Below are 55,613 nucleotides of genomic sequence, written 5' to 3'. Positions count from 1 at the left end.
ATGCGATATGCCTTCGCCTACGGCGCCGATGCGGTGTACGCCGGTCAACCGCGCTACAGCCTGCGGGTGCGCAACAACGAATTCGATCACGCCAATCTGGCCCTCGGCATTCACGAGGCCCAGGCCCAAGGCAAGCGCTTCTACGTGGTGGTGAACATCGCCCCGCACAACGCCAAGCTAAAAACCTTCCTCAAAGACCTGGCGCCGGTCATTGCCATGGCGCCGGACGCGCTGATCATGTCCGACCCGGGGTTGATCATGCTGGTCCGCCGGCATTATCCGCAGATGCCGATTCACCTGTCGGTACAGGCCAACACGGTGAACTGGGCCAGTGTCGAGTTCTGGCAGCAACAAGGTTTGAGCCGGATCATCCTGTCGCGGGAGCTGTCCCTGGAAGAAATCGCCGAAATCCGCGAACAAGTCCCGGCGATGGAGCTGGAGGTGTTCGTCCACGGCGCCTTGTGCATGGCCTATTCCGGTCGCTGCCTGTTGTCGGGTTACATGAACAAGCGCGATGCCAATCAGGGCAGTTGCACCAACGCCTGTCGCTGGAAATATTCGGCGCAAGAGGCCACTGAAAACCAGCTCGGCGAAATCGTGCAGACCTTCCAGCCCGAACCGACCCTGGGCATCGGCGCCCCGACCGATCAGGTGTTCCTGTTGCAGGAAGCCAATCGGCCCGATGAACTGATGCCGGCCTTCGAAGACGAACACGGCACTTACATCATGAACGCCAAGGATTTGCGCGCGGTGCAGCATGTCGAGCGCCTGACGCAGATGGGCGTGCACTCACTGAAAATCGAGGGCCGGACCAAATCCCATTTTTATTGCGCACGCACCACCCAGGTTTACCGTCGGGCGATCGACGACGCGGTGGCCGGTCGCGAGTTCGACCGCAGTCTGATGACGGATCTGGAATCCCTCGCCCAACGCGGCTACACCGAAGGTTTTCTGCGACGGCACGTGCATGACGAATACCAGAACTACCAGCACGGCAGTTCGGTGTCGGAGCGGCAGCAGTTTGTCGGCGAGCTGACCGGCGAGCGGCGTGACCGGATGGCGGAGGTCAAGGTGAAGAATCGATTTGGTTTGGGCGACCACATGGAACTGATGACGCCCAAGGGCAACTTCCAATTCGACTTGCATCAACTGCAAAACGTCAGGGGCGAGCCTATCGAAGTGGCGCCGGGGGATGGGCATACGGTGTACCTGCCGATTCCGGATGCGGTGGATTTGCAGTTTGGGTTGTTGATGCGGGATGTGGGTGTATCTTGAATCCACCCCTCACCCTAACCCTCTCCCCAAGGGGGCGAGGGGACTGACCGAGTTGTTTCTTAGAGCTACATCGACCTGAAATTCCGAGTCGAACTCAGGTTTGAAAAACACAAAGATCGGCTCCCTTTCCCCTCTCCCCAGGGGGCGAGGAGACTGACCGAGTTGTTTCTTAGAGCTACATCGACCTGAAATTCCGAGTCGAACTCAGGTTTGAAAGGCTTGAAGATCGGCCCCCTTTCCCCCTCTCCCCGTTGGGGAGAGGGCTGGGGTGAGGGGTGGCTTTCAGACCCGACGCCTATTACGCCGTGAACTCCTCGCGCAACATCCCCACAAACGCCTCTCGCGCCGGGTGAACCCCGGCGTTTTCATGCCAGTAAAACAGATTGTCGATCGCCATCAGCTCGGGGAACTCATACCCTGCGCAACCCGCCCCTTTGGCGTACTGATCAAACACGCCTTTTGGCACCAGCGCGACACCCGCCCCGGCACTGACACAGCCGACAATCGCCCCGTAACTGGCCAGGCTGACAATCGGCAACGCCTGCCCCTGCCGCAGCAACCAATGTTCCAGCGCCGCCCGGTAGGGACAGCCCTGAGGCCACATGAACACGGTCTTGTCCTGCAAATCCGCGATGTCACGCACCGGCCCCAGTGAAGTCGAGGCGATCAATAAAAGCTCCTCGCGGTACATCGGCGTGCGCTTGAGGTGTGAGCGCTCGACATCCACGGCGACGATCGCGCCGTCGAGCCGGTGATTGAGCGTGTCGTCGAGCAATTGGCTCCAGGTGCCGGTGGTCAGCTCCAGTGCCACCGCCGGGAAACGCTTGTGGAATTTCGCCAGCAACCGCGGCAATCGACCGGTCGCCGACGACTCGATGGCGCCAATGCGCAACGGCCCGGACGGCTCGGCCGAAGGGTCCACCGCGCGCTTGGCTTCTGCCGTCAGGGCGAGAATTTTCGAGGCATAAGCCAGAAAGGTCTGCCCCGCCGGGCTGATTCGCAGCCCTCGGCCCTCGCGTAGAAACAGCGCGACACCCAGCTCCGTTTCCAGGGACTTGATCCGTGCCGTGATGTTCGACGGCACGCAATGCAATAGCTCGGCTGCCCGAGCGATGCTGCCGACCTCGGCGACGGTCTTGAACATGCGTATCTGTGCCAGCTCCATACGTCACCAAAAGTGAAGAGTTGACGCACTATAAGTCAGTTGTGGAGAACAGTCAGGCTTCTGATACTGGGTGCATCCGCCTACAGGTGCCCGATCATGAAGCCACTCACGCCCTCCCCCGGTTCGCCCGTCAAAATCTTCCTGGCCATGGCATTTGTGGTCGGCTGCTGGGGTTACTCACCGACCGGCATTCACATCGGTTTGCAGGCCTATGATCCTGGTCATCTAGCCCTGCTGCGGTTTCTGCTGGCATCGGCATTCATGGCGGTGGTCGCAGTGTTCCGAGGCATTAGCCTGCCGAAAACTCGTGACCTGCCGCTGCTGTTCGCGCTCGGATTTTTTGCCGTGAGCCTGCACCATGTCGCGTTGAATTTCGGCCAGCAAAGTATCAGCGCCGGAGCCTCGAGTGTGTTGGCGCAATCAACGCCGTTGTTCAGCACGTTGCTGGCGCGTTTCGTGTTCAAGGACCGGGTGAGCGTGTGGCGCTGGGGCTGCGTTTTTCTGGGATTGATCGGCGTGGTGATGGTGGTGGCCGGTGACCACGGATTGGGGAGCATCGACGCCCATGGATGGCTGATTGTGTTGGCGGCGGTGTCATGGAGTTTTTACTTTGCCTTGCAGAAGCATTACTCGCGGCGCTACGACGGGCTGACATTGGTGTGTTACACGGTTTGGTTCGGGACGCTGCTGCTGTTGGTTTATCTCCCGGGACTGGTGAGCCAGGTCATCACCGCTCCAGTTGAAGTGCAGCTTGCGGTCATCGGGCTGGGCATTTTCCCAAGTGCCCTCGCGTATCTCGCCTGGGCCTATGTGCTGACTCATGTGGATTTGAGCCGCGCGACGATGACGCTGTATCTGATTCCACCGACCGCCATGGCAATTGCCTCTTTTGCACTGGGCGAGCGGCCGACGTTGATGATCGTTGCGGGAGCGCTGGTGGTGCTGGTCAGCGTGTTGGCCTTGAATCTGGAGCGCAGGCCGGTGGTTCAGGTGGCTAGCGTCTGATGATCGATCTGTGTTGATGCGCAGAACCTGTGGGAGCGAGCCTGCTCGCGATAGCGGTCTTATATTCAACACATACGTTGTCTGCCAGTCCGCTATCGCGAGCAGGCTCGCTCCCACAGGCTCTGCGCCTTAACTGACAGGCATTGGCCTTGCGCCGTTGTTTTTATCGCCTGTCATCGGACAGCGGTGTTGGCTCATCTGGCGCAGGCACGTCCTCGGCCGCCTCAGGGTCCATCCAGTCTTCAGGTCGATCGTCGCCGACCTCGGTCGGGTCTCGCGAAGGGTCCATGCCGGGAGGCGCGTCGTGATCCATGCGCGGCTCGTCGGTACCGGAAATGGGTCGGGTGGGGTCGGTGTTGGGCGTTGCGCCCTGGAACATCGAATCGTTAGCCATGACGCACCTCACTGATGAGGTCCAGCAAATCTGGGCCGTACTCGTTGGAAGCAGGGCCGCAAGTTAGGTGCTATCGAGTAGACAAATGGCGGTCAGCCATCGGCCGAAAACCGGTCGCGACTGTTGGTCAGGTGCAGCCACATGGCCGCCCGCGCCGCATCCGGGTCCTGGCGTTTGATCGCATTGAGAATCGCCTCGTGCTCAAGGTTGGCCAGTTGCCCGAGCTTGCTCAAGTCCACTGCGCCGCGCTCGGCGGCATTGACGCGGGTGCGTGGGATCATGGCGCTGCCCAGGTGCTGCATGATTTCGGTGAAGCACACGTTGCCGGTGGCTTCGGCGATCAGCAAGTGGAAGCGCTTGTCGGCTTCGACGCAGCTGTCGTTGTTGGCCAGCAGGCTTTGATAGTCGTCCAGCGCTTCGCGCATCTGCGCCAATTGATGCTCGGTGCGACGGGTTGCCGCCAGTGCGGCGGCCTGGGTTTCCAGGCCCATGCGCAACTCCAGAATACTGCGCACCCCCAGCGCGGTATCGACGTTCAACCGCAGTCCCTGCTCCGGTGCTCGTTCGATGACAAAGGTGCCGATGCCGTGCCGGGTCTCCACCAACCCGGACGCCTGCAACTTCGAGATCGCCTCGCGCACCACCGTGCGACTGACCCCGTGTTCCTGAACAATCGTGTTCTCGGACGGCAGCTTGTCACCGGGCAGCATCTGCCCGAGCAAAATGCTCTGGGTCAGTTTGGCGACCAGGTCATGGGCCAGGTTGTGGGTGCGCTTGCGGGCAGGCGCGTCGAGGTCTTCTTGCATGGCGATCATCCGAGAGCAGGGCTACCGGAATCGTAGCACTGCGCCCGACGGGAATCTCGGGAAAAAGCCGATCAACTTGTATGACAACACTCAACAAATCGGACATTCAAGACCGAAGCTAAGCTCATGCATTACTGAAAAAAGAATAACAAATCTTATATAAAGCGCCATTTTGTTGGACGACAGGGCTTGCAGGAGGAAAAAACGTAGTTGTATGATGTCTATCAACATCGCAACACCCCCGTCACACCCCGCATAAAAATAATCAGTGGGAGATAACGTAGTGAATACATCCATATCCGGGATGAACGATGGCGCCGATTCGGTCCTGAAGTCCGCCATCTCGAAAGTGAAACGCCATGTTCTGCCGCTGTTCGTGATCATGTTCATCGTCAACTACATCGACCGCGTGAACATCGGCTTCGTCCGCGCCCACATGGAACATGACCTGGGCATCGGCGCTGCCGCCTACGGCCTCGGCGCCGGTCTGTTCTTCATCGGTTACGCGCTGTTTGAAGTCCCCTCCAACATCCTCCTGCAAAAAGTCGGCGCACGAATCTGGCTGACCCGCATCATGCTGACCTGGGGCGTGGTCGCCGCTTGCATGGCCTTCATCCAGAACGAAACCCACTTCTACATCCTGCGATTCCTGCTCGGCGTGGCCGAAGCCGGTTTCTTCCCCGGAGTGATTTACTACTTCACCCGCTGGTTGCCTGGCGTTGAACGCGGCAAGGCGATTGCCATCTTCCTCAGCGGTTCGGCGATTGCTTCGCTGATCTCCGGCCCGCTGTCCGGGTTACTGCTGCAAATCAGCGGTTTGGGCATGCACGGCTGGCAATGGATGTACTTCATTGAAGGGATGTTCTCGGTCGGGCTGTGCGTGTTCGTCTGGTTCTGGCTGGACTCCAAACCTCACGACGCCAAATGGCTGAGCCGCGCCGAACAAGACGCGCTGGTCAAAGCCATCGATGACGAACAACTGGCCCGCGAAGCCGCGACGCCGATCAAACCGTCGTTGGGCAAGCTGCTCAAGGATCGCCAGATCATCCTGTTCTGCCTGATCTACTTCTTCATCCAATTGACCATCTATGCCGCGACCTTCTGGCTGCCGAGCATCATCAAAAAGATGGGCGACCTGAGCGACATTCAGGTCGGGTTGTTCAACTCGATTCCATGGTTGCTGTCGATCGTCGGCATGTACGCCTTCGCTTCGCTGTCGGCCAAATGGAAGCATCAACAAGCCTGGGTCGCTGCGGCCCTGCTGATCGCAGCAGCCGGGATGTTCATGTCCACCACCGGCGGGCCGATCTTCGCCTTCGTTGCAATCTGCTTTGCTGCGCTGGGCTTCAAATCGGCGTCATCGCTGTTCTGGCCGATTCCTCAGGCTTATCTGGACGCACGGATCGCGGCAGGCGTCATCGCACTGATCAACTCGGTGGGCAACCTCGGCGGCTTCGTCGCGCCGACCACGTTCGGCCTGCTGGAAGAACGCACCGGCTCGATTCAGGGCGGGCTGTACGGCCTGGCCGCGACCTCGATCATTGCCGCAATCATCGTCTTCGCCGCACGCAACAAACCGAAATCCGCACCAGCCGTTGCACTGGACAAACCAGCGCCCAATCACGCCTGAACACTCATGTAAGAGCACTGTTTTGAAGGACATGACAATGAACGCACAAGAAACCGCCAAAGCCCCGGTCATCACCAGCATGCAGGTTGTTCCGGTGGCCGGCCACGATGGCATGTTGCTCAACCTGAGCGGCGCCCACGGGCCGTTTTTCACCCGCAACATCGTGATCCTCAAGGACAACGCCGGCCACACCGGCGTCGGTGAAGTACCGGGCGGCGAGCGCATTCGCCAGACCCTCGAAGACGCTCGTTCATTAGTGATCGGCAGTCCGATCGGTACGTATCAGAAGATCCTCAATCAAGTGCGCCAGACCTTCGCCGATCGTGATGCTGGCGGTCGCGGGTTACAGACGTTCGATTTGCGCATCACCATCCACGCCGTCACCGGTCTTGAAGCTGCGCTGCTTGATCTCTTGGGCCAGCACCTGGACGTGCCGGTCGCAGCCTTGCTCGGCGAAGGTCAGCAGCGCGACGAAGTGAAGATGCTGGGTTACCTGTTTTATGTCGGTGATCGCAATGAAACCGACCTGGCCTACCGTAGCGAACCGGACGCCGACAACGACTGGTTCCGCGTACGTCACGAAAAAGCCATGACCGCCGACGCCGTGGTCCGTCTGGCCGAAGCCGCCCACGCCCGCTACGGTTTCAAGGACTTCAAACTCAAGGGCGGCGTGCTCAGTGGCGATCAAGAAATCGAAGCCGTCACCGCCCTGGCCGAACGCTTCCCCGATGCGCGCATCACCCTTGATCCGAATGGCGCGTGGTCACTCAAGGAAGCCATTCGCCTGTGCCGGGATCAGCATCACGTACTGGCTTACGCCGAAGACCCGTGCGGCGCGGAAAACGGTTATTCGGGACGTGAAGTCATGGCTGAATTCCGTCGCGCCACGGGTCTGAAAACCGCCACCAACATGATCGCCACCGACTGGCGGGAAATGGGCCACGCGATCCAGTTGCAATCAGTGGACATTCCGCTGGCCGACCCACACTTCTGGACCATGCAGGGCTCGGTCCGTGTGGCGCAGATGTGCCATGAGTGGGGCCTGACCTGGGGTTCGCACTCCAACAACCACTTCGATATTTCCCTGGCCATGTTCACCCACGTTGCGGCCGCAGCGCCAGGTGACATCACCGCCATCGACACCCACTGGATCTGGCAGGACGGCCAGCGCCTGACCAAAGCACCGCTGCAAATCGTTGACGGCTGCGTGCAGGTGCCGAAGAAACCCGGGTTGGGCGTCGAACTGGACATGGATCAACTGGCCAAGGCTCATGAGTTGTACAAAGGCATGGGACTGGGCGCCCGGGATGACAGCGTGGCGATGCAGTTTCTGATTCCGGGCTGGAAGTTCGATAACAAGCGGCCGTGTCTGGTGCGCTAGGTCTATCGAAAAACCTCAATCCCTGTGGGAGCGGGCTTGCTCGCGAAGACGTCGTCACATCCACCATCAATGTGACGGATAGACCGCTTTCGCGAGCGAACTCGCTCCTACAGGTTCTTGCGCTGCTTGCAGCAACCATTGCTTGAACGCCATCATCGCCGACGTTTCAGGGCGCGACTGCAAACGGGTCAGCCAGTAACTGCCGGTGGTGATCCCGATGGCGAACGGTTGCTCGATTGCACCCGCCGCCAGTTGTCGGGCGAACATCAGCGGCGGCGCCAATGCAACGCCCGCTCCTTGCAGTGCCGCTTCCATCATTGCCAGCGATGAGTCGAAGACGATGCTTCGGGGCGGCGCTGCGTGGGTCGAGAGGCCAGTGGCCTGAAACCATTCAGGCCACTCGTCCGTGCGATAAGAACGCAACAGCGTTTGCTGCAACAGGTCTATCGGTGTTTTCAGTTGCCGGGCAATTTCGGGAACGCACAATACCGATAACGGCGCCTCGATCAACCTGACTGCCTCAATCCCATGCCAGGCTCCCGCGCCAAACCGTATCGCGTAATCCAACCCTTCAGCCGCCACATCCACGCGATTGTTGTTGGTCGACAGGCGCAAATCTATGAACGGATGTTTCGCCTGGAAGTCCGTCAACCGTGGCAACAACCAGCCTACCGCGAACGTCCCCACCGCGCCGACCGTCAATACCTCGCGAAAATGTCCGCCCTCGAATCGCTCAAGGGTGCGTGCAATACGGTCGAAAGACTCGCGCAACACCGGCAGCAGGGTTTCGCCCTCGCTGGTCAGCATCAGCCCGCGAGGCAAGCGCTTGAACAGGGTCACGCGAAGTTGCGATTCAAGGCTCTTGACCTGATGGCTCACCGCCGCCTGTGTGACACACAACTCAACGGCCGCCCGGGTGAAACTCAAATGCCGGGCGGAGGCCTCGAAGGCGCGCAATGCATTGAGCGGTAATTGAGGCCGGATCATGCCCACTCCCAAATTTTTCTAATGGCTCGTTCGAAATATCATCGGTTGTCGAACCTCGGCAGACTGCATAGATTGGCTCGCCCATCAGCAACCCGGATTGAAAAGCCGCTCGGAGTGTAGCGGTTAACACCCTTGAACTCATGGAAAGTGAATCAATCATGCACAACAAACTCGCGTTCTACAGCGCTTTCGCACTTCTCCTCAGCGCCGGTCATTGCGTTGCTGATGACCGCATTGAAGCCATCGTGAAGGCCGCCATCGAACCGGTGATGCAGCAACAGCAGATCCCCGGTGTCGCGGTTGCGATTACCGTCAACGGCCAGCCCCATTACTTTAACTACGGCGTGGCCTCGAAGGAAAACGGCAAAGCCGTCACCGAAGACACCCTGTTCGAAATCGGCTCGGTGAGCAAAACCTTCACCGCGACCCTCGCCGCCTACGCTCAGGCCACCGGCAAACTGTCCCTGTCGGACAAGGCCAGCAGCGGGCTGCCGGAGCTGCGTGGCAGCGCGTTCGATAACATCAGCGTGCTGCAACTGGGCACCTACAGCGCCGGTGGCCTGCCGCTGCAATTCCCCGACGATGCCGATGCACCGGACAAGATGCTCGGTTACTTCAAACAGTGGAAACCGACTTATGCCGCCGGCACCCATCGGCTGTATTCGAACCCGAGCCTGGGGTTGTTCGGTTACCTCGCCGCCCAAAGCATGGGCGCGCCGTTTGATGACGTGATGGAAAAAACCCTGCTGCCGAAACTCGGGCTGAAACACACCTACCTCACAGTGCCGCAGGCTCAAATGGGGCTTTACGCTCAGGGTTACAACAAGGAAGACAAACCTGTGCGGGTTGGGCCGGGGGCACTGGATTCGGAGGCTTATGGGGTGAAAACCAGCGCTGCGGATCTGATTCGGTATGTTGAGGCGAACATGAAACCGTCGGGGCTTGAAACGCCGATGCAGCGAGCAATCGCCATCACTCACACCGGGTATTACAAGGTCGGCGAGATGACTCAGGGGCTGGGTTGGGAGTTCTACCATTACCCGATCACCCTCGATAAATTACTGGCGGGTAACTCGACGCAGATGGCGATGGAGGCGCACGAAGTCCAGTGGCTGACCCCGACGCAACCTCAACCGGAAAGCGTACTGATCAACAAAACCGGTTCAACGGGCGGCTTCGGTGCTTACGTGGCGTACGTGCCGTCGAAAGACATCGGCATCGTGATTCTGGCCAACAAAAACTACCCGAACCCGGAGCGGATCAAGATTGCTCATACGATATTGAGTGCACTGGCCAAGTAGCCAATTGTGGCGAGGGGATTTAGCGAAGCGTCGCACCGCCCCGTTGGGCTGCGAAGCGGCCCCTTTTTTTCAACCACACCGCGTCCAATTGATTACGACGGCTTCGCCGCCGAACGGGGCGGTGCGACGTTTCGCTAAATCCCCTCGCCACAATCTCCTCACCACAATTCCCTCACCACACCTCGCAGGCTCGACAGCTGCTACAGATCACTAGCGGGCAAACAAAATGGGCGACCCCTTGGAGGTCGCCCATTGTTGTTACTGCACCAGCTCAATGCAGAGTCGGCGGCTGAGCGTCAGGTGCATCGCTTCTCCGATAAAGATTTTCCCGTGCCTGATTCACCAACAACCCGGTGACCGCCGCCAATTGCTGAATCGACAGCAGCACTGTGCGGCTCGAGCCTTCCAGTGTCCCGGCAAAACTCGCAATCAGGACATTCAGGGAGGCAAGGTTTTCGCAGGCCTGATTTAGCAGGGTCAGTGTGTCGACACCAGGAGCAACAGTGAAAATCTGCTGGGTCGTGGCGGTAGGCCTGGGGCTTCTGGTGACTGCGCCTTTCGCGGTTTCACATGGCTTCGCAGGATCGAGATGTTCGGCGTCGGTCAGGGTTTGCGGTTGATGCTTGCTGAACTTCTTCACAGACGAGGCTCCTTTTTGTGCCATTGGTGTTTACGTCCCTGGATCCCTCAGTGTCGCGGATTCCCACGTCCGACCGCATTGTTGCGGTGGCTGACGAAGGCTAGCGGTGCTCTCTGACAGAAACCAGTTCATAAAGACCGACAGAACTTGCAGGAAACTTCCGAGACCAATAGAAGCCGATACATCTCCCCCCGAAACACCCCATTTTTTTTACCGCTGGCGCAGGCTGCGCCAGCGGCTACAAAAGTCTGCGTTTAATCATCCGGCATTTCAGGCGGTTTGGCAGGCTTCGCCGGTTTGCCCGGTTTGCCCGGTTTTGCGCCTTTGGCACCGTTGGCCGGTGCGACTTCAGTGACCGGCGGCGGTGTCGGCACCGTGGCTTCTTGCTCTGTGGCCGGCAATTGGTCGACGGCGGCGAAAATCTCCTTCAGCTCAATCGCTCCCGATTGCTCAAGTTTCTTTTCCCCGTCCTTGCCCACCAGGATGACTTTGCTCTTCGCGCCGGCACCCAACTTGAGCGAACGGATCAATGCCGCCGTGTCTTGTGGCCCCAGGTCTTTGCCTTCGCGCTGGCCCATCAAATTGAGCACGGTGTACAGGACCATGTTTCGCTCGGTGAACCCCTTGCGATTGGTCGGTTCATCCAGCGACTTTTTCAGGCTGACCCACGTGGGATCGACCGTGCTCGGAGCGATGACAATCAACGGCCGGGCCCTGCCCTTGTCCATATCCAGTGGTGAGCCGTCATCGGCAGCGAGCAAGGGGCCGGCGAAAACCAGCAGGGTAGTCAGGGTCAATGACCTGATGAGCATGCGCATCTCCTTTTGATATCCACGCTCTAATGATTGCGCATCGCTGCGTTCGTTCCGGGTGACGCACGCAATTATGTCTCGCCTTGCCCCAAGCTTAGGTCAGGGCGGTCATTGCGCAACAGGTTGAGCTAATCTCATGGCTCAACAACCAAGCCCTGATCCGCCGTGAGGACCTGTGCATGAGCGCTCAGTTGAACCACACCATCGTCTGGTGTCGCGACAAGCAGGCATCAGCCAACTATCTGGCAGACATCCTCGGCCTGCCCAGCCCCGACCCCTTCGGCCCGATGCTGATCGTCAAGTTCGACAATGGCGTGTCGCTGGACTTCTACGACAATGACCCGCCGATTGCTTCCCAGCATTACGCGTTTTTGATGGGTGACGACGATTTCGATGCGGCCTTCGCCCGCCTGCAAGCCCGGCAGCAACCCTGGTGGGCCGACCCCGGCAAACAACGACCGAACGAGATCAATGATTACGGCGGTGGCCGACGGGTTTACTTCGATGACCCGGACGGGCATCTGCTGGAGATTCTGACTCGGCCCTGAGCGCGCCTGCCACGCGGGTTTGTTCTGGCAGCTCTACCCGATTAAAAGGCCAGTTTGTACCCGATCAGCACCAGCATCGTGGCAAGGCAAGGCCGCAGCACTTCATCGGAGATGCGGCCAGTCAGGTGACTGCCCAGGTAAATCCCCGGCAGCGAACCGATCAGCAAATAACCCAGCACGTGCCAATCCATGTTGCCCATGCTCGCATGGCCGAGGCCGGCCACCAGGGTCAGCGGTACGGCGTGCGCGATTTCCGTGCCCACCAGGCGGCGGGTCGGCAACAGCGGATAGAGAATGAACAACGCGACGGTGCCCAGGGCGCCAGCGCCGATGGACGTCAGGGCAACCATGGCGCCCAGGACCAGGCCAGTGATCACGGTCAGCGCATTCAAGCGCTTGCCGCTGGGGTTGTAATGACCGCCCGCACGTTTGTGGGCGAAATCGAGCAGGCGTTTCTTGAAGAAAATCGCCAGCGCCGTGGCAAACAGAACAAAGCCCAAGGCCTGTTTGATGACCGCGTTCATCGCCTCGGGCGACGTTTGCAAGGTGCTCAGGAACCACAACGTCAGCGCCACCGCCGGCACACTGCCGAGGGTCAGCCAACCGGTAATCGCCCAGTCGATGTTCTTGTTCTTTCGATGAACCAGCACGCCACTGGATTTGGTAATCGCCGCGTACAGCAAATCCGTCCCCACTGCGGTGGCCGGATTGACGCCGAACCACAACAGAATGGGGGTCATCAAGGAGCCGCCACCAACGCCGGTCATCCCGACAATAAAGCCGACTACCAGACCTGCTACGACTAAACCGAAATTACCGAATTCCATTAACACGCCCACAAAAAACGCATGAAAAATCTGGATCGCAGCATAGCGATTTTTCTTATAACCAGTTATATCGATGCGAACTATCGTTATACCTAAAGTCCACACACACTCCTGTGGGAGCCTTTGTGGCGAGGGGATTTATCCCCGTTGGACTGCGCAGCAGTCCCATTTTTTGGGGCCGCTTCGCAGCCCAACGGGGCGGTGCGACGTTTCGATAAATCCCCTCGCCACAAAGCTCACTCCCACAAGGGGTTCACTGTACTGGCAGGAAATTGAGGAACAGCAAACTCTGCGCGTAATTCAAACCGATCCGACGGTAGCGCTCGTCCAGCATCTGCGTCAGCAGGTCCAGCCGCGCGACGATCTTGCCGAACTCCACGGCAAAACTCAGGTTGCTGCCCTCCTCCGAGATTTCATTGGAGAACAGCAATGGCTCGCCGTTCTTGTTTTGCCGCTGGCTGAGTATCCAGGTGGCTTTCTCGATGTTGCGGGCAGCGTTGCTGACGAACGTCGGATTGATCACATCCGTCATGTAGAACTCGAGCCGATTGCCGTGGGCGGTGACGAGCATGCTGCCGATGGCATAGATGAAAGCACCGACCCGGTCGCCGAGAAACTCCGGACTCATGGCATAACTCAGCGCGGCCAGGTCTTTTTTGCCCCCCAGAGTCGGCAGCGGCTGTTGCTGTTCGATGGCCATGCGCACTTGCTTGCCAGCGGTGCGTGCGTCGAGGAAGCCGGATTTTTTCAGCTCGTCCGGGTTGCGCAGGTAGAGCTTGCTCATCAGCAGGTAGAGGCTGTCGAGGTTGTCGCGCATCGCCAGGGTCGCTATGCGGTCGACGCTGGTCTGGAGAAATTCCTGGGGTTTGCCTTCGCGGAACTGACTGACGATGTCGTTGCCCTGCTGCTGGCTGCACCCGGAGGCGAGCATCGACAAGCAGGCCAACAGCAGGCAACGGCGGCGGATTGGCGCGGTGGTGCGGGGTAAAACTCGAGCCATGGGTTATTGAACTTGGGCATGGGCCGGCGGTGGGGATTCGCCGCAGGCTGGCCCAGGATAGGAGCCGTGAATCCCTGAAAAGTGCAGTGCCGGCGGTCCGTAAACGCTGCCAACCGTCAAGAGGATCACCACATTAGTCATACTTTATAATTGCAAAAGCTCGTACATAAGCTATAAATCCTTCCTTGATCGCATTTAAATTCGATTATTAGTATGACTACTTAGCCAAAAACAACAAAAAGGAAGGTCAACCATGCTTCAATCCCGACACCCGCTCTGCGCCCTTGGACTGTCCCTGATGATCGCCCCCCTCTGCGCCCAAGCCGCCGGCCTGTCCAGCGAACACAAGGCCTTCGGCAAAACCAATGACGGCACGCCCGTCGAGCAATACATCTTGCGCAACAGCCATGGCCTGACCGCCACGGTCATTACCTACGGCGGCATTTTGCAGTCGCTGAAAGTGCCGGACAAAAACGGCAAGTTCGACGATGTGGTGCTCGGTTTCGATAACGTGCAGGGCTATCAGAGCGGCACGGCGTATTTCGGTGCGACCATCGGGCGCTTCGGCAATCGCCTGGCCAACGGTGCTTTCGAACTGGACGGCAAGCGCTATCAGGTACCGCTCAATGACAGTTCCAATTCGCTGCACGGCGGCCCTCAGGGTTTTGACAAACACGTCTGGAAAGCCCAGCCGAGCAACGGCAAGGATGCGGTCGGCGTGACCCTGACCTACCTGTCGGCGGACGGTGAAATGGGCTTCCCCGGCAACCTGAAAACCGAGGTCACCTACAGCCTCAATGAGCAAAACGAGTTGCGCATCGACTACAAGGCTTCCACCGATAAAGCCACGGTGTTGAACCTGACCAATCACAGCTATTTCAACCTCGCCGGCGCGGGTAACGGTGATGTGCTGAAACAGCTCGCCACCCTGCATGCCAGCCATTACACGCCGGTTACCGGCAAGCTGATCCCGACCGGCGAACTGGCCCCGGTGGCCGGCACACCGATGGACTTCACCCAACCGACCGCCATTGGCAAGCACATCAAAGCCGATCACCCACAGTTGAAATTTGCCGAACCGAAACAGGGTGGCTTCGATTTCAACTGGGTGCTGAACGCCATGGGTGATGTGGGTCAACTCGCCGCCGAGGTCAGCGATCCGCAATCCGGTCGTCGCTTGCAGCTCTACACCACCGAGCCCGGTGTGCAGTTCTACACCAGCAACTTCCTCGACGGTTCGGTCAAGGGCAAGGCTGGCAAGGTCTATCCGCACTGGGGCGCGTTCACGCTGGAGACCCAGCACTATCCGGACTCGCCGAATCAGCCGACCTTTCCGTCCACGCGCCTGGACCCGGGCAAGACCTATGCCCAGAGCACCGTCCTGAAGTTTTCTACCCAGTAAGGCCCAACACGATCATGTAGCAGCTGCCACAGCTGCTACAGGTCGATGGAACCACCGGGGGATTCTGTTGCCAACCGATGAGTACTCATCGATTCAAAATAAGGAGATTTGAATGCGGACCCTCGAACTGGCCGGCGTCAACGTACCGGTCATCGGTCAAGGCACCTGGCGCATGGGCGAAGACCGTTCCCGGCACACCCAGGAAGTGGCGGCTTTGCGCCTGGGTATCGAACTAGGCATGACCCTCATCGACACCGCTGAAATGTACGGCGAGGGCGGCGCTGAGGAAGTGGTCGGTGAAGCCATCGCCGGCAGGCGTGATGAAGTGTTTCTGGTCAGCAAGGTGTACCCGCACAACGCCAGCCGCAAAGGCATCCCCCAGGCGTGCGAACGCAGTCTGCGGCGGCTGGATACCGATTACATCGATCTCTACCTGCTGCACTGGCGCGGCCAGTATCCCCTCGAAGAAACGGTCGAAGCCTTCGAACGCCTGCGGGTCGAAGGCAAGATCGGTCGCTGGGGCGTCTCCAATTTTGACGTCGACGACCTGGAGGAACTGGTCTCACCGGCCTGTGCCACCAATCAGGTGCTCTACAACCTGGAAGAACGCGGCATCGAGTTCGACCTGCTGCCCTGGAGCCGCCAGCATCGAATGCCGGTCATGGCCTACTGTCCGATCGGTCAGGGCGGGCCTATGCTGAACCATACAACGCTCAAGCAAATAGCCGCCCGTCACCGTGTGACGCCGGCCCAGGTAGCGCTGGCATGGATGCTGCGTAACGAAGGCGTGATCGCCATCCCCAAAGCGGTCCGACCCGAGCACATACAACTCAACGCGCAAGCGGCGCAATTGCAACTGGAGGCTGGGGATTTGGAGGCGCTGGACCAGGCGTTTCGCGCGCCACAACGCAAACAGCGGTTGGCCATGGTCTGAGCCATCGCAGTCTGTCAGAGGGCTTCGGCATGAGAAGCACTGATCAGGACGATTACTTTAATCTGCAACGCTTTATCCAGGCACAGGACCCGGTGTTCAAACGGGTCCAGGCCGAGCTGAATGCCGGCCACAAGCGCAGTCACTGGATGTGGTTCATCTTTCCGCAATTCTCAGGGTTGGGCGGCAGCGAGATGTCCCGCCACTTTGCCATTCGTTCCAAAGAGGAAGCTGAGGCGTACCTCAATCATCCGCTACTGGGTTCACGGTTGCGCACCTGCACGCAAATGGTGCTGAACATCGAAAAAAGCTCGGTGGCCGGCATATTCGGCCATCCCGACGATCTCAAGTTTCACTCTTCCATGACGCTGTTCGCCCAGGTTGCCGGCGCTAACAGTGACTTTCATCGAGCACTTGACCAGTATTTCCACGGCATCCTGGATGACTGGACGTTGTTGCTGCTGGACTCAAAACAGGCCCAACTGCCCACCAATCAACGTTGAAAAGTCGTCGTCCACGAAGGGCAGAATGGCGTCCGCTACCGGTTGCAGTTGCCGGGTGACGTAGTGGTCGTAATCGATGGGAGCGCTGCGGATTTCCAGCGGCTCGGGCCCGGCGACGGTGATCACGTAACTGATCCAGCCACCGTTCTGGTATTGCCGCGGACGGCCCTGCAGGTCGTTGTACTCATCGGCAATCCGCGCGGCACGCACGTGGGGCGGCACGTTGCGCTGATAGTCATCGAGGGTGCGGCGCAGGCGCTTGCGGTAGATCAGGCGATCGTCGAACTCCCCCGCCAAGGTCTTGCGCACGTAGTCGCGCACATACTCCTGATAGGGTTTGCGATTGAAGATGCGCAGGTACAGCTCCTGCTGGAATTGCCGGGCCAGCGGCGACCAGTCGGTGCGCACGGTTTCCAGGCCTTTGTAGACCATTTCGTCGGTGCCATCGGCGCGGGTCACAAGCCCGGCATAACGCTTCTTGCTGCCCTCCTCGGCGCCACGAATGGTCGGCATCAGAAAGCGCTTGTAGTGGGTTTCGAACTGCAACTCCAACGCACTTTCCAGACCGTATTGCTGCTGCACATGCTCGCGCCACCACTGGTTGACGTGATCCACCAGCGCGTGGCCGATCTGTGCGGCTTCTTGTTGACCATGGGCACGGCGCAACCAGACGAAGGTCGAGTCGGTGTCGCCGTAAATCACCGTATGGCCCTGGGCTTCGATCAGCTGTCGCGTACGCAGCATGATCTCGTGACCGCGCAGCGTGATGGACGACGCCAGGCGTGTGTCGAAAAAGCGGCAACCGCTGGAACCGAGCACGCCGTAAAAAGCGTTCATGATGATTTTCAGGGCCTGGGACAGCGGCGCGTTATGTTCGCGCTTGGCGGTTTCACGCCCTTCGGCGACCCGGGCGACGATGGCGGGCAGGCAATGCCGGGTTCTGGAAAAACGCGCGCCGCGAAAGCCTGGCACCGACTCACTGTCATCCGGATGTTTGAGCCCCTCGATCAAGCCCACCGGGTCGATGAGAAAGGTACGGATGATCGACGGATAGAGGCTTTTGTAGTCGAGCACCAGCACCGATTCGTACAGGCCCGGTTGCGAGTCCATGACAAACCCGCCGGGGCTGGCTTGCGCAGGCTTGTTCCCAAGGTTCGGCGCGACGAAACCCTGGCGGTGCATCAGCGGCATGTACAGGTGCGTGAACGCCGCCACCGAGCCGCCGCTGCGATCCGCCGGCAACCCGGTGACGCTGGCCCGTTCCAGCAGAAAGGTCAGCAGTTCGGTCTTGGCGAAAATTCGCGTTACCAGCTCGCAGTCCTTGAGGTTGTACTTGGCCAAGGCTGGTTTGTCCTCGGCGAACATGCGGTTGATTTCGTCCATGCGCTGGTACGGGTTGTCGATCGACTTGCCCTCGCCAAGCAGGGTTTGCGCGACGTTCTCCAGGCTGAACGAGGGGAAACTCCAGGTCGCCGAGCGCAGGGATTCGATGCCGTCGATGATCAGCCGGCCCGCGGCCGAGGCGAAGTAATGGGTGCGGCTCCCGTGTTCGCGCCACTGCATTTCTTCGCCGCCACGCCCCAGTTTCAGCGGCACCGCCAGCCGCCGGGCATGTTCGTGGAGCACGCGCAGGTCGAACTGTACGACGTTCCAGCCGATGATCGCGTCGGGGTCGTGGCGGGCGAACCATTCGTTGAGTTTTTTCAGCAGCAGGGTTCGGGAATCGCAGTATTCGAGCTGGAAATCCACTTCACTGTCGTCGCCATTGGGCGGGCCAAGCATGTAGACCTGGCGCTCGCCGCAGCCTTCCAGTGCGATGGAGTACAGCTCGCCTTGAGCGGTGGTTTCAATGTCCAGGGAGACCAGCCTGAGGCTCGGACGATAGTCGGGGTCGGGTTTCATCTGCGCATCGAGCAGCAGGCCCTCGGCGTTCGGCGTGCCACTGAACCGGACCGGCGCAGTGATGAAACGCTCCATCATGTAGCGATCCGGCGGGCGCACATCGGCTTCGAACATGTCGACGCCGGCCTTGCGCAGCGCGGTTTCCAGACGCATCAGTTGACCGTGCTGCTGGCAATACACACCGAGTACCGGGCGGTGCTCGAAATCCAGCAACGCCAACGGCCGCAGCTCAACGTTCTTTTCGCCGCGCAGCAACGCTTCAGCCTGCTCGCGCTGGGCGGCGGGGATGAACGCCACCGACGGTTGATGAGGCAGGCGGATCCGCTGGGGACCGGTGTCGGTCGCCAGCCAGAACTCGACTTCCGTACCGGCCGGGGTATCGCGCCAATGCCGGGTCAGGACGAAGCCCCGCTGTAAATCCACCACTGCAACCTCAAGATTTGATTCAGAGGGAGATTCTACGCGGGATCGGGATGGAGAGCGTGGTGGCATCGCCCCCTCACCCTAACCCTCTCCCCAGAGGGTATAGGGGGCTGACCGAGGTGTTTTCAAGAGATATTGCGACCGAGAAAATTGAGTCGAACTCGAGTTCGAAAACCACGAGGATCGGCTCCCTTTCCCCCTCTCCCCTGTGGGGAGAGGGCTGGGGTGAGGGGTGGCTCTTGACATCGCGGCCAGATTGCAGGTGTTTATCGACCTGGTACGGAGATATTCGGAAGAAAAACCGCTGAATGGCGTTTTTTGCGCGTTATCTGCCGCTTTCTGCCTTGCCCTCAGCGCCCGTGTCTACGATTCTTCAAGGACAACGACAACACCTGAGAAACTGCCATGAAAACCGTCGCCCAACTGCTGAAGTTAAAGGCTGAACAGAATCATGAGGTCCACACCATTGCACCGCATCAAATGGTGCTGGAAGCGCTGATGGTCATGGCCGCCAAAAACGTCGGCGCCTTGCCGGTCTTGAGGAATGGCGAGGTCGTCGGCATCATCAGCGAGCGTGACTATGCGCGCAAACTCGTGCTCAAGGGACGCTCCTCCGTCGGTACACCAGTCGAAGACATCATGGTGTCGCCGGTGATCACCGTGGACACCCATCAAACCGTCGAAACCTGCATGGGCATCATGTCCGACAAACGCCTGCGCCACTTGCCGGTGGTGGAAAACGGCCAGTTGATCGGTTTGCTGTCGATCGGCGACCTGGTCAAGGAAGCCATCGCCGAACAGGCTGAATTGATTCGCCAGTTGGAGCAGTACATCCGCGGCGAATAGATCAATCAGGCCAATGCCGCGCGAAGACCGGTGCCAATGTCGGGTGCCGGTCAATGCGCGTAAGCCAGGCGAAAAAACCTGGCCTTGCACTGCGTAAATACTCCCGGCTACCCGCCCATCTGGAAACCACCGCCGCCAGTACATCCAAAGCTCCCGGCGTCTCGTCGCCCAGATACAAATCGCCCGAAAACTGATCGGCAAACACCTCCCAACTCCTGTGCAGTCGCGCGCGGGCGCCGGCCATGAGGTTTTGCCTGGACGATTCATCCGCCTCGGCCAACCAGCGCTCGGGGTAGTCGATGATGCCAATCGCCGAATAGCAATTGCTGACGATGTACACCAGGCCGCGAATGGCCTGATCCCGCGCGGCGGTGTTTTTTGGCAGCAGGTTTGATTGGGGGAAGGTGAGCCCCAGGTGAATCAGAATCGCCGCGCTCTCGGTGAGAACGCTGCCATCGGGCAATTGCAGGGTCGGGACCTGCTTGAGCGGATTGAGCTTCTCCAGTGCATGGGTCGCCTCGGGAGAGGCTTCAACATCGATGAAGCGGTAAGGAATTTCGCAAAGTTCCAGTGCCGCTTCTATCGCGGCAGCGCCGGAGTTCTGGTGTCCGTATAGCTGGTACATATCGCGCGCTCCTGGCGAAACGAAAATAGAGTCAGCCGACGAGCGAACACTCGTCAACGGCCAGTCTAGCCGGTGAACGCCTGGATGAATTGGCGACCCGCAAAGACATCAGCCTTCGCGCTGTTCATGCTGTGGGTCGGGTTGTGGCGCAAGTTTGTTCGCCGTCGCACCTGAGTCGTTGAACGCAACCATCATGCTCGCGTGGGGGGCATTGTCCTTCCTATCATTGCCGTCGATGTTCACCATCATGGCAATGAAGTTCTCATAAAAAATCCGCGGCGTAACATCAGCTCCAGACCCAACAACTACACCCCGGAGCACACCATCATGAAACGCCAAATCTTCCTCAGCATCGCTTTCTCGGTTTTTGCAGTTAACGCTTTCGCCGCTACCTCTGTTCACCCGGTTGTCGCTGAAGGCGGCTCGGATCGACTGATCGAAAGCCGTGTGGCAGAAGGTGGTTCCGACCGTCTGATCGAAAACCGCGTCGCTGAAGGTGGCTCCGATCGTCTGATCGAGAATCGCGTTGCCGAAGGTGGCTCCGATCGTCTGATCGAGAATCGCGTTGCTGAAGGTGGCTCCGATCGTCTGATCGAAAACCGCGTCGCTGAAGGTGGCTCGGATCGTCTGATCGAAAACCGCGTCGCTGAAGGTGGCTCGGATCGTCTGATCGAAAACCGCGTCGCTGAAGGTGGCTCGGACCGTCTGATCGAAAACCGCGTCGCTGAAGGTGGTTCGGATCGTCTGATCGAAAGCCGCGCTGTATAAATGAATGGTTTTACCGCGGTACTCAATGAAAACCCGGCCTTATCAGCCAAATGCTGTTCACTTAAGCGCGGCGTCCACATTTGTGGCGAGGGGATTTAGCGAAACGTCGCACCGCCCCGTTGGGCTGCGAAGCGGCCCCAGCGTCTTTTCAGACAGACTAAGTTGTCTGGATTACGACTGCTTCGCAGCCGAACGGGGTGGTGCGGCATTCCGATAAATCCCCTCGCCACAGGCTCTAGCTCGACTGAAGAATGTCTTAAGTGAACAGCATTAGCCTTATCAGCCGGGTTTTTTACGCCTGTTTTTTGCGTTCGGTCACTTGCCGGCCCGCGCCATGCAACGCTGATAACGCTCATCGACCCGTTTGGCAAACCACGCCGTGGTGAGTTTGCGGGTGATTTTCGGGCTTTGTAGCTCAATCCCCGGCAACACCGCACGCGGTAATGGCCGACCTTCCGCCTGTTCGGCCAGGGCAAAAACCCGTGCATAGAGTTGGGTGTCCTCGAATTCGAAGTTTTTGCCTTCCTCCAATTGGTCCCGAATGGTCGGATTGCGCATGCCCAGTTGCTTGCCGAGCGTTCGCACCGCCAATTCCGTGGTGCCAGGCATAATCGAATCGTAGCGGACCAGGTCACCATCCAGCGCCAGCGGTATGCCCGACGCGCGACTCACCGCGTTCTGAAACGCGGCATTGCGACTGGCGTACCAACCGGCATTGAAATCGGCAAAGCGATACAACGGTTGTTTGTAGCTCACCGGATAACCGAGCAAGTGGGCGATACCGAAGTACATCCCGCCGCGACGACTGAACACTTCATGACGGATCGAGCCGGCCACCGGGTACGGATACGCCTTCGCCTGTTGCTCGGCGAAATCGATGCTGACCTGCATCGGCCCACCGGTGTGCACCGGGTTGAACCCACCGAACAGCGTCCGGCCCATGGGCACCATGCCGATGAAGTCATCGAAGATCGCGCTGAGCTCTTTCTCGCTGCGCGCCGCATTGAGTCGGTCGCTGTAGCTTTTGCCATTGGATGAACTCACCTGCAGCGCACCGCTCACCAGTAGGCCGGGAATGTGGGCTTTGTCGGCGCGGCGGTCGATCTCCTCGCGGGCGATTTTGCCCAGGCCCGGTACCGGTGGGTCCACCTGAAAGGTCGATTCCTGCTCGGTGACCGCCAGTACCGAGCACAGGTTTTGGGTGGATGGATAAATGTTCTGGGCAGCCAATGCTGCGTAAATATCGGTAGCCCAGCCCTGGCGATCGGCGGTTTGGGCCGGCAGCAGGCGCACGATCTCGGCCTTGACCTCGGCAGGCTTGCGCGCAGGGAGCTCTTGCGTGCGCTGAGAGCCGCAACCCGCCAGCACCAGTAGCGCGGCGACGCTCATCATCAATCGATTGGCTTGCATGTTGCTCCATCAAATCCGTTGAGCCGGGGTAACCATACGATCAATGGCATGGCGCAGGCTATGACTGTGGCTGCCGCGTCCTGTTCCGCGTTTTGGCTTAACTGATCGGCGGAGACGTTTTTCCGTTTGGCAGACAACCTGCCCGTCCGTCGCGGCTGAACCATACTTGAGCCACACACCGAGGAGGACAGTCTCATGAACCGTAGCGACGTTCTGATCATCGGCGCCGGCCCGACCGGACTGGTGTTGGCGCTGTGGCTGAGCAAGCTTGGCGTGCAAGTGCGCATCATCGACAAGACGTCGGCACCCGGAACCACCTCGCGGGCGCTGGCCGTCCAGGCGCGGACGCTGGAGCTGTATCGCCAGCTCGACCTCAGCCATGCGGTGGTGCAGAACGGTCATCGAGTGGCCGCCGCCAATTTCTGGGTCAAGGGCGAACCCGTGGCGCGCATGCCGCTGAGCCGCATTGGCGAAGGTCTGACGCCCTATGCGTTCCTCGAAATCTTTCCTCAAGACGAACACGAACGGCTGCTGATAGACCGCCTCGAAGCCTTTGGCATCAAGGTGGAGCGCAACACAGAACTTGAGAGTTTCATGGAAACCGGTGACGGCATCACCGCCTATTTGCGCTTGGCCGATGGTCAGGAGGAAACCTGCCAGGCCTGCTATCTGGCGGGTTGCGACGGTGCCCGGTCGATCGTGCGCAAGACCCTGGACACCGGATTTCCCGGTGGCACCTACCAGCAGATTTTCTACGTCGCCGACGTGCAAGCCAGCGGGCCGACGTTCAACGGCGAACTGCATGTGGATCTTGATGAAGCGGATTTTCTCGCGGTGTTTCCCTTGGGCGGTGAAGGCCGCGCCCGTCTGATCGGGACCGTACGCGACGAGCGCGCCGAGCAAGCCGAAACCCTGCAATTTGAAGACGTCAGCAGCCGGGCCATCGAGCATATGAAAGTAAAGATCGAGCAACTGAACTGGTTCTCGACCTACCGGGTGCATCATCGGGTGGCGGATCATTTTAGTACCGGGCGCGCGTTTCTATTGGGTGACGCCGCCCACGTCCACAGCCCTGCCGGTGGCCAGGGCATGAACACCGGCATTGGCGACGCCATCAACCTCGCCTGGAAATTCGCGGCGGTGTTGAGCGGCGGCGCTGAGGCCAAACTCCTCGACACGTACGAAACCGAGCGCATCGCGTTTGCCCGCAAACTGGTCGCCACCACGGACAGAGTGTTCACTTTCGTCACGGCCGAAGGGCGCATCGCCGATGTGCTGCGCACGCGTCTGGCGCCGTTCGTGATTCCGAAAATGGCATCGTTTGAGGCGTCCCGCGAGTTCCTGTTTCGCACGGTGTCGCAGATCACCCTGAATTATCGCGGGATGCCGTTGAGTACGGGTGTGGCCGGTCATGTTCACGGCGGCGACCGCCTGCCCTGGGCTCACGACGGTGAGGGGGACAATTTCGAATCGCTGAAGTGTTTGACCTGGCAGGTGCATGTGTATGGCGACACCAGCGATGAAATGATCGCCTGGTGCCACGAACATCATTTGCCGTTGCATGTGTTTGACTGGCGGCCGGCGTTTGAAGCGGCTGGCCTGGGGCGTAACGGGTTTTACCTGTTGCGGCCGGATACGTATGTGGCGATTGCCGACAACTCTGCCGATCCCAAGGTGATCGAGCGGTACTTCCGGGATCACGGGATCAGGCCGTTTTTCGGCGCCCGCTAATGATCGTTCCCACGCTCTGCGTGGGAATGCAGCCCGGGACGCTCTGCGTCCCAGAAGCGGACGCGGAGCGTCCATTGAGGCATTCCCACGCAGAGCGTGGGAACGATCACGTCAAGGCATCAGATCCCGGCCAGCGCCAGGTCCATCGCGAAGTAAGTGAAGATCAGATCCGCCCCGGCCCGCTTGATCGCGCCAAGGCTCTCACGCACCACGCGATCCTCATCGATCGCCCCGGCCTGGGCGGCGAATTTGATCATCGCGTACTCGCCGCTCACCTGATACGCCGACAGCGGCAAACGCGAGGCTTCACGGATGTCGCGGATGATGTCCAGGTACGCGCCGGCCGGTTTGACCATCAGTGCGTCAGCGCCTTCCTGCTCGTCCATCAGTGATTCGCGCACGGCTTCGCGGCGGTTCATCGGGTTCATCTGATAACTTTTGCGGTCGCCCTTGAGTGCGCTGCCGCCGGCTTCACGGAACGGACCGTAGAGCGCCGAGGCAAACTTGGTCGAATAGGCCATGATCGCGGTCTGGTTGAAACCCGCTTCATCGAGCGCCCGGCGAATGGCCTGGACCTGCCCGTCCATGGCGGCCGACGGGGCGATCACGTCGGCGCCGGCACGGGCCGCGGCCACCGCTTGTTTGCCGAGATTGATCAGGGTCTGGTCGTTGTCGACCTCATGGTTGTGCAGCACGCCGCAATGACCATGGTCGGTGTACTCACAGAAGCAGGTGTCGGACATCACGATCATGTCCGGCACCGCATCCTTGGCGATGCGCGACATGCGCGACACCAGACCGTTGTCGCTCCAGGTGTCGCTGCCGTTGCCGTCCAAATGGTGCGACACGCCGAACGTCATCACCGACTTGATCCCCGCGCGGGCATAACGCTCGATTTCACCCGCCAGTTTCGACTCTGGAATACGCATCACGCCGGGCATGCTTTTGATCGGTACGAAGTCGTCGATCTCTTCCTCGACGAAAATCGGCAACACCAGATCGTTCAAGCTGAACTCGGTTTCCTGGAACAGGCTGCGCAGGCTCGCATTGCGGCGCAGACGGCGTGGACGTGCTTCGGGGAACTGACTGGACATGTGGATTTCCTGAAAAACGAAGGACGAGACGAAAGTCGTAGGGGGCGAAGCTTATGCCTTGCAAGGCGCGGGGCACAAACCTCGATCGCGGAATAAGCCCTTACCGGTTCGGCAATAGTCACCGCGATACAAGCCCCTGTAGCAGCTGCGTTGTGGCGAGGGGATTTATCCCCGTTCGGCCGCGAAGCGGTCGTAAAACCTGAACGCACGATCTATCTGATGCACCGCGTTGTCTGAATTCAAGACTGCTTCGCAGCCGAACGGGGATAAATCCCCTCGCCACAACGCAGCTGCTACAGGGTTTTGTGGCAAGTTCTGCTAGAGCGTCAAGGTTCCGCTGATGCAGGTCACCACAGAACCGCCGATCCAGATCTCGTCGCCCACCTGCTCGACCTGAATGCGTCCGGCGCGGCCCATGGTCAGGCCCTGGCTGACCACATAGGACGCCGGCGCCAGTCCTTCGCTGAGCAACCATTGGGCAATTCCGGCGTTCAGGCTTCCGGTGGCGGGGTCTTCCGGCATGCCGTCGCCGGAGATGAACGCCCGCACCTCGAACTGTGCGTCATCACCCTCGCGCTCGGGATGCCATGGCGCGATGACACCGACGGCCAGGCCAAGCATTTGCGAATGATCCGGTTGCAGGTCCAGCACCTGCTGGCGATCCTCGACCATCACGGCCAGCCATCCGGCACCGTTGTCGACCCACTGAGTGCGCACAATCGCCCCCGATTCCAGCCCGAGCCCCCGCCGCACCCGTTCAACCACATCCGCCTCCACCGGCCCGGTCCTGAGCAATGGCGGTGCGAGAAAGGCCAGCTCTGCCCCTTGTCGACGAACCCGCACCAGCCCCACACCGCACTCCTGAATAATCTCTTCGCCCTTGGGCACGCCACCGGCCTCCAGCCACGCATGGCAGGTGCCCAGTGTCGGATGACCGGCGAACGGCAATTCGTTCAGGGTGGTGAAGATCCGCACGCGATAATCGGCGCGAGGATCGCGCGGTTCGAGTATGAATGTGGTTTCGCTGAGGTTGGTCCAGCTGGCGAACGCCGCCATGCGCTCATCACTGAGCTCATCGGCGCCGAACACCACCGCCAACGGATTGCCCTTGAGCGCAACACGGCTGAAGACATCTACTTGCTTGAAATCGAATGAGTGCATGGCCTTCCTTGGTTTCTTGATCAAATCGAAGCGTTTTGCTTGGGAATTTCCAGCCCGCGCATCACCGCCGGCCGCGCCAGAAAGCGCTCCAGCACCCGCGTGACGTTGGTGAAGTCCTTTATGCCCACCAGCTCGCCGGCCTCATAGAAGCCGATCAGGTTGCGCACCCAGGGGAAGGTCGCGATGTCCGCGATGGTGTAGCGCTCGCCCATGATCCAGTCGCGCCCTTCCAGGCGGTTATTGAGCACATTAAGCAGGCGCTTGCTTTCATCGACGTAGCGGTCGCGGGGACGCTTGTCCTCATAGTCTTTGCCGGCAAATTTGTTGAAAAAGCCGAGCTGGCCAAACATCGGCCCGATACCGCCCATCTGAAACATCAGCCACTGAAGGGTCTCGTATCGCGCCGCCGATTCCTGGGCCAGCAATTGCCCGCTCTTGTCGGCCAGGTAAATCAGAATCGCCCCGGACTCGAACAGCGCCAGGGGTTGGTCCCCCGGACCGTGGGGGTCGAGGATGGCCGGGATCTTGTTGTTGGGGTTCAGTGAAAGAAATTCGGGGGACATCTGGTCATTGGTTTCGAAGCCCACACGATGCGGTTCGTAGGGCAGTCCGATCTCTTCGAGCATGATCGACACCTTGACGCCGTTGGGGGTCGGCAAGGAGTAAAGCTGGATCCACTCGGGGTATTGAGCCGGCCATTTTCGGGTAATCGGGAACGCGGACAGATCGGTCATGGGAAGCATCCACACGGAAAAAGTAGACGCTGATCATAATGTAGGGTTGCCGACGGCTGCGATCTTTTGGCGTTATCAATATTGCTGATGAGCATGATCAGAAGATTGCAGCCTGTGAATGGCGCCAACACGTGTACTGTGTCCATAAATCGGCAACATCCTGTCGATAACCTCTGCTCCACCCATCTCAGGTTGCCGCTACAGTGCTGCGCACTTGCTCGGATCGAACCAAATGGGCCTCAGAGGACTCTGAGCATCGCCCTTTCGGAAACGGGCCGGCCCAACGACATGGAAAACACCCGACGCAGGGAGCTCGCGGTGTAAAGGTTTGTCAGCCTTAACCGAATGCGCTGAAGATCACCTATTCAAATGATGAACCTTTTGAAATTCGCCAAACGCTTCAAGTATCGCGCGTATGTGGTCCTGCCCTCCCTGTTGGCGGTCTGCGCGCTGTTCCTGTTCCTTGAATCCAGCGAAAGCCGCGCCCAACCGATGGACGGCACCCAGACGCTGGTGTTCATGCGCCACGCGGAAAAACCCGAAGGCGGCCTCGGCCAGCTCAACTGCCAGGGCCTGAACCGTGCCATCGACCTGGCCACCTTGCTGCCGGAAAAATTCGGCAAGGCCAACTATGTATTTGCCGCCAACCCGACGCGCAATGTCGAAGAAGGCGAACTGGACAATTCCTACAGTTACATCCGCCCCCTGATGACCATCAGCCCCAGCGCGATCAAGCTTGGTTTGCCGGTGAACATCAACTTCTCGGCCAACGACACCAGTGATCTGGCCGATGAATTGCTCCTCGACAAATATCACAACTCGGTCATCTACACCGCCTGGTCCCACGGTTACCTGCCGGAGCTGATCAACAAGGTCGCAGGGGAAGCCATCGGCAAGAAACAGAACATCATCGACGACTGGGAATCCAACGACTACGACTCGCTGTACGTGCTCACCCTGACCTGGCACAACGGCAAGGCCAGCCTGGTGAGCCACGCCTACAAGCAAGGTCTGAATAATGGGCAGGAGACCTGTCCGACATAAGCTTTTAGAGATTTGGCGCCTGTCAGGGCCTCATCGCGAGCAGGCTCGCTCCCACATTATGCCAAGTTGTCTGAATAAACTCGGTCAAAATGTGGGAGCGGGCTTGCTCGCGAAGGGGCCGGAAAAAACACCATCAACTTCGTTGACTGACCCGCTCTCGCAGATACTCAAGGACGGCAGCCCGCTCTCCAGCGAATTCAATGCGCCCCCCTTTCTTCTCCCGCTGAAACGCATACATCGGGTCGTAATACTCACGAAGCAACCCTTCGATCCAGCCCCGGTGCAAGTCCACTGCCCCGCTGCTCGCCTGCTCCGCCAGCGCGTCTTCCATCAACATCAACAGCCGCCGATGGCGCTCACCGCCCAGACGTTTCTGCACATTGTTCAGGCTCTCCAGCAAACGCTCGGAAAACAGCGCGAAACCTTCATCGCCATGCACGCTGATGAACTCGGCACACAAGTCCACCACGTAATCGCGCAGGATCCGTTCGACCCGCCCTTCCAGGCTGTCTTCCAGCCAGACCATCGGAAACTGCTGCATACCCTGAAACAGCGGCAACGGCAGCGCACAACTGCCGATCGCGCGGCTCTCGTCTTCCAGCACAAACTGCTCGATGCCGTCGGCGCGCTTCTTCAGCACGTCCACTGCCAGGCGGTTCTCAAAATCGATGTTGGAGGGTTGGCCGGTCGCGCGTTTACCGAAACTGGAGCCGCGATGATGGGCGTGACCTTCAAGGTCCAGGCCGTTGCGCAACTGCGTGAGCACTTCGGTTTTGCCGGTGCCGGTCATGCCGCCCAGCAACACGAAGTCACACTGGGCAACCGCCTGATCGAGCGTGTCGAGCAAGAAGGTGCGCATCGCCTTGTAGCCACCACCCACTCGCGGATAGTCGATGCCCGCCTCGTCCTTGAGCCATTGCTGGACGATCTGCGAACGCAAACCGCCGCGAAAACAATACAAATACCCATCAGGATGAGCCCGGGCAAAATCGGCCCAGGCCTGGACGCGCTCGGCTTTTATCTCACCAGACACCAACTGGTGCCCCAGCGTAATGGCCGCTTGCTGACCGTGTTGCTTGTAACAAGTGCCGACCCGTTGCCGCTCATGGTCATTCATCAGCGGCAGGTTAATCACGCCGGGGAATGAGCCTTTGAGAAATTCGACCGGCGCACGGGCATCCATCATCGGTCGGTCGTTGAGGAAAATGTCGCGGTAATCGGTGAATTCGATGGACATCAAAACACCTCAACCGCGTTCGTCTGTCGCTCGATCAGTTCACCGATCGGCTCAAGGGTAAGGCCCAGCTCGGCGGCCACTTTGAGGAAGTGTTCGTTGCCTTCGGGGGTGACCGCAACCAGCAGGCCACCGCTGGTCTGCGGATCGCAGAGCACGCGTTTGTGCATTTCCTGAAGACGCCCAAGCTTGCTGGCGTAGCTGTCGAAGTTGCGCAGCGTCCCGCCGGGCACACAGCCTTGGTCGAGGTAATACTCGACACCTGGCAGACGCGGTACGCGGTCGTACTCGATGCGAGCGGTCACGTTGCTGCCGTCGGCCATTTCCACCAAATGCCCCAGCAGACCAAAACCGGTGACATCGGTCATCGCGGTGACGCCTTCGAGTTTGCCGAAGCGGCTGCCGGGTTTGTTCAGGGTGCACATCCAGTCGCGGGCCAGGCCAATGTCGGCATGGCGCAATTTGCCCTTCTTCTCGGCGGTGGTGAGGATGCCGATACCCAGCGGTTTGGTGAGGTAAAGCAGGCAACCGGCGGTGGCGGTGTCGTTGCGCTTCATATGGCGCTTTTCCACCAGACCGGTCACAGCGAGGCCGAAGATCGGCTCCGGCGCGTCGATGGAATGCCCACCAGCCAGCGGGATCCCCGCTTCATCGCAGACCGAACGGCCGCCGCGAATCACTTCCCGGGCAATCTCCGGCGCCAGTACGTTGACCGGCCAGCCGAGGATCGCAATCGCCATCAACGGATCGCCGCCCATGGCGTAGATGTCGCTAATGGCGTTGGTGGCGGCGATGCGGCCGAAGTCGAACGGGTCGTCGACGATCGGCATAAAGAAGTCGGTGGTCGAGACCACGCCGCGTTCTTCATCAATGGCGTACACCGCCGCGTCATCGCGCGAGGCGTTGCCGACCCAGAGTTTCGGGTCAAGGTTCTGCGCCCCGCTGCCGGCCAGAATCACTTCCAGCACCTGGGGAGAAATCTTGCAGCCACATCCGGCACCGTGGCTGTATTGGGTCAGACGAATCGGTTCGCTCATGGGGGGCACATCTCGTGAAGTCAGTGCCGAGGAGTTTACATCAACCCTATTTCGTAGGAGCTGATCGTTCCCTCGATCCCGCGTGGCAACGCTCTTCTGACCGAAAGGACAGTTAAACCAGCAATTCCCTAACCTTTTCCGTGCCTTGAACAAAACTGGTATGGCTTGTGCAAACGTTTGCGACGCGCTGATACAAGCGTTTTCGCTACACAACCGCGCAAGCCCGAAGAACCGGGCTTTCGATCCGCACGAAAAGGGACTTTTAATGCACCGCACGTCCAGCCGCGTGACTTGCTCGCGCACTTTTGCTGTTTCCTTGCTGCTGGCCAGCGTTACAGGACTACTCAGCAGCACCGTTTTGGCGCAGCCCGCTCCCGCCGAAGAATCCGCCCAAGGCGAAAGCCTCAGCCCCGAAGCCAGCCCACCGAAAAAAGGTGTGTACCTCTCGGACTGGTTCAATCAGGACCTGACCGTCATCGGCAGCAAAGACATCAGTTTCGGCCCGCAACCGGCCGACGATATCTACCTGGAATATGAGTACTTCGGGCGCAAGGGGCCGTTCGAGTTGTACGGCTACATCGACATTCCGAAGATCTTCGACATCGGCAACAGCCATGACAAAGGCGTGTGGGACCACGGCTCGCCGGTGTTCATGGAGCACGAACCGCGGATCTCCATCGATTACCTCGCCGGCCGCAGCCTGGCCATCGGGCCGTTCAAGGAATGGTACGTGGCCTTTGACTGGATCTACGACCACGGCAGTAACAGCGCCAACCGCGCCAATACGCTCTATAGCGGTTTGGGCACCGACATCGACACCCATTCGCGGGTCAACCTGTCGGCCAACTTCTATGGGCGCTACCAGTGGGAAAACTACGGTGCCAGCAACGAATATTCGTGGGACGGCTATCGCGCCCAACTCAAATACATCGTGCCGATCAGCAGCTTCAGCAACGGCGCGTCACTGACCTACATCGGGTTCACCAACTTCGACTTCGGCTCGGACCTGCACAAGGACAACCCGGCTCGCACCGCCAACGCTACGGTGGCCACCAACGTCTTGCTGTACTCGTTCACCCACTTGCGTTTCACCCTGGTCGGCCGTTATTTCCACAACGGCGGCAACTGGGAGGATGGCAGCGAATTGAATTTCGGCGACGGTAACTTCCGAGCCCGTTCCGACGGTTGGGGTTACTACGCCGGCATCGGTTATCAGTTTTAAGACTTGTTTGAATCAGGAGGTTTTATGCATGCAATGACGCGTCTTTCCCTGGCCTGTGCCGCCCTGCTCTCCGCAACGGCCTGGGCGACTGAAGCGCCGATCCAGCCGAAGGTGATGCTGATCACCATGTTCGCTCCCGAGGCGCAAAACTGGATTGATCGGTTGGAACTCAAGCAGCAAGTGCGGGTGCCGGGGCTGTCCGCCGAGTACCCGACCGTTCGCTGCAACAGTCAACAGGTATGCCTGATGGTCACCGGCATGGGCCAGACCAACGCCGCGGCGTCGACGCTGGCCCTGGCGCTGTCGTCGAAATTCGATCTGCGCAAAAGTTACTTCCTGGTCGCCGGGATTGCCGGCATCAGCCCAAAACACGGGACCATCGGCACCACGGCGTGGGCGCATTATCTGGTGGAGTTCGGCACCCAATGGGAGCTGGATTCCCGGGACGCGCCGTCAGACTGGCCGACCGGTTATATCGGCATCAATACCAAAGGCCCGAACGAGAAACCGCCGCTGGATTACAAGACCGAAGTCTTCGAACTCAACCCGAAGTTGCAGGCCAAGGCCTTTGCTCTCAGCCACAAAGTCCAATTGAGTGAGAGCAAGGAATCGGCCGCGTGGCGCATGAAGTATCCGTCGGCCCCGGCCAATCAGCCGCCGGTGGTGACGCAGTGCGACACGCTGGCGGGCAATACCTGGTTTTCCGGGACGCGATTGAGTGAGCGGGCCGAGGTCTGGGCCCGGCTGCTGACCGATAACAACGGTGAGTACTGCACGACGCAGCAGGAAGACAACTCCACCTATGAGGCGCTGCTGCGGGCCAGCCGTGAAGGGTTGGTGGATGTGCAGCGTTTGGCGGTGGTGCGTGCGGGTTCCGATTTTGATCGGCCGGCGCCGGGTCAGAGTGAGGTGGAAAACCTGCTCAAGTATGCGGATCAAGGTGGGTTTGTGCCGGCGCTGGAGAACCTGTACCGGACGGGAAATCCGCTGGTGCAGGAGATTTTGAAGAACTGGTCGGCGTGGGAGAACGGTGTTCCCGAGGCTTGATCTGACAATACCCCCCCCCTGTGGGAGCGGCGGTGCGGCGATCCGACTTGCTCGCGAAAGCGGTGTGTCAGGCACATCAATATTGACTGTGCCGCCGCCTTCGCGAGCAAGTCGGATCGCCGCACCGCCGCTCCCACATTTGATTAGGGTTACGGCAACAAAATCACTTTGTCGCCGGCACCTTGGCTCACCTCGGCATACCGCTCCAGCCCTTCTGCCAACGGCGATTCAAACAAACCCTCGGGCAACGGCAACAAGCCCTGATCGAAGAACGTGCCGAACTGATCAAGCATCGCCGCACACGCCTGGACGCCGTACAGCAACGAGTTGATCCCCACCACCGAACCGCCCTTGCGATACAGCGCCAGGGCCGGCAATTGCACCATGCCGTCCACCGGTGCGGCGATGATCGCGATGCGACCGAACGCGGCCAGCGCCGGGACCGAGGCCGGGAGCCAGAAACCGGAGGTGTCGAAAATCACATCAGCGCCGCCGGCATACACGGCATTCACCTGAGCGCCGAGATCCTCGGGTTTATCCAGTTGCAGCGTCTGATACCCCTGGGCCTGCAAATCCTTGATCTGTTCCGGCCGCCGCGCCGCGGCCAGTACTTGAGCGCCACGCACCTTGCCCAGCGCCAGCGCCGCAGTGCCAACCGCCCCGCCACCGATCACCAGCAAGCGGCTTTCGGCCGTCACCCCACTGCGCTCCAACGCATCCCACGCCGTGGTGTACGGCACGCCGAGGCTGGCAGCCTGGGCAAAGCTCAGATGGGTCGGCTTTTTCGCTACACCATTGGCCGGCAGTTTGACGAATTGTGCGTGCGAGCCATCGGCGAAAAAGCCCAGTTCACGACCGGTGCCCCAGACTTCCTGACCGATCAGCGCCTGCGGGCCTTCAACGACTACACCGGCGAAATCACGACCGGGAATCCGCGGCAGTGTGGTGTAGGGAAAGCGCCCCAGCACGTTCTTCACATCGCTGGGGTTGAGGCCGGCCGCCTTGATCTGGACCAGCACTTCATTGTTGCCGGGGACGGGGGTGGGAACCTCAACGTAGCGCAGGGCCGAGAGGTCACCGGTCTTGTCGAATTGCAGTGCTTTCATGAGTGTTTCCCTCGAATGAAATAAACGGTTCAGGCGATCCAGCCAGCCACCAACTGCCGGCCCATTGGCCACAACTTCTCACCGGCCAACATGCCGAGCAGCCCTACCAGCGCGATGGCCGGCGGTGCGGGGGAACGAAAATCCAGAGCGCCGTAGAGCAAACCGACGCCCAGACCGATGACCAATGAGATGAGGTAGCTCATGGCAGACTCCGTGGCTGATTAAGGTATGCCCGGAGTCTAAAGATCGGTAGCGACGAGCACCGGCCAAGTGCTTCTGAATATCGGCCAAAGCGCTTTCAATCCTGACGCTGGATTGCCGAAAACTGCGAAGGCGCGACACCCAGTTCCCGCCGAAACATGTCGCTGAAGCTGCTCGGTGAGTAACCCAGCTCCCGGGCAATCGCACTGACCGGCACGCCCTGGATCAACGCTGCCACCGCGGTCGCCAATTGCACCTGGCGCCGCCACTCGGCGAAGCCCATGCCTAGACCGTCCTTGAACAACCGCGCCAGGGTACGCACGCTGGCACCGGCGTTTTCGGCGTGTTGTTCGAAGGCAATGTCCAGCGATGGCGCGGCCATGACCGCCTGGCACAGGTTCATCAGCCGTCGGTCGGAATCATCCGGCAAGGGGATTTTCAGCAGCGAGCGCCGGGCTCGCCTAAGCTCCAGCAGCGCCAGGCCGACCAGCGCTTCGTAATACTCGGGCGCGCCATCGTCGCCCTGCTCCACCAGCCCGACGATCAGCTCACGCAGCAGTCCGCCGACTTCGATCACCTGGACCGTGTCGTCCAGCGTCGCCGCCAATGAGGGCCGCAAGTAGATGTTGCGCATCTGTAAATCCGACACCACGCGAATCCCGTGGGGCACACCCGGCGGCAGCCACACCGCTCGTTGCGGCGGCACCACCAGCGCTTCATGGGGCGTCTCGACCCACATCACCCCGCTCATCGCATACAGCAACTGCCCCCAGACATGTTCATGCGGCTCGATGTACAGGCCGCGCGGATAGGTGCGCGCCAGCGGTTGCACGGGCACATCGGTGTCACTCAGGTCTGGAGGGGCGGCAAGGGCCATGGGCAGCAATCATTGGGGATTTCAGAGATTGCATGGTAACGAGCCACGGGGCTTGTCGCTACGGGCGGCCTCCATCTGACAATTCGACTGAATTTTCCGTAACCCCAACGATCCTTGTAATACCACAGGGAGGAATATGGGCTTTATGAACAACGCAAAACTTTTCGTCATTGAATACACCCTTCATGGCGCGCCCAGGTCTTTCATCATCCGCCTGGACAAGATGGATAACGCGGAAGCCTGGCATTGGGCAAGTTGCGACGCGGGGGTCGGAAGAATCCCCCGCTTCGGCCGAGAGAAGGTGCAAAAAACCAGCAAGCCGATGGCGGAGAAATTCGGCGTGGAAAACGTCAAGTGGCGGCCGGCGAATTGAAATGAAAGTGGAGCCCGATCAGGCTCCACCTTTTTTTGGATGAGTGGTCAGCGTTGGGCGCACTTGCAGCCCTTGCTGGCACATTCTTCACCATGTTCGTGGTGCTTGGCGCAGGCTTCACAGCAATAGTGCTTGCCGTGGCGCGCGATCGGATGTTCGCCCAGTTTGCAGGAGCATTTGGGGCAGTCGCATTTACTGTCACTGCTGATCATGTGTCTGACTCCATTGGTTGTGGTCGTCCGGGTCTGGCAAATGCGACCCGTACCACCAGTGTAGGAGCTTGTAGCAGCTGTCGATCACCGGTAACCACGCCGACACCCTGACCCAAGCCGCCGAACAAGGCTTGGGGCTGGTGATGTTTCCGTCGTGGCTGATTGGTGAAGCGGTGCGCAACGGCACGCTGGTACCGGTGCTGGGGGCGTATCAGGTGTCCAACAGCCTTGAGCCGCAGCAGATTGCGGTGCTGTGGCCTGGGAGCCGACGGTTGTCGGTGAAGGTCAGGACGGTGATTGATTTTTTCGTGGAATGCTTCGGCGCGGTGCCCTACTGGGACAGACCGTAATATCTGCCAGCACCGCAATCCTTGTGGGAGCGAGCCTGCTCGCGATAGCGGTTAAACAGTCACATTGATGCTGGATGTGCCGACGCTATCGCGAGCAGGCTCGCTCCCACAGGTTCTTCGGGATGTCAGATACGGAACTGGCCCACCAGTTTACCCAGGCGCTGACCGAGGTCGGCCAGGCTGCGGGAGGTCTGGGCGCCGAGTTGGGTTTCGTCGGCGACGCTGTCTACGGCCACAGCGATCTGATGCACGCTGCGGTTGATCTCTTCGGCCACGGCGGTTTGCTCTTCGGCAGCGCTGGCGATCTGCGCGTTCATCGAGTTGATGGTGCCGATCAGTTGGGCCATGGTGTCCAGCGATGCACCCGCTTCGTTGGCCTGAGCCGACGTGCCGTCGCCGGCCTCGCTGGAACGGCGCATCGCTTCCACCGCCGACTGAGTGCCGGCCTGCAAGCGATCGATCATGCCCTGGATTTCCTGGGTGCTGATTTGCGTGCGACTGGCCAGCGCTCGAACCTCGTCGGCCACCACCGCAAAACCACGACCGGCCTCACCGGCACGGGCGGCTTCGATGGCGGCGTTGAGCGCCAGCAGGTTGGTCTGCTCGGCAATCGAACGGATCACCCCAAGCACGCTGACAATCGACGACACGTCTTTTTGCAGGCTGTCCAGAGACACGCCGCTGCTGCGAATATCGTCCACCAACGCATGAATCTTCACGATGCTACCGGCCACCACACGCTTGGCGGCCTGGCCTTCTTCGTCGGTCTGCTGTGCAGCCACTGCGGCGTTTTGCGCACTTTTCGCCACTTCCTGAGCGGCGGCGGACATTTGGTTGATCGCCGTGGCGACCTGATCGGTCTCGTGACGCTGACGCTCCATGGCCTGATCCGAGCGCTGCGCCTGATCGGAGACCTGATTCACCAGCCCGGTCAGTTGCGAGGTCATTTCGGTGATCTGACGCACCAGGCCGTGGATCTTGTCGACGAAGCGGTTGAACGAGCCGGCCAGCTCGCCGAGTTCGTCCTGGCTGGTGATGGTCAGGCGACGCGTCAGGTCGCCCTCGCCCGCCGCGATGTCATCGAGGTTGGCTTTCATCAGGTTCAGCGGACGCAGGATGGTGTTGGCCAGCAGCATCCCGGCGGCGGCAATCACCAACAGCACCACGGCGGCAATCCCGACGATGCTTAGCACCACGCCTTGCATGCGCTCCTGGACCTTGATTTCGACCAGCGCCACTTGCGCTTCGATGCCGTCGAGGTTGACCGAGGTGCCGACCGCCATGTCCCACTTGGGCAGGTATTCGGTGTAGCCCAGTTTCGGCACCAGCACTTGGCTGTTGCCGGGCAGCGGCGAGCTGTATTGCAGGTAGTGGGTGCCGTCCTTGGCGACTTTCACCAGGTCGCGGTTGACGTAGACGCCGTTCGGATCGCGGTTGTCCTTGAAGCTCTGGCCCACGCCTTCAGGGCTGTTGGCCTTGAATAGGCGCACGGTATTGGAGTCGTAGCCGAAGAAGTAGCCGTCCTTGCCGTAGGTGATGCTCGACAGCAACTTGACCACCTGGGCCCGCGCCGCGTCGTCACCGGGGGCAGCTGCGTCGTAGAGTGGTTTGATCGTGGTCATGGCCACGGCGACGTAGCTTTGCAGCGTTGCCTTGGCATCGCTGAGCAGGCGCTGGCGAGTTTCCTCGACTTCCTTGCGGGCCTGCTCCTGCAGAATGAACAACGTGGTCAGGCTGATGACCAGCGCAAAGAGCAACACCGGGAGGACGGCAAGGGACAGGACTTTAGCCTTCAGGCTCATGCGCATGACGGTTCACTCTTTTGATTTTATTGGCGTGGTTATAGGCTTTAACGGCACGCAGCATCAAAAGTTGAATGCGGTCATTGTGGGATCAGGATTGTGTGGTGAGGGGATTTATCCCCTTGGGCTGCGAAGCGGCCCCGAAATGGAAAACTGCGGTGTGTTAGGTACACCGCATAAAATGGTTTACGACTGCTTCGCAGCCGAACGGGGATAAATCCCCTCGCCACACAAGCCTGATCCCACAGGGGGGAATGTGTTTACAGGACCATCGCCGCCACCCAGCCGAACGCCAACAACGGGAGGTTGTAGTGCAGGAAGGTCGGGACCACGGTGTCCCAGATGTGGTGATGCTGGCCGTCGATGTTCAGGCCCGAGGTCGGGCCGAGGGTCGAGTCCGACGCCGGCGAACCGGCATCGCCCAGCGCACCGGCAGTGCCGACAATGCACACGATCGCGATCGGACTGAAGCCCAGTTGTACGCACAACGGCACAAAAATCGCTGCCAGGATCGGTACAGTGGAAAACGACGAACCGATGCCCATGGTCACCAACAGTCCGACCAACAACATCAGCAACGCGCCAATGCCTTTGCTGTGGCCGATCCACGAAGCCGAGACTTCGACCAGTGTCTGCACCTCACCGGTGGCTTTCATCACCTCGGCAAAACCGGAGGCGGCAATCATGATGAAACCGATCATCGCCATCATCTTCATGCCTTCGGTGAACAGGTCGTCGGTTTCACGCCACTTCACGATCCCCGACACCGAAAAAATCAGAAAGCCTGCCAGCGCACCGATGATCATCGAGTCCAGCAACAGCTGAATAATGAACGCCACCGCGATGGCCAGACCGGCGACCATCAGGCTCAGCGGGTTGTACTGCACCGCGACCTGTTCGACTTGCTCGATCTTTTCCAGATCGTAGACGCGCTTCTTGCGATAGCTGACAAACGCTGCCGCGAGCCCGACGACCATGCCCAAGGCCGGAATCCCCATGGCATGGGTGACGTTGATGCCGCTGATGTCCACCCCGCTACGGGCGACGTTGGCCAGCAGGATTTCATTAAGGAAGATGTTGCCGAAGCCCACGGGCAAGAACATGTACGGCGTAATCAGGCCGAAGGTCATGACGCAGGCAATCAACCGGCGATCCAGTTGCAGCTTGGTCAGCACATATAACAGTGGCGGTACCAACAGCGGAATAAAGGCGATATGTATCGGCAGAATGTTCTGCGAAGCGATGGCCACCACCCACAGCAAACCGATCAACAGCCATTTGACCTGACCGCCACCGCTGGCGTGCTGGCGGTCGACCATCAGCAAGGCTTTGTCTGCCAGGGCGTGTGCCAGGCCGGACTTGGCAATGGCCACTGCGAAAGCACCGAGCAATGCGTAGGACAACGCGACCGTCGCACCGCCACCGAGGCCACTGTTGAAGGCTTTGAGTGTCGCGTCGATGCCCAGGCCACCGGTCAAACCACCCACCAGAGCGCCCACGATCAGCGCGATTACGACGTGCACGCGGGACAGGCTGAGGATCAGCATGACGCCGACCGCGGCAATTACAGCATTAATCATCGTTACCTCAAGGCAAACGGAAAGAGTCCGGCCGGCAGTCTGCAAAGAGCCGCCAGCGGATTGAATGAGAGGGTTTTATTAGAGGGCACGCACTGTGCCGCAGAGTCGGCCCGGTGTCAAAGCGCATGGGCCTGGGGGATATAAACGGTTGTGATGAACCCTGTGGCGAGGGGATTTATCCCCGTTCGGCTGCGAAGCAGTCGCAAACCTGACAATTCGGTATGACTGACGGAATTGCGGGGGGCCGCTTCGCGACCCAACGGGGATGAATCCCCTCGCCACAAAGGCAGCCGACCAACGGAGTTTCATCATTCAGGAACTGCCATAAAGAAAGCCGAATCGCGGCCGCTACAGTGCAAAGTCTCAGATATTTATCGAATAAGGACGTCTCCATGTCGCTCAGACAACTTTCCATTCAATGGAAAATCACCCTGCTGGCCGGGCTGTGCCTGGCCGGCATCGTGACCCTGCTGGTGGGTCTTTCGCTGTATCGCATGGAGCACAGCTCCGAGATGGTGAAAGCCTCCAGCATGGAGATGCTCACCGAAGCGGCCCAGGCCCGGATCGAATCCCAGGGTGAAAACCAGGCGCTGGGGATTCGCCAGCAGTTCATGGATGCCTATCAATATGGCCATGGCTTTTCGCGTCAGGTGCTGTTCCTGCGCGAGCAGGCCGAGAAGCGCTTTCTCGATGCCTTTGACCTGCGTGAAGACCTGACCCGTCAGGTCAAGTCAGCCCTGCAAGCCAACCCGGAACTGCTCGGCCTCTCGCTGGTGTTCGAAGCCAACGCGCTGGACGGCAAGGACGATCTGTTCGCCGGCCAGGCCGAGCTGGGTAGCAACGACAAGGGCCGTTTCGCGCTCTATTGGTCGCAGCCGACACCAGGCAAGGTGACGTCGATGGCGCTACCGGAAAGCGACATGGCCGACACCAGCTCCGGCCCGAGCGGCGAACCGGCCAACGCCTGGTTCACCTGCCCGCGCACGACCCTCAAACCCTGCGTGATCGAACCCTACTTCTACGTGATCGACGGCCAGAACGTGCTGATGACCAGCATCGTTTTCCCGCTGATGGTCAACGGCAAGGTCATCGCTTCGCTGTCAGTGGACATCAACCTCAACAGTCTGCAAGCCGTCAGCCAGGGTGCGAGCAAGAAGCTCTATGACGGCCAGACCAACGTCAGCATCATCAGCCCGGTCGGTTTGCTGGCCGGTTACAGCCCGGACGCCAGCAAGCTCAGCCAGCGCCTGGACACCGTGGACAAGACCAACGGTGCCGAGCTGATCCGCATGCTCGCCGCCAGCAGCAAGACCGAAAGCCTGCACAACAATCAACAGCTCAAAGTGCTGTCGCCGTTCCAGCCGATTCCCGGTGGCAAGTCCTGGGGCGTGTTGCTCGATGTGCCGGAGAAAGTCCTGGTCGGCCCCGCCGAAGCGTTGAAAAAGCAACTCGATGAAAGCAACACCGCCGGCACCCTGGTCGAACTCGGCCTGGGTGTACTGGCCGCGTTGATTGGCCTGTTGCTGGTGTGGCTGATGGCCCGCAGCGTGACCAAACCGATTCTGGGTGTGGCGCACATGCTCGAAGACATTGCCAGCGGCGAAGGCGACCTGACCCGCCGTCTGGCCTACGACAAAAAGGACGAACTCGGCCAATTGGCTGGCTGGTTCAACCGCTTCCTCGACAAGTTGCAATCGATCATCGCCGAGGTCAAACGCTCGGTGCAGGACGCACGCAGCACGGCGGATCAGTCGTCCGCCATCGCCACCCAGACCAGCGCCGGCATGGAGCAGCAATACCGTCAGGTGGATCAGGTCGCTACCGCGTCCCACGAAATGAGCGCCACCGCCCAGGACGTCGCTCGCAGTGCAGCGCAAGCGGCACAGGCAGCGCGGGATGCGGATCAGGCCACCCGTCGCGGTCTGACCGTGATCGACCGCACCACCGCCAGCATCGACAACCTCGCCGCCGACATGAGCGCGGCGATGGTTCAAGTCGAAGGCCTGGCAGCCAACAGCGAGAAGATCGGTTCGGTGCTGGAAGTGATCCGGGCCATCGCCGAGCAGACAAATCTGCTGGCGCTGAACGCCGCCATCGAGGCTGCTCGTGCCGGTGAAGCCGGGCGCGGTTTTGCCGTGGTGGCCGATGAGGTGCGCAACCTGGCACGCCGGACCCAGGAGTCTGTCGAAGAAACCCGCTTGGTGATCGAGCAGTTGCAGAGCGGCACTCAGGACGTGGTCGGCTCGATGAACAATAGCCATCGCCAGGCTCAGGGCAGTGTCGAACAAGTGGGTCAGGCGGTGACGGCGTTGCGCCAGATTGGTGAGGCGGTGACGGTGATCAGCGACATGAACTTGCAGATCGCCAGTGCCGCGGAAGAGCAAAGCGCCGTGGCCGAGGAGATCAACAACAACGTGGCGACGATTCGGGATGTGACGGAGTCGCTGTCGGGGCAAGCCAATGAATCGGCGCGGGTGAGTCAGTCACTCAATAGCCTGGCGAATCAGCAGCAGAGTTTGATGGATCAGTTTCGGGTCTGAGAACCACCCCTCACCCTAACCCTCTCCCCAGAGGGTAGAGGGGACTGACCGAGTTGGTTTTTAGATATTCTGCGACCGAGAAAATAGAGTCGAACTCGGCATTAGAAGCCAATGGAGATCAGCTCCCTTTCCCCCTCACCCCAGTGGGGAGAGGGGGTGGCTTTCAGCCTGAACGCTTAGGCAACTCAATCACCACTTTCAACCCGCCCCACTCACTCTCCTCCAGCCGCAACACCCCGCCCCACGTATCGACGATGTCCCGCACAATCCCCAATCCCAACCCATGCCCATCCGTTTGTTCATCAAGCCGAGTACCCCGGCTGAACACCTGATCGCGCTGGTTTTCGGGAATCCCCGGCCCATCGTCTTGCACGCTTAACTCAAACCCTTCGGCCGTCTCGACCACGCTCAACCGAACCTCGGCATCCGCCCATTTGCAGGCGTTGTCCAGCAGGTTACCGAGCAGTTCGAGCAAATCCTCACGATCCCAAGGCAGTTGCAACCCCTTCGGCGCCACATAGCTGAGGTCCAGATGCTCGCCATGAATCATGTTCAACGTCGCCAGTAATCCAGGCAATTCAGCATCGCAATCAAACAACGCCCCCGGCAACGCATCGCCGGATAACCGTGCGCGATTGAGTTCGCGATTGAGTCGCTGCTGAACCTGTTCCAGTTGCGCCTGCATCACTTTGCGCAGCTCCGGATGCGCATCGAGCTTCTCGCTTGAGGCCAGGCTCAACAACACCGCCAGCGGGGTTTTCAAGGCGTGGCCGAGGTTGCCCAACGCATTGCGCGAACGCTTGAGGCTGTCTTCGGTGTGCGCCAGCAAATGGTTGATCTGCGCCACCAGCGGTTCAAGCTCTACCGGCACCTGATCATCGAGTTGCGAGCGCTGGCCTTGCTGCAACTGGGCGATCTGCTCGCGGGCCTTTTCCAGCGGGCGCAAGGCGCGGCGCACGGTGATCCGTTGCAGCAGCAGAATCAGCAGCAGCCCCGTCAGCCCAAGGCCCAATCCGACCTGACGCATGCGCTGGAAACTCTCGCGCACCGGCGTGTAATCCTGGGCCACGCTGATGGAGATCGATTGGCCGAGCCGTCGATAGTCTGAACGCAGCACCAGCAATTGCTGGCCTTCCGGCCCCAATTGCAGGTTGCTGTGCAGGCCGGCATGGTCGAGGCGCGGCAGTTCCTGATCCCATAGCGAACGGGAGCGCCAATGGCTGTCGGCGAAATCGATGCGGAAGTAATGCCCGGAAAACGGTCGCTGATAGGCCGGTGACAGGTGTCGCTCATCCAGCTGTAACCCCTGCGGCCCACGCACCAGCGCCACCAGCAGGTTTTCACTGTCGTCGCGCAGCCCGGCTTCGAGGTAGCGCTGCAAACCCATTTCGAACAGCCACAGGCTGGTCTGCGCCAGCACCAGGCCGACGATCACCATCACGCTGATCAGCCCCAGGCTCAAGCGGCGCTGGATCGACCTCACTGGGCTTGCCCGCCGAACAGGTAACCCTGGCCGCGACGGGTTTCGATGACGCTACGCCCGAGTTTGCGCCGCAGGTGGTTGACGTGGACTTCGAGCACGTTGGAATCGCGCTCGGTTTCACCGTCGTAGAGGTGTTCGGCGAGGTGGCTTTTGGACAGAATCTGCTCGGGGTGCAGCATGAAATAACGCAGCAGGCGGAATTCAGCGGCAGTGAGCTGGATGTCGGCGCCGTCGCGGGTCACGCATTGGCGGCCTTCGTCCAGGTGCAGCCCGGCAGACTTGAGCGTTGGCTGGTTGGCATGGCCGTGGGAACGGCGCAACAGCGCCTGGACGCGCAAGTGCAGCTCTTCGGGGTGGAAAGGCTTGGTCAGGTAATCGTCGGCGCCGGCCTTGAGGCCTTCGATTCGTTCGGCCCAGGAATCACGGGCGGTGAGGATCAGCACGGGCGTCGACAGGCCAGCGGCCCGCCATTGCGTCAGCACGTCGAGCCCAGGCAAACCCGGCAGGCCGAGGTCGAGGATGATCAGGTCATAAGGCTCGCTGCTGCCCTGATACACCGCGTCGCGACCGTCGGCCAGCCAGTCCACGGCGTAACCCTGCCGGTTGAGGCCAGCCATCAGTTCGTCGGCCAGCGGCACATGGTCTTCCACCAGAAGCAAACGCATCGATCAATCTTCCTTGTCTTTCAGTAACTGGCCGGTGGTGGCGTCAAGGTCCAGTTCGCGGACCACACCTTCACGGGTCAGCAACTCGACTTCATAAACGTAGACCTCGTGTTTCTCTTCAAGCTCGGCTTCCAGCAATTTGGCCCCGGGGTAACGGTCCAGCGCTTGCTGCAACAGCTGCTCCAGCGGCAGGATCACACCCTGTTGACGCAGGCGCAGGGCTTCGTCCTGATCCAGGTCGCGAGCCATGGCCACCGAGCAAAAAGCCAGAAGCGCCAGAGCCATTCGACCTCTCGTGCACCGCTGTGAAAAAGAAAACACCTTCATTACGTATCCTGATGATCCTTGAGAATCTGCCCGCTGACGGCGTCCAGCTCCAGGTCCCACTCAATGCCCTGAGGGTCGCGCATTTCCACCTGATAGATGTACTTGCCGTACTCTTCTTCCAGCTCGGTTTCGGTGATTTTGGCGCCGGGATGTTTGGCCAGAGCGGTGGCGTTGAGCTTCTCGAAAGACACAATGGTACCAGCGTCGCGCAGCCTCAGGGCTTCGTCGGGACCGAGGTCGCGAGCGTGGGCGATGCTGGCGGTCATGCCGATGATGGACGCGGTGAACAGGGCAGTCAGGGTTTTCATGGGGTGTCTCCGTATTTTTTTATGTGTTGCCGAGGGAGTGCACCTTAACGGGGCGAACTTAATTGAAACTGAATTGCCATCATTGAGCTGGCAACACGACATCACCGCCCTGCACAAAACCCTGTGGGAGCGAGCCTGCTCGCGATGGCGGTGTATCAGTCGGTATTAATGCTGGCTGAACCACCGCCATCGCGAGCAGGCTCGCTCCCACAATGACCGTGCATGTCTATAATCCCCCGCTTGCCTGCATTCGAGACCGGTATGACCGCTTTCCACATCAAGTTCCCCTCCCTGACCCTCAAGGCCGGCCCTCGTGCCTTGGCGCGCATCCGTGAAAACGGTTTGAGCGCCGCCGATGTCGGCACACTGCCGGGTGCCGCTGGGGGGCCCAAGGCGTTGGGGATTCAAGGTCTGGACCTGGCGTTGTTCGGCGAATGGCTGCCGACGGCACCGCGGGAGCGCTCGTTGATCGGTGCGTCGGTGGGTTCCTGGCGCTTCGCCAGCGCGTGTCTGCCGGATGCCGCCGAAGGTATCCGCCGCCTCGGTCACCTCTACACCGAGCAGAACTTCGCCAAGGGCGTGACCATGGCGCAGATCAGCCAGAGCTCCCGGCGCATGCTCGATGAGCTGCTCGACGGCCGCGATGCCTCGATTCTGGACAACGCTCATTACCGACTGAACATCATGGTGGTCAAAAGCCACGGCCTGCTGGCGGACGATCATCGCGGCCGACTGGGGCTGGGCCTGTCATCGGTGATCGCCGACAACCTGCGCGGCCGGGCGCGCCTGTCGCGGCATTTCGAGCGGCTGATCATTCACGATCCGCGCCTGGCCCCGCCGGTCCATGCTCTCAACGATTTCCCCTCGCGCTTCGTTGCGCTGAATGCCGGCAACCTGCGCCAGGCCTTGCTCGCCTCAGGCTCGATCCCGATGGTGATGGAAGGCGTGCGTAATCTGCCGGGTGCCGGTGCCGGGACGTTTCGCGATGGCGGTCTGCTGGACTATCACCTCGACCTGCCCTACAGCGGCAACGACATCGTGCTCTATCCGCATTTCACCGACCGGGTGATTCCCGGCTGGTTCGACAAGACACTGCCATGGCGCCGCGCGTGTCCTGCGCGCTTGCAGGATGTCCTGTTGCTGGCGCCGTCAAAGGATTACCTGGCGCGCCTGCCCTACGGCAAACTCCCGGACCGCAACGACTTCAAACACTTCATGGGCGATGCCCCGAGCCGACAGAAATACTGGCGCACGACGATGGATGAAAGCCGTCGCATGGGCGATGAGTTCCTCGAACTGGCTGCCAGCGGTCGCCTCGGGGAGCGCTTGCTGACCCTTTAGTCAGTGTTTTCCCGCAACGCCAAACGCAAACTGTTAAACTCGCCGCCTGCCCACATCGCCGCGGCGATCGCCACCTGACAGAGCTGAAATCACTGTGGAAATCTTCAAAGAATTTACCTTCGAATCCGCCCACCGCCTGCCCCACGTACCGGAAGGCCACAAGTGCGGCCGCCTGCATGGTCACTCGTTCAAAGTGGCGATCCACCTGAGCGGCGACCTCGATCCGCACACGGGCTGGATCCGTGATTTCTCGGAAATCAAGGCGATCTTCAAGCCGCTCTATGAGCGCCTGGACCATAACTACCTGAACGACATTCCCGGTCTGGAAAACCCGACCAGTGAAGTGCTGGCCAAATTCATCTGGAAGGAATTGAAGCCTCTGCTGCCGGAACTCAGCGCGATCCGCATTCACGAGACATGCACCAGCGGTTGCATCTATCACGGCGAATAAGCCGATCTAAACGCCGATAAAAATCACCTTGTGGGAGCAAGTCGGATCGCCGCACCGCCGCTCCCACAGTGAACTGCGTTTCGTCAGTGAATATAAAAACAGCCTTCAATGGCTGTTTTTTTATGCCTATGCTTTTTGGCTCCCCCACGCCAAGAGGACACCCCCAATGACTGACTGGCCGCTGCCTCAGACTTATCGTTTCAACGGGCGCTCCGTTCGTTACGCCGTACGGGGCGACGGTCCGCCGCTGGTGTTCGTGCATGGCACGCCCTTCTCTTCTTACGTGTGGCACCGGATTGCACCGCACTTCATCACCACCCATCGGGTGCATTACTTTGACCTGCTGGGTTATGGGCTATCGGAGAAAATCGAGGGCGATGTGTCGCTGGGTGTACAGAACGACCTGCTGGCTCACTTGCTCGATCACTGGGGTCTGGCGCGACCAGACGTCGTCGCTCACGACTTCGGCGGCGCCACCGCTCTGCGTACTCATCTGCTGAACGGCAAGGACTACCGCAGCCTGACGCTGATCGATCCCGTGGCGCTGACGCCCTGGGGTTCGCCGTTTGTACAGCATGTGCGCCAGCATGAGGCGGCATTCAGGGGCCTGCCCGATTACATTCAGCGGGCGATTGTGCCGGCGTATATTCGCGGGGCGATCAAGCGCGAGATGCCTGATCATCAACTCGCGCCTTACGTGCAGCCTTGGCTCGGCGATCCGGGGCAAGCGGCGTTCTATCGGCAGATCGCGCAGATGGACGAGCGCTATACCCGTGAGGCCGAAGGGCTGTACCCGACGATTCGTTGTCCGGTGCAGATTCTGTGGGGGGAAGACGATCAGTGGATTCCCATTGAACGCGGGCAGGCATTGCATCAGATGATTCCCGGGTCGCGGTTTCAGGCGATTGCGAATGCCGGGCATCTGGTCCAGGAAGATGCGCCGGAAGCGATCGTCGCGGCGCTCCTGCGGTTCCTCCCACAACAAAAATCCCCCTGAAAAAACCGAATCAAATGTGGGAGCGGGCTTGCTCGCGAAAGCGGTGTATCAGTCGACATCTGCTGTGACTGACACACCGCTTTCGCGAGCAAGCCCGCTCCCACATGGTTCTGTGTTCCTTCAGGTGCACCTCTTTCGCGCCCTTCCTCAAGCCAACTCCGTCGGCTCGGCTATAAATAACTACACCACCCCACGCTTGGCACGACCACTGCAACACGCCCCCGCGTCACTCATTCAGCAAGGAACGCCCCATGACGCAGAACGATCCCGGCAACGATTACCCCCTCAGCGAAGTCCCGATGCATGCCCGCAAAGGCCTGGCCTCAACGGCCATGGTGCTGCTGGGTTTCACCTTTTTTACCGCGACCATGTTTGCCGGCGGCAAGCTCGGTGTGGCGTTCAGTTTCGGCGAGATGATGGCGGTGATTATCGTCGGCAATCTGCTGCTGGGGATCTACGCTGCCGGCCTGGGTTACATCGCCTTCAAGAGCGGTCTGAACTCGGTGCTGATGGGACGCTTTTGCTTCGGTGAAGTGGGCAGCAAGCTCAGCGACCTGATCCTCGGCTTTACCCAGATCGGCTGGTACGCTTGGGGCACAGCTACTGCCGCCGTGGTGCTGGGCAAGTATTTCGAATTGAGCGAGGGCACCGTTCTCGGGCTGATGGTGCTGTTCGGCCTGGTGTTTTGCGCGACCGCGTATGTCGGTTATCGCGGCCTGGAGATTCTGTCGTACATCGCCGTACCGGCGATGATGTTGCTGCTGATGCTGTCGATGTGGGTGGCCACGGTGAAGGTCGGCGGCCTCGACGGTTTGCTCGCGGTAGTCCCGACGGGAACACTGGATTGGTCGACCGCAATCACCCTGGTGTTCGGCACCTTTGTCAGCGGCGCAACCCAGGCGACCAACTGGACGCGTTTCTCCCGTTCAGCACGCGTCGCGGTACTGGCGAGCCTGATCGGCTTCTTCATCGGCAACGGCCTGATGGTGTTGATCGGGGCCTATGGCGCCATCGTCTACCAGCAACCGGACGTGGTCGAAGTGTTGCTGTTGCAAGGCTTCGCCATGGCGGCGATGGCGATGTTGCTGCTCAATATCTGGAGTACCCAGGACAACACCATCTACAACTTCGCCGTCGCCGGTTGCAACCTGCTGCGCACTGGCCGTCGCAAAACCGTGACCCTGGCGGGCGCGGTGATCGGCACATTGCTTGCCCTGCTGGGCATGTACGACCTGCTGGTGCCCTACCTGATTCTGCTGGGCACTGTGATTCCACCGATTGGCGGCGTGATCATGGCGGACTTCTTCTACCGCTATCGTGGTCAATATCCACGCCTGGTCGACGCCCGGTTGCCGGCGTTCAATTGGCCCGGTTTGGCCGCCTACGCAGTCGGCACCGTTACCGCGTTCAGTTCACCGTGGGTCGCGCCACTGGTAGGAATTGCCGCTGCCGCGTTAACGTATGTGGTACTGACCGGCGTGCTGGGTGCCCGTACTGCCAACGCACCATTACAAGATCTATAAAAGGATTCGCCTGATGCACATCATCAATGCCCGCCTGCGCAACCAAGATGGCCTGCATGAGTTGCACCTGGAAAACGGCCTGATCAGCAACATCGCCCGACAGACTGAAGCGCCGACCCTGGGCCCCGATGATCTGGACGCCGGCGGCAACCTGGTGGTGCCACCCTTCGTCGAGCCACACATCCACCTCGACGCCACGCTCACCGCCGGCGAACCGCGCTGGAACATGAGCGGCACGCTGTTCGAAGGCATCGAGTGCTGGGGCGAGCGCAAGGTGACCATCACCGAAGAGGACACCAAAACCCGCGCCAAGAAAACCATCCAGACCCTCGCCGCCCACGGCATCCAGCACGTGCGTACCCACGTCGACGTCACCGACCCGCAGCTCACCGCGCTCAAGGCGATGCTCGAAGTGCGCGAGGAAAGCCGTCACCTGATCGACATGCAGATTGTTGCGTTCCCGCAGGAAGGCATCGAGTCGTACCGCAACGGTCGCGAGCTGATGGAAGAAGCGATCCGCATGGGCGCCGATGTGGTCGGCGGTATTCCGCATTTCGAGTACACCCGCGATCAAGGCGTGAGTTCAGTCAAATTCCTGATGGACCTGGCTGAGCGCACCGGTTGCCTGGTGGACGTGCATTGCGATGAAACCGACGACCCGCACTCACGCTTTCTTGAGGTACTGGCTGAAGAAGCCCGCAGCCGCGACATGGGCTCACGGGTCACCGCCAGCCACACCACGGCGATGGGATCTTACGATAACGCTTACTGCGCCAAACTGTTTCGCCTGCTCGGGCATTCGGGGATCAGTTTTGTCTCCTGCCCCACCGAAAGCATTCACCTGCAAGGGCGCTTCGACAACTTCCCGAAACGCCGTGGCGTGACCCGAGTGAATGAGTTGCTGGAAGCGGGGATGAACGTGTGTTTTGGTCAGGACTCGATCGTCGATCCGTGGTATCCGCTGGGCAACGGCAATATCTTGCGAGTGCTCGAAGCCGGCCTGCACATCTGCCACATGCTCGGTTACCGCAACCTGCAAAGCGCGCTGGACCTGGTCACCGACAACAGCGCCAAGGCCATGAACCTGGGTGATCGTTATGGACTGGAACGCGGACGGCCAGCGAATTTGCTGATTCTGTCGGCGGACAGCGATTACGAGGTGATCCGCAGCCAGGGCCTGCCGCTGTATTCGGTGCGCGATGGCAAGGTGTTGATGAAGCGGCAGATGCCGGTGGTCGAGTTCTTCGGCGATCAGAGCTGAGATTTGCGTTGGCTGGGCTTGCCTCATCGCGAGCAGGCTCGCTCCCACAATTGATCTCCAGTGGACGCAAACGCTGAGTACACCTCAGATCCACTGTGGGAGATGCCGGTGGTCGAGTTCTTCGGCGATCCGCGCTGAGATTTGCGTTGGCTGGGCTTACCTCATCGCGAGCAGGCTCGCTCCCACAATTGATCTCCAGTGGACGCAAACGCTGAGTACACCTCAGATCCACTGTGGCAGATGCCGGTGGTCGAGTTCTTCGGCGATCAGAGCTGAGATTTGCGTTGGCTGGGCTGACGCCTTCGCGAGCAAGTCGAATCGTCGCACCGCCGCTCCCACAGTAGATCTCCAGTGGACGCAAACGCTGAGTACACTCAGATCCACTGTGGGAGCGGCGGTGCGACGATTCGACTTGCTCGCGAAGGCAATCTTTAATTCAATCCATCAATCGAGCCGTACCGAATAGCCTGACCCGACTCAATTCCCCCTCTAATTCCTCCAACAAAATCGGCGCCGTACCGCCAGGCATGACCACCTTCACCTCCCCGGCACCGACCCAACCCACCCGCCACGCCGCGCAAGCCACCGCACTGGCGCTGGTGCCCGACGACGCCGTCGGCCCTTCTCCGCGCTCGAATACCCGCGCGACGACTCGCCCTTCAGACTCATGCATCGCCCATTGCAGATTCACGCCAGCAGCACACGGCTCCCCCGCCCCGGTCGGTGTGGCGTAAGCGATACGCGTCAGCCCTTCGGACAACCCCGGCTCGCGCATCTGCTCATTGCTCGGCAATGCATCGGCGTTGTCTAAAAGCGTCACACAATGCGGATTGCCGATACGCACGAACTGGCTTCGAGACCAGGAGGAATCAAGCGCCGACAACGCCTGCACATGGCTGACGTCGCGACCGTTGAACAGCACGCTTTCAACCCCTTTTGCCCTCACCGCATCAGGCCCGAACGAGGGTTTGCCCAGATCCAGCCAAAACCCTTTCACACCCTCGACCTCGGCCGGTTTCACCGACGTGCCCACCGGTGAAGCCGCATCAGCCTTGTCGTGATGAACCCTGAGCAAACAAACCTCGTCCCCCGGCAGCAGCCCTTGTTCACTCAGGGCTTGAGAGAAAATCGTCAATCCATTGCCACTGCGCTCGGCAAGAGTGCCGTCGGTGTTGACGATCAGCAGATCAAACGGTGGCGAGTCTTGAAACGGCCCGATCAGCAAGCCATCGCAGCGATGATCCTTGCTGCCTGGCGGTTGTGTACCGGGTGCCCAGCCGCAGAAGGCCTCGATAGCCGAAACCGTCCATGCCGCACGAATTTGCGCAGCGCGACTGGCCTGCTCGGGCAGATTGATACCGCCCCGGCGCACGGCGTCAGGCGCCACAACCGCATAGATATTGCCTCGAGCATCGTAGAACGGCGTCATGGATCGGTCCTGAAGTCAGCCAGAAAGTGCCTGTACTTTAGGCGTCAATGTCCGGCGATGAAATACCGCCCGGGCGTAAACGCGCAAGGCGTTCCGCAAGCATTTCCGTTATAGACCGATCACCTCTTATTGCGAACAAATCTGCTGAACCTGTCACTTATGACAGCAGACAATCTTTCAGACCGGGCCCAGAGTGAAATTCTTTATTCATGCTCGGAACACCCCATGAGCAGCAAACACCCAGACGCTCCCATACCCACGCTGTACCGCGAGGGCCGAAAAATCTTTATCGACCTGGTGCCAGACGGAGGCGCCCGACTGGACGCACTCTTTCGAACGGTTCCGGCCCTGGGTGAGCTGGCGGTCGGCGTTGTTTACGGTTACTTGCATGGCCGTCCGGACTTGGACCCACGTCTGCGCGAAGCGGTATCGTTCGCCGCAATTGTCGCGGCCGGGATGGTGGGGCCACCCTTGAGTGTGCACTTCAAGACGGGGTTGGCTTCGGGGCTCGCACCGGGAGAGATGACAGGGATATTGCTGCAAGCTTCAGCATTCGCCGGTTTCCCGAGAGCCGTGTCCGCGGCCGACCAGCTCAACCGACTGTTTGATGAAGCAGGAATAGTTTCGCCGCCCCCGCCTGCACCGCGCGAGGTGGCGCTGGCGTTTTGCGAGCAAGTTCGCAAGGGCCATTCGCCCATTCCCCTGAGTGCCGCGATCAAACGTCTGTTGCGCCAATCACATCATCTTTCGGTGCAGGCGACAGCGGCCAAAACCGTGATTGTTGAGTGTTTCGACGGTGAGCATTCCCTTCCAGCGGCGCTTTTGCATGTTCAGGTGGAAGGGACTCAGGTCGTCGAGGTGAGGCGTTTTGTTGCTCGTTGACCAACGACCTCGTTACCAATGGAAAAATGCATCGACGCTATTTTCAACCGTCGATTTTTCCCTTCATCGCCTCCAACCGGACAATGTCGGCACTTGCGCTCGCGGCAGAGGGTCACGCTGTGCAACGATGGCGCCCTGCCTGACTGCCAATCCCGCGGACTGAATATCGAACCCTCGCAGGTCGATCACTGTCCCTTGGGGACGCGACGTTTTTTGCCAAGGATTGATATGACCAACCTCAACACTCAAACCGCATTTGTTCCCGGACGCCTGGAACAGATGTCCACGCGCATCGCCTTTTTTATTGCCGGTTTCGGCATCGCCGCGTGGGCGCCGCTGGTGCCCTACGCCAAGGCTCGGGCCGGGCTGGATGAAGGGACGCTCGGTTTGCTGCTGTTGTGCCTGGGGGTGGGGTCGATTCTGGCGATGCCGATGGCGGGGCTTCTGGCCACGCGTTTCGGCTGTCGCCGGGTGGTGAGCGCCGGGGTGTTGCTGATCTGCGCGGCCCTGCCGCTGTTGGCGACGGTGACGTCGATTCCGGCGTTGATTGCCGCGTTGTTCATGTTCGGCGCGGGGTTGGGCACGGTGGATTCGACGGTGAACCTGCAAGCGGTGATCGTCGAACGGGCCAGCGGCAAGACCATGATGTCGGGCTTCCATGGGCTGTTCAGCCTCGGCGGGATTGTCGGTGCGGCGGGCGTCAGTGCCTTGCTCGGCTTCGGGGTTTCACCGCTGGGGGCGACGCTGGTGGTGATCGTGATGCTGCTGATCGCCCTGGCCAAGGCCGCGCCGCACCTCTTGCCTTACGGCAGCGAAAGTTCGGGGCCGGCGTTTGCCGTTCCCCATGGCATCGTGCTGTTCATCGGCGGAATGTGTTTCATCGTGTTCCTCGCCGAAGGCGCGGCGCTCGACTGGAGCGCGGTGTTCCTGGCGCAGGAGCGCGGGATCGACACCGCGTATGCGGGACTGGGTTATGCGGCGTTCGCGTTGACCATGACCGTCGGGCGTTTGACCGGTGATTCGATCGTGCGTCGTCTCGGCGCCACGCGGGTAATTGTGTTCGGTGGGTTGACGGCCGCAACGGGCCTGTTTGTGGCGACCTTCGCCCCGAGCTGGGAAGCGGCGCTGGTGGGTTATGCATTGTTGGGGGCGGGTTGTTCGAACATTGTGCCGGTGCTGTACACCGCAGTGGGCAAACAGACGGTGATGCCCGAAAGCGTCGCCGTGCCAGCCATTACCACGTTGGGCTACGCCGGCATTCTCGCGGGGCCTGCGTTGATCGGGTTTATCGCCCATGGCAGCAGTTTGAGTTTTGCCTTCGGGTTGATGGCGGTGTTGCTGGTGGCGGTGGCCATTGGTGGGAAGGTGTTGAAGGTCTAAAAGCATCGCGAGCAGGCTCACTCCCACAAGGATCTTCGGGGCACACATTGTCTGTGTTCGACGCCGATCAAGTGTGGGAGCGAGCCTGCTCGCGATGAAGTCACCTCGGCCTCAGAACCCGACGCTGGCCTGCACAAAGAACGTGCGCGGAGCGCCAACGTACATCCCCGAATTGTTGTCGCTGGAACGGGTGAAGTACTGCTTGTCGAAAATGTTCTTCACCCCGGCACCGACTTTCAAATTCAATAGCTGCGCGCCTAAGTCATAACCGCTGCGGTGTTTCAGGAAGACCGCAAACTCAGGTTTTACGACCGCTACGTCCGAACGCGGCCCGAACCGAACGCAGGCTTCGCCAGCTCGGGTTACGGCTTAATTGATCGACAATACGAAGAGAAGGCGTCCAGCTCACTATGGACCCCCTCTCCAAACGCAAACATTCTGCGAACGCAACCCGAACGACACAAAAAGTAGGGGGTTGCCGTTAATGACCCTCTACTCGCAGTAAACTACTTTTACAGTTTTAGTTTGATTTTCAGACTATTCAAAACTTTCACTCTGCTTTCGAGAAACTCACTTAATCCTTTCGCACGAAGAGCACACGCATCACAGCCACCGCACCCACTTCCCATTATCCCGCTATAGCAAGTCAATGTATGGTAACGAATCAAATCCAGTTGCTTATGGTAATCAGCCAAAGCCCAAGTCTCTGCCTTACTAAGCCGCATAAGCGGCCTTTCGATTCGTACCTTATAGTCCATGCCCAACTGAATGGCGCTATTCAACACCTTAACAAACTCATCACCACAATCCGGGTAGCCAGAGCTCTCTGTTTCACACACACCTGTGATGACAGCTTCAGCGCCTACTTGATAGGCATAAATAGAAGCCAACGTTAAAAACAGAATATTCCTGCCAGGCACGAACGTATCAGGCACGCCCTCCCCCGTGCTCCTTGCAATTGGAATGTGGTCCCGCGTCAAACTGCTAATGGCCAGTTCGCTTAACAACGAAGTGTCCAATACCTTGTGCACCTTCACGCCAAGCTGTTTTGAAAGCTGTTGCGCCACTTCGATTTCCGCACGATGGCGCTGGCCATAATCAAAGGTAATGCAGTGAATTTCATCGTATATCGGCAATGCATGGATCAAGCAGGTGGTTGAGTCTTGTCCGCCGCTGAAAACGATAACGGCCTTTCTGGTCATGGTTCGTTCTTCCTTGGAGGTGCCCCGGCAGGACGCCGGGGGCCGTTGACCCTACCGGGAAGCTCAAATCCTGGGTGTGGGAGGTTTCCGAAATGATCGTCTCCGATTTCCGTTTGTGTCATTTCTGTGCTGCGGTTTCAAGCCTTGGGAAGATCCATTCTGTAACCCGCCCCCGGCGCACCTTCATGCAACGCTGACTGAATGTTCGCATATAAGGCGTTCGCCTCGTGGGTAGTGATTGATCGCGAACAATCACGCAGTACAACGCGCAGAAGCACATTTTCCTGGCCCGGCAACAGTCCGAGGCGTTCAATTGCCTGCACAGGTAAATCCGAGAATCCCCAACGTCCCTTGACCTGCATCTCCTCGATCCAGTCAGAGTTGTCGCCAGCAGCTTGTAACATCCTTTCGGTCAACACTTCCTCACTTAACCCCGGC

Annotated in this window: 54 protein-coding genes and 3 pseudogenes (2 of these 57 cut by a window edge); 27 read left to right on the top strand and 30 right to left on the bottom strand. The window is 59.8% G+C overall.

Annotated elements, in window-relative coordinates; all coding sequences use genetic code 11:
* On the top strand, nucleotides 1-1,275 hold the 3' portion of the coding sequence (gene yegQ, locus IB252_RS23665; protein WP_192410454.1) for a tRNA 5-hydroxyuridine modification protein YegQ. Its footprint begins 51 nt before the window's first position; 1,275 of the gene's 1,326 nt are visible here — the last part of the coding sequence; its start codon lies off the left edge, out of view; its stop codon occupies nucleotides 1,273-1,275.
* 298 nt (nucleotides 1,276-1,573) lie between these two features.
* Here yegQ and IB252_RS23660 read toward each other — a convergent pair whose 3' ends face one another.
* Nucleotides 1,574-2,440 carry a LysR substrate-binding domain-containing protein gene (locus IB252_RS23660; RefSeq protein WP_192410453.1) on the bottom strand — a complete coding sequence of 289 codons (867 nt, stop codon included), beginning with the start codon at nucleotides 2,438-2,440 and terminating at the stop codon, nucleotides 1,574-1,576.
* 96 nt (nucleotides 2,441-2,536) lie between these two features.
* Between IB252_RS23660 and IB252_RS23655 the strand changes: the two genes are divergently transcribed.
* A complete protein-coding gene (locus IB252_RS23655; protein ID WP_192410452.1) occupies nucleotides 2,537-3,445 on the top strand; it encodes a DMT family transporter in 909 nt (302 codons plus the stop codon).
* Nucleotides 3,446-3,608: 163 nt separating this feature from the next.
* Here the strand turns inward: IB252_RS23655 and IB252_RS23650 are convergent, their stop codons facing one another.
* Nucleotides 3,609-3,839 carry a hypothetical protein gene (locus IB252_RS23650; RefSeq protein WP_111452407.1) on the bottom strand — a complete coding sequence of 77 codons (231 nt, stop codon included), beginning with the start codon at nucleotides 3,837-3,839 and terminating at the stop codon, nucleotides 3,609-3,611.
* A 92-nt stretch (nucleotides 3,840-3,931) separates the two neighbouring features.
* Nucleotides 3,932-4,645 carry a FadR/GntR family transcriptional regulator gene (locus IB252_RS23645; RefSeq protein WP_192410451.1) on the bottom strand — a complete coding sequence of 238 codons (714 nt, stop codon included), beginning with the start codon at nucleotides 4,643-4,645 and terminating at the stop codon, nucleotides 3,932-3,934.
* Between the two features lie 283 nt (nucleotides 4,646-4,928).
* On the opposite strand from IB252_RS23645, the gene IB252_RS23640 reads away from it, so the two are divergent.
* Nucleotides 4,929-6,275: an MFS transporter gene (locus IB252_RS23640; RefSeq protein ID WP_192410450.1), complete on the top strand. Its 1,347-nt coding sequence runs from the start codon at nucleotides 4,929-4,931 to the stop codon at nucleotides 6,273-6,275.
* Between the two features lie 37 nt (nucleotides 6,276-6,312).
* Nucleotides 6,313-7,656 (top strand): glucarate dehydratase, encoded by a 1,344-nt coding sequence (gene gudD / locus IB252_RS23635; protein ID WP_192410449.1) that lies wholly within the window; start codon nucleotides 6,313-6,315, stop codon nucleotides 7,654-7,656.
* A 66-nt stretch (nucleotides 7,657-7,722) separates the two neighbouring features.
* On the opposite strand, the gene IB252_RS23630 is transcribed toward gudD, so the two are convergent.
* Entirely contained in the window at nucleotides 7,723-8,643 is a 921-nt protein-coding gene (locus IB252_RS23630) for a LysR family transcriptional regulator (protein ID WP_192410448.1), read from the bottom strand.
* A 158-nt stretch (nucleotides 8,644-8,801) separates the two neighbouring features.
* Here IB252_RS23630 and ampC point away from each other — a divergent pair, with 158 nt between their 5' ends.
* Nucleotides 8,802-9,944: a class C beta-lactamase gene (gene ampC, locus IB252_RS23625; protein ID WP_318652736.1), complete on the top strand. Its 1,143-nt coding sequence runs from the start codon at nucleotides 8,802-8,804 to the stop codon at nucleotides 9,942-9,944.
* Nucleotides 9,945-10,215: 271 nt separating this feature from the next.
* On the opposite strand, the gene IB252_RS23620 is transcribed toward ampC, so the two are convergent.
* Together IB252_RS23620 and IB252_RS23615 are read right to left on the bottom strand one after the other, a co-directional pair.
* Nucleotides 10,216-10,584, bottom strand: coding sequence for a DUF6124 family protein (locus tag IB252_RS23620; RefSeq protein WP_192410446.1), 369 nt, complete (start codon nucleotides 10,582-10,584; stop codon nucleotides 10,216-10,218).
* A gap of 254 nt (nucleotides 10,585-10,838) precedes the next feature.
* On the bottom strand, nucleotides 10,839-11,396 hold the full coding sequence (locus IB252_RS23615) for a DUF4174 domain-containing protein (protein WP_192410445.1): 558 nt from the start codon (nucleotides 11,394-11,396) through the stop codon (nucleotides 10,839-10,841).
* Nucleotides 11,397-11,575: 179 nt separating this feature from the next.
* Here IB252_RS23615 and IB252_RS23610 point away from each other — a divergent pair, with 179 nt between their 5' ends.
* Complete coding sequence (locus IB252_RS23610) at nucleotides 11,576-11,944, top strand: VOC family protein (protein WP_192410444.1); 369 nt, start codon at nucleotides 11,576-11,578, stop codon at nucleotides 11,942-11,944.
* Between the two features lie 41 nt (nucleotides 11,945-11,985).
* Here IB252_RS23610 and IB252_RS23605 read toward each other — a convergent pair whose 3' ends face one another.
* Both IB252_RS23605 and IB252_RS23600 read right to left on the bottom strand, forming a co-directional pair.
* The gene (locus IB252_RS23605; RefSeq protein WP_111452416.1) at nucleotides 11,986-12,771 is read right to left on the bottom strand and encodes a sulfite exporter TauE/SafE family protein; all 786 of its coding nucleotides are present in this window, start codon (nucleotides 12,769-12,771) and stop codon (nucleotides 11,986-11,988) included.
* A gap of 253 nt (nucleotides 12,772-13,024) precedes the next feature.
* Nucleotides 13,025-13,771: a hypothetical protein gene (locus IB252_RS23600; protein ID WP_111452417.1), complete on the bottom strand. Its 747-nt coding sequence runs from the start codon at nucleotides 13,769-13,771 to the stop codon at nucleotides 13,025-13,027.
* A gap of 253 nt (nucleotides 13,772-14,024) precedes the next feature.
* On the opposite strand from IB252_RS23600, the gene IB252_RS23595 reads away from it, so the two are divergent.
* The 3 genes from IB252_RS23595 to IB252_RS23585 all read left to right on the top strand — a co-directional run bounded on the left by IB252_RS23595 (nucleotide 14,025) and on the right by IB252_RS23585 (nucleotide 16,607).
* Nucleotides 14,025-15,173: an aldose epimerase family protein gene (locus IB252_RS23595; RefSeq protein ID WP_192410443.1), complete on the top strand. Its 1,149-nt coding sequence runs from the start codon at nucleotides 14,025-14,027 to the stop codon at nucleotides 15,171-15,173.
* Between the two features lie 112 nt (nucleotides 15,174-15,285).
* Nucleotides 15,286-16,107, top strand: coding sequence for an aldo/keto reductase (locus tag IB252_RS23590; protein WP_192410442.1), 822 nt, complete (start codon nucleotides 15,286-15,288; stop codon nucleotides 16,105-16,107).
* A gap of 29 nt (nucleotides 16,108-16,136) precedes the next feature.
* Entirely contained in the window at nucleotides 16,137-16,607 is a 471-nt protein-coding gene (locus IB252_RS23585; RefSeq protein WP_192410441.1) for a DUF1810 domain-containing protein, read from the top strand.
* Here the strand turns inward: IB252_RS23585 and IB252_RS23580 are convergent.
* Nucleotides 16,572-18,932: a DNA polymerase II gene (locus IB252_RS23580; protein ID WP_192410440.1), complete on the bottom strand. Its 2,361-nt coding sequence runs from the start codon at nucleotides 18,930-18,932 to the stop codon at nucleotides 16,572-16,574. The genes IB252_RS23585 and IB252_RS23580 overlap by 36 nt on opposite strands.
* A gap of 405 nt (nucleotides 18,933-19,337) precedes the next feature.
* On the opposite strand from IB252_RS23580, the gene IB252_RS23575 reads away from it, so the two are divergent.
* Entirely contained in the window at nucleotides 19,338-19,778 is a 441-nt protein-coding gene (locus IB252_RS23575; RefSeq protein ID WP_008148332.1) for a CBS domain-containing protein, read from the top strand.
* A 1-nt stretch (nucleotide 19,779) separates the two neighbouring features.
* Here the strand turns inward: IB252_RS23575 and IB252_RS23570 are convergent, their stop codons facing one another.
* On the bottom strand, nucleotides 19,780-20,403 hold the full coding sequence (locus IB252_RS23570) for a glutathione S-transferase family protein (protein ID WP_192410439.1): 624 nt from the start codon (nucleotides 20,401-20,403) through the stop codon (nucleotides 19,780-19,782).
* Nucleotides 20,404-20,730: 327 nt separating this feature from the next.
* Here IB252_RS23570 and IB252_RS23565 point away from each other — a divergent pair, with 327 nt between their 5' ends.
* Nucleotides 20,731-21,171, top strand: a complete 441-nt coding sequence (locus tag IB252_RS23565; RefSeq protein ID WP_192410438.1) for a phage infection protein — start codon at nucleotides 20,731-20,733, stop codon at nucleotides 21,169-21,171.
* 315 nt (nucleotides 21,172-21,486) lie between these two features.
* On the opposite strand, the gene IB252_RS23560 is transcribed toward IB252_RS23565, so the two are convergent.
* A complete protein-coding gene (locus tag IB252_RS23560) occupies nucleotides 21,487-22,581 on the bottom strand; it encodes a DUF1615 domain-containing protein (protein WP_192410437.1) in 1,095 nt (364 codons plus the stop codon).
* A gap of 195 nt (nucleotides 22,582-22,776) precedes the next feature.
* Here IB252_RS23560 and IB252_RS23555 point away from each other — a divergent pair, with 195 nt between their 5' ends.
* Complete coding sequence (locus tag IB252_RS23555; protein WP_192410436.1) at nucleotides 22,777-24,312, top strand: FAD-dependent oxidoreductase; 1,536 nt, start codon at nucleotides 22,777-22,779, stop codon at nucleotides 24,310-24,312.
* A 119-nt stretch (nucleotides 24,313-24,431) separates the two neighbouring features.
* On the opposite strand, the gene hemB is transcribed toward IB252_RS23555, so the two are convergent.
* From hemB to IB252_RS23540, 3 genes are all read right to left on the bottom strand, one after another.
* Entirely contained in the window at nucleotides 24,432-25,406 is a 975-nt protein-coding gene (gene hemB, locus IB252_RS23550; protein ID WP_046047616.1) for a porphobilinogen synthase, read from the bottom strand.
* 318 nt (nucleotides 25,407-25,724) lie between these two features.
* A complete protein-coding gene (locus IB252_RS23545; protein WP_134099395.1) occupies nucleotides 25,725-26,567 on the bottom strand; it encodes a PhzF family phenazine biosynthesis protein in 843 nt (280 codons plus the stop codon).
* A gap of 20 nt (nucleotides 26,568-26,587) precedes the next feature.
* On the bottom strand, nucleotides 26,588-27,301 hold the full coding sequence (locus IB252_RS23540; RefSeq protein WP_111452427.1) for a glutathione binding-like protein: 714 nt from the start codon (nucleotides 27,299-27,301) through the stop codon (nucleotides 26,588-26,590).
* Between the two features lie 369 nt (nucleotides 27,302-27,670).
* Between IB252_RS23540 and IB252_RS23535 the strand changes: the two genes are divergently transcribed.
* A complete protein-coding gene (locus IB252_RS23535) occupies nucleotides 27,671-28,345 on the top strand; it encodes a histidine phosphatase family protein (RefSeq protein WP_192410435.1) in 675 nt (224 codons plus the stop codon).
* A 133-nt stretch (nucleotides 28,346-28,478) separates the two neighbouring features.
* Here the strand turns inward: IB252_RS23535 and mnmH are convergent, their stop codons facing one another.
* A complete protein-coding gene (mnmH, locus tag IB252_RS23530; RefSeq protein WP_192410434.1) occupies nucleotides 28,479-29,582 on the bottom strand; it encodes a tRNA 2-selenouridine(34) synthase MnmH in 1,104 nt (367 codons plus the stop codon).
* Nucleotides 29,582-30,616 carry a selenide, water dikinase SelD gene (gene selD, locus IB252_RS23525; protein ID WP_192410433.1) on the bottom strand — a complete coding sequence of 345 codons (1,035 nt, stop codon included), beginning with the start codon at nucleotides 30,614-30,616 and terminating at the stop codon, nucleotides 29,582-29,584. Before selD ends, mnmH begins: the two co-directional genes overlap by 1 nt.
* A gap of 265 nt (nucleotides 30,617-30,881) precedes the next feature.
* On the opposite strand from selD, the gene IB252_RS23520 reads away from it, so the two are divergent.
* Both IB252_RS23520 and IB252_RS23515 read left to right on the top strand, forming a co-directional pair.
* Nucleotides 30,882-31,838 (top strand): nucleoside-specific channel-forming protein Tsx, encoded by a 957-nt coding sequence (locus tag IB252_RS23520; RefSeq protein WP_192410432.1) that lies wholly within the window; start codon nucleotides 30,882-30,884, stop codon nucleotides 31,836-31,838.
* Nucleotides 31,839-31,862: 24 nt separating this feature from the next.
* Nucleotides 31,863-32,885, top strand: coding sequence for a purine-nucleoside phosphorylase (locus tag IB252_RS23515; RefSeq protein WP_192410431.1), 1,023 nt, complete (start codon nucleotides 31,863-31,865; stop codon nucleotides 32,883-32,885).
* 149 nt (nucleotides 32,886-33,034) lie between these two features.
* Here IB252_RS23515 and IB252_RS23510 read toward each other — a convergent pair whose 3' ends face one another.
* The 3 genes from IB252_RS23510 to IB252_RS23500 all read right to left on the bottom strand — a co-directional run bounded on the left by IB252_RS23510 (nucleotide 33,035) and on the right by IB252_RS23500 (nucleotide 35,069).
* The gene (locus tag IB252_RS23510) at nucleotides 33,035-33,991 is read right to left on the bottom strand and encodes a quinone oxidoreductase family protein (protein WP_192410430.1); all 957 of its coding nucleotides are present in this window, start codon (nucleotides 33,989-33,991) and stop codon (nucleotides 33,035-33,037) included.
* A 29-nt stretch (nucleotides 33,992-34,020) separates the two neighbouring features.
* Entirely contained in the window at nucleotides 34,021-34,194 is a 174-nt protein-coding gene (locus IB252_RS23505; RefSeq protein WP_111452434.1) for a DUF1427 family protein, read from the bottom strand.
* Between the two features lie 95 nt (nucleotides 34,195-34,289).
* Nucleotides 34,290-35,069, bottom strand: a complete 780-nt coding sequence (locus tag IB252_RS23500) for an AraC family transcriptional regulator (RefSeq protein WP_111452435.1) — start codon at nucleotides 35,067-35,069, stop codon at nucleotides 34,290-34,292.
* Nucleotides 35,070-35,214: 145 nt separating this feature from the next.
* Here IB252_RS23500 and IB252_RS23495 point away from each other — a divergent pair, with 145 nt between their 5' ends.
* Complete coding sequence (locus IB252_RS23495) at nucleotides 35,215-35,442, top strand: DUF6555 family protein (protein ID WP_192410429.1); 228 nt, start codon at nucleotides 35,215-35,217, stop codon at nucleotides 35,440-35,442.
* A gap of 47 nt (nucleotides 35,443-35,489) precedes the next feature.
* Here the strand turns inward: IB252_RS23495 and IB252_RS23490 are convergent, their stop codons facing one another.
* Entirely contained in the window at nucleotides 35,490-35,654 is a 165-nt protein-coding gene (locus tag IB252_RS23490) for a metallothionein (protein ID WP_192410428.1), read from the bottom strand.
* Nucleotides 35,655-35,737: 83 nt separating this feature from the next.
* Between IB252_RS23490 and IB252_RS23485 the strand changes: the two are divergent.
* Nucleotides 35,738-36,004, top strand: a pseudogene (locus IB252_RS23485) (LysR substrate-binding domain-containing protein); the annotation flags it as partial.
* Nucleotides 36,005-36,129: 125 nt separating this feature from the next.
* On the opposite strand, the gene IB252_RS23480 reads toward IB252_RS23485, so the two are convergent.
* Nucleotides 36,130-37,812: a methyl-accepting chemotaxis protein gene (locus tag IB252_RS23480; RefSeq protein WP_192410427.1), complete on the bottom strand. Its 1,683-nt coding sequence runs from the start codon at nucleotides 37,810-37,812 to the stop codon at nucleotides 36,130-36,132.
* On the opposite strand from IB252_RS23480, the gene IB252_RS23475 reads away from it, so the two are divergent.
* Nucleotides 37,811-38,023 (top strand): hypothetical protein, encoded by a 213-nt coding sequence (locus IB252_RS23475; RefSeq protein ID WP_192410426.1) that lies wholly within the window; start codon nucleotides 37,811-37,813, stop codon nucleotides 38,021-38,023. The two genes, IB252_RS23480 and IB252_RS23475, sit on opposite strands and share 2 nt — an antisense overlap.
* Nucleotides 38,024-38,066: 43 nt before the next feature.
* Here IB252_RS23475 and IB252_RS23470 read toward each other — a convergent pair whose 3' ends face one another.
* Nucleotides 38,067-39,383, bottom strand: a complete 1,317-nt coding sequence (locus IB252_RS23470) for a Na+/H+ antiporter family protein (protein WP_192410752.1) — start codon at nucleotides 39,381-39,383, stop codon at nucleotides 38,067-38,069.
* 395 nt (nucleotides 39,384-39,778) lie between these two features.
* Between IB252_RS23470 and IB252_RS30665 the strand changes: the two are divergent.
* Together IB252_RS30665 and IB252_RS30660 are read left to right on the top strand one after the other, a co-directional pair.
* Nucleotides 39,779-41,068, top strand: a pseudogene (locus IB252_RS30665) (HAMP domain-containing protein); the annotation flags it as partial.
* 102 nt (nucleotides 41,069-41,170) lie between these two features.
* The gene (locus IB252_RS30660; protein ID WP_403145802.1) at nucleotides 41,171-41,926 is read left to right on the top strand and encodes a methyl-accepting chemotaxis protein; all 756 of its coding nucleotides are present in this window, start codon (nucleotides 41,171-41,173) and stop codon (nucleotides 41,924-41,926) included.
* 163 nt (nucleotides 41,927-42,089) lie between these two features.
* Here the strand turns inward: IB252_RS30660 and IB252_RS23460 are convergent, their stop codons facing one another.
* From IB252_RS23460 to IB252_RS23445, 4 genes are read right to left on the bottom strand one after another with little or no spacing between them, the layout of a single operon-like run.
* The gene (locus IB252_RS23460; protein WP_192410424.1) at nucleotides 42,090-43,409 is read right to left on the bottom strand and encodes a sensor histidine kinase; all 1,320 of its coding nucleotides are present in this window, start codon (nucleotides 43,407-43,409) and stop codon (nucleotides 42,090-42,092) included.
* Nucleotides 43,406-44,074, bottom strand: coding sequence for a response regulator transcription factor (locus tag IB252_RS23455; RefSeq protein ID WP_111452443.1), 669 nt, complete (start codon nucleotides 44,072-44,074; stop codon nucleotides 43,406-43,408). Before IB252_RS23455 ends, IB252_RS23460 begins: the two co-directional genes overlap by 4 nt.
* A gap of 3 nt (nucleotides 44,075-44,077) precedes the next feature.
* Nucleotides 44,078-44,401: a PepSY domain-containing protein gene (locus IB252_RS23450; protein WP_192410423.1), complete on the bottom strand. Its 324-nt coding sequence runs from the start codon at nucleotides 44,399-44,401 to the stop codon at nucleotides 44,078-44,080.
* Nucleotides 44,401-44,709, bottom strand: coding sequence for a PepSY domain-containing protein (locus IB252_RS23445; protein WP_008152162.1), 309 nt, complete (start codon nucleotides 44,707-44,709; stop codon nucleotides 44,401-44,403). The genes IB252_RS23450 and IB252_RS23445 overlap by 1 nt, the downstream gene beginning before the upstream one ends.
* A gap of 261 nt (nucleotides 44,710-44,970) precedes the next feature.
* Here IB252_RS23445 and IB252_RS23440 point away from each other — a divergent pair, with 261 nt between their 5' ends.
* The 5 genes from IB252_RS23440 to codA all read left to right on the top strand — a co-directional run bounded on the left by IB252_RS23440 (nucleotide 44,971) and on the right by codA (nucleotide 50,282).
* The gene (locus tag IB252_RS23440; RefSeq protein WP_192410751.1) at nucleotides 44,971-46,050 is read left to right on the top strand and encodes a patatin-like phospholipase family protein; all 1,080 of its coding nucleotides are present in this window, start codon (nucleotides 44,971-44,973) and stop codon (nucleotides 46,048-46,050) included.
* A gap of 94 nt (nucleotides 46,051-46,144) precedes the next feature.
* Nucleotides 46,145-46,501: a 6-carboxytetrahydropterin synthase QueD gene (gene queD / locus IB252_RS23435; RefSeq protein ID WP_008152165.1), complete on the top strand. Its 357-nt coding sequence runs from the start codon at nucleotides 46,145-46,147 to the stop codon at nucleotides 46,499-46,501.
* A 166-nt stretch (nucleotides 46,502-46,667) separates the two neighbouring features.
* A complete protein-coding gene (locus IB252_RS23430) occupies nucleotides 46,668-47,498 on the top strand; it encodes an alpha/beta fold hydrolase (RefSeq protein WP_192410422.1) in 831 nt (276 codons plus the stop codon).
* Nucleotides 47,499-47,749: 251 nt separating this feature from the next.
* The gene (gene codB, locus IB252_RS23425) at nucleotides 47,750-49,021 is read left to right on the top strand and encodes a cytosine permease (RefSeq protein ID WP_192410421.1); all 1,272 of its coding nucleotides are present in this window, start codon (nucleotides 47,750-47,752) and stop codon (nucleotides 49,019-49,021) included.
* A gap of 13 nt (nucleotides 49,022-49,034) precedes the next feature.
* Nucleotides 49,035-50,282, top strand: a complete 1,248-nt coding sequence (codA, locus tag IB252_RS23420; protein WP_123368400.1) for a cytosine deaminase — start codon at nucleotides 49,035-49,037, stop codon at nucleotides 50,280-50,282.
* Nucleotides 50,283-50,718: 436 nt separating this feature from the next.
* On the opposite strand, the gene IB252_RS23415 is transcribed toward codA, so the two are convergent.
* The gene (locus tag IB252_RS23415) at nucleotides 50,719-51,711 is read right to left on the bottom strand and encodes a diaminopimelate epimerase (RefSeq protein ID WP_192410420.1); all 993 of its coding nucleotides are present in this window, start codon (nucleotides 51,709-51,711) and stop codon (nucleotides 50,719-50,721) included.
* Between the two features lie 225 nt (nucleotides 51,712-51,936).
* Here IB252_RS23415 and IB252_RS23410 point away from each other — a divergent pair, with 225 nt between their 5' ends.
* A complete protein-coding gene (locus IB252_RS23410; RefSeq protein WP_192410419.1) occupies nucleotides 51,937-52,593 on the top strand; it encodes a carboxymuconolactone decarboxylase family protein in 657 nt (218 codons plus the stop codon).
* Between the two features lie 228 nt (nucleotides 52,594-52,821).
* The gene (locus tag IB252_RS23405; RefSeq protein ID WP_192410418.1) at nucleotides 52,822-53,973 is read left to right on the top strand and encodes an MFS transporter; all 1,152 of its coding nucleotides are present in this window, start codon (nucleotides 52,822-52,824) and stop codon (nucleotides 53,971-53,973) included.
* Between the two features lie 111 nt (nucleotides 53,974-54,084).
* Here the strand turns inward: IB252_RS23405 and IB252_RS23400 are convergent.
* From IB252_RS23400 to IB252_RS23390, 3 genes and pseudogenes are all read right to left on the bottom strand, one after another.
* Nucleotides 54,085-54,249, bottom strand: a pseudogene (locus IB252_RS23400) (hypothetical protein); the annotation flags it as partial.
* A 236-nt stretch (nucleotides 54,250-54,485) separates the two neighbouring features.
* On the bottom strand, nucleotides 54,486-55,175 hold the full coding sequence (gene queC, locus IB252_RS23395) for a 7-cyano-7-deazaguanine synthase QueC (protein WP_192410417.1): 690 nt from the start codon (nucleotides 55,173-55,175) through the stop codon (nucleotides 54,486-54,488).
* 137 nt (nucleotides 55,176-55,312) lie between these two features.
* Nucleotides 55,313-55,613, bottom strand: the 3' end of a protein-coding gene (locus IB252_RS23390) for a hypothetical protein (RefSeq protein WP_192410416.1). The gene runs 848 nt beyond the window's last position; 301 of the gene's 1,149 nt are visible here — the last part of the coding sequence; the start codon falls outside the window, past its right edge; its stop codon occupies nucleotides 55,313-55,315.

This window comes from Pseudomonas sp. PDM10 (assembly GCF_014852295.1).
In the GTDB taxonomy this organism is placed as follows: Bacteria; Pseudomonadota; Gammaproteobacteria; order Pseudomonadales; family Pseudomonadaceae; genus Aquipseudomonas.
The sequence above is the reverse complement of the archived record's forward strand: the minus strand, read 5'-3'. Positions and strand labels throughout refer to the sequence as shown.

Excerpts from the sequence above, each read along its gene's own strand:
- IB252_RS23500 (WP_111452435.1), bottom strand. The coding sequence starts at position 35,069 with ATGGCCCTTGCCGCCCCTCCAGACCTGAGTGACACCGATGTGCCCGTG.
- IB252_RS23440 (WP_192410751.1), top strand. The coding sequence starts at position 44,971 with ATGACCGCTTTCCACATCAAGTTCCCCTCCCTGACCCTCAAGGCCGGC.
- IB252_RS23555 (WP_192410436.1), top strand. The coding sequence starts at position 22,777 with ATGAACCGTAGCGACGTTCTGATCATCGGCGCCGGCCCGACCGGACTG.
- IB252_RS23520 (WP_192410432.1), top strand. The coding sequence starts at position 30,882 with ATGCACCGCACGTCCAGCCGCGTGACTTGCTCGCGCACTTTTGCTGTT.
- selD (WP_192410433.1), bottom strand. The coding sequence starts at position 30,616 with ATGAGCGAACCGATTCGTCTGACCCAATACAGCCACGGTGCCGGATGT.
- IB252_RS23490 (WP_192410428.1), bottom strand. The coding sequence starts at position 35,654 with ATGATCAGCAGTGACAGTAAATGCGACTGCCCCAAATGCTCCTGCAAA.
- IB252_RS23650 (WP_111452407.1), bottom strand. The coding sequence starts at position 3,839 with ATGGCTAACGATTCGATGTTCCAGGGCGCAACGCCCAACACCGACCCC.
- IB252_RS30660 (WP_403145802.1), top strand. The coding sequence starts at position 41,171 with ATGGAGCAGCAATACCGTCAGGTGGATCAGGTCGCTACCGCGTCCCAC.
- IB252_RS23595 (WP_192410443.1), top strand. The coding sequence starts at position 14,025 with ATGCTTCAATCCCGACACCCGCTCTGCGCCCTTGGACTGTCCCTGATG.
- codA (WP_123368400.1), top strand. The coding sequence starts at position 49,035 with ATGCACATCATCAATGCCCGCCTGCGCAACCAAGATGGCCTGCATGAG.
- IB252_RS23455 (WP_111452443.1), bottom strand. The coding sequence starts at position 44,074 with ATGCGTTTGCTTCTGGTGGAAGACCATGTGCCGCTGGCCGACGAACTG.
- IB252_RS23545 (WP_134099395.1), bottom strand. The coding sequence starts at position 26,567 with ATGCACTCATTCGATTTCAAGCAAGTAGATGTCTTCAGCCGTGTTGCG.
- mnmH (WP_192410434.1), bottom strand. The coding sequence starts at position 29,582 with ATGTCCATCGAATTCACCGATTACCGCGACATTTTCCTCAACGACCGA.
- IB252_RS23445 (WP_008152162.1), bottom strand. The coding sequence starts at position 44,709 with ATGAAAACCCTGACTGCCCTGTTCACCGCGTCCATCATCGGCATGACC.
- IB252_RS23405 (WP_192410418.1), top strand. The coding sequence starts at position 52,822 with ATGACCAACCTCAACACTCAAACCGCATTTGTTCCCGGACGCCTGGAA.
- IB252_RS23630 (WP_192410448.1), bottom strand. The coding sequence starts at position 8,643 with ATGATCCGGCCTCAATTACCGCTCAATGCATTGCGCGCCTTCGAGGCC.
- IB252_RS23615 (WP_192410445.1), bottom strand. The coding sequence starts at position 11,396 with ATGCTCATCAGGTCATTGACCCTGACTACCCTGCTGGTTTTCGCCGGC.
- codB (WP_192410421.1), top strand. The coding sequence starts at position 47,750 with ATGACGCAGAACGATCCCGGCAACGATTACCCCCTCAGCGAAGTCCCG.
- IB252_RS23660 (WP_192410453.1), bottom strand. The coding sequence starts at position 2,440 with ATGGAGCTGGCACAGATACGCATGTTCAAGACCGTCGCCGAGGTCGGC.
- gudD (WP_192410449.1), top strand. The coding sequence starts at position 6,313 with ATGAACGCACAAGAAACCGCCAAAGCCCCGGTCATCACCAGCATGCAG.
- hemB (WP_046047616.1), bottom strand. The coding sequence starts at position 25,406 with ATGTCCAGTCAGTTCCCCGAAGCACGTCCACGCCGTCTGCGCCGCAAT.
- IB252_RS23410 (WP_192410419.1), top strand. The coding sequence starts at position 51,937 with ATGAGCAGCAAACACCCAGACGCTCCCATACCCACGCTGTACCGCGAG.
- IB252_RS23590 (WP_192410442.1), top strand. The coding sequence starts at position 15,286 with ATGCGGACCCTCGAACTGGCCGGCGTCAACGTACCGGTCATCGGTCAA.
- IB252_RS23475 (WP_192410426.1), top strand. The coding sequence starts at position 37,811 with ATGACGGTTCACTCTTTTGATTTTATTGGCGTGGTTATAGGCTTTAAC.
- IB252_RS23540 (WP_111452427.1), bottom strand. The coding sequence starts at position 27,301 with ATGACCGATCTGTCCGCGTTCCCGATTACCCGAAAATGGCCGGCTCAA.
- IB252_RS23610 (WP_192410444.1), top strand. The coding sequence starts at position 11,576 with ATGAGCGCTCAGTTGAACCACACCATCGTCTGGTGTCGCGACAAGCAG.
- IB252_RS23600 (WP_111452417.1), bottom strand. The coding sequence starts at position 13,771 with ATGGCTCGAGTTTTACCCCGCACCACCGCGCCAATCCGCCGCCGTTGC.
- IB252_RS23505 (WP_111452434.1), bottom strand. The coding sequence starts at position 34,194 with ATGAGCTACCTCATCTCATTGGTCATCGGTCTGGGCGTCGGTTTGCTC.
- ampC (WP_318652736.1), top strand. The coding sequence starts at position 8,802 with ATGCACAACAAACTCGCGTTCTACAGCGCTTTCGCACTTCTCCTCAGC.
- IB252_RS23570 (WP_192410439.1), bottom strand. The coding sequence starts at position 20,403 with ATGTACCAGCTATACGGACACCAGAACTCCGGCGCTGCCGCGATAGAA.
- IB252_RS23450 (WP_192410423.1), bottom strand. The coding sequence starts at position 44,401 with ATGAAGGTGTTTTCTTTTTCACAGCGGTGCACGAGAGGTCGAATGGCT.
- IB252_RS23605 (WP_111452416.1), bottom strand. The coding sequence starts at position 12,771 with ATGGAATTCGGTAATTTCGGTTTAGTCGTAGCAGGTCTGGTAGTCGGC.
- IB252_RS23495 (WP_192410429.1), top strand. The coding sequence starts at position 35,215 with ATGAACAACGCAAAACTTTTCGTCATTGAATACACCCTTCATGGCGCG.
- IB252_RS23510 (WP_192410430.1), bottom strand. The coding sequence starts at position 33,991 with ATGAAAGCACTGCAATTCGACAAGACCGGTGACCTCTCGGCCCTGCGC.
- IB252_RS23515 (WP_192410431.1), top strand. The coding sequence starts at position 31,863 with ATGCATGCAATGACGCGTCTTTCCCTGGCCTGTGCCGCCCTGCTCTCC.
- IB252_RS23645 (WP_192410451.1), bottom strand. The coding sequence starts at position 4,645 with ATGCAAGAAGACCTCGACGCGCCTGCCCGCAAGCGCACCCACAACCTG.
- IB252_RS23535 (WP_192410435.1), top strand. The coding sequence starts at position 27,671 with ATGATGAACCTTTTGAAATTCGCCAAACGCTTCAAGTATCGCGCGTAT.
- IB252_RS23430 (WP_192410422.1), top strand. The coding sequence starts at position 46,668 with ATGACTGACTGGCCGCTGCCTCAGACTTATCGTTTCAACGGGCGCTCC.
- IB252_RS23575 (WP_008148332.1), top strand. The coding sequence starts at position 19,338 with ATGAAAACCGTCGCCCAACTGCTGAAGTTAAAGGCTGAACAGAATCAT.
- queC (WP_192410417.1), bottom strand. The coding sequence starts at position 55,175 with ATGACCAGAAAGGCCGTTATCGTTTTCAGCGGCGGACAAGACTCAACC.
- IB252_RS23415 (WP_192410420.1), bottom strand. The coding sequence starts at position 51,711 with ATGACGCCGTTCTACGATGCTCGAGGCAATATCTATGCGGTTGTGGCG.
- IB252_RS23480 (WP_192410427.1), bottom strand. The coding sequence starts at position 37,812 with ATGCGCATGAGCCTGAAGGCTAAAGTCCTGTCCCTTGCCGTCCTCCCG.
- IB252_RS23565 (WP_192410438.1), top strand. The coding sequence starts at position 20,731 with ATGAAACGCCAAATCTTCCTCAGCATCGCTTTCTCGGTTTTTGCAGTT.
- IB252_RS23655 (WP_192410452.1), top strand. The coding sequence starts at position 2,537 with ATGAAGCCACTCACGCCCTCCCCCGGTTCGCCCGTCAAAATCTTCCTG.
- IB252_RS23560 (WP_192410437.1), bottom strand. The coding sequence starts at position 22,581 with ATGCAAGCCAATCGATTGATGATGAGCGTCGCCGCGCTACTGGTGCTG.
- IB252_RS23585 (WP_192410441.1), top strand. The coding sequence starts at position 16,137 with ATGAGAAGCACTGATCAGGACGATTACTTTAATCTGCAACGCTTTATC.